This window comes from Streptomyces malaysiensis subsp. samsunensis, assembly GCF_024519315.1.
GTDB classification, from domain to species: Bacteria; Actinomycetota; Actinomycetes; order Streptomycetales; family Streptomycetaceae; genus Streptomyces; species Streptomyces malaysiensis.
Window position 1 is genome coordinate 1 of sequence record NZ_JANIIC010000034.1, and the last position, 56,929, is coordinate 56,929.

At 71.2% G+C, this 56,929-nt stretch carries 50 protein-coding genes, 4 tRNA genes and 3 pseudogenes (1 of these 57 cut by a window edge); 38 read left to right on the forward strand and 19 right to left on the reverse strand.

Going from position 1 to position 56,929, the window contains the following annotated elements; all coding sequences use genetic code 11:
- The first annotated feature begins 170 nt into the window (after positions 1-170).
- Entirely contained in the window at positions 171-416 is a 246-nt protein-coding gene (locus NQU54_RS49405) for a hypothetical protein (RefSeq protein WP_306279099.1), read from the forward strand.
- Between the two features lie 503 nt (positions 417-919).
- On the opposite strand, the gene NQU54_RS26535 is transcribed toward NQU54_RS49405, so the two are convergent.
- Together NQU54_RS26535 and fahA are read right to left on the reverse strand one after the other, a co-directional pair.
- The gene (locus NQU54_RS26535) at positions 920-1,426 is read right to left on the reverse strand and encodes a PT domain-containing protein (RefSeq protein WP_257633316.1); all 507 of its coding nucleotides are present in this window, start codon (positions 1,424-1,426) and stop codon (positions 920-922) included.
- Positions 1,427-1,486: 60 nt separating this feature from the next.
- Positions 1,487-2,737, reverse strand: a complete 1,251-nt coding sequence (gene fahA, locus NQU54_RS26540; RefSeq protein ID WP_257633317.1) for a fumarylacetoacetase — start codon at positions 2,735-2,737, stop codon at positions 1,487-1,489.
- 233 nt (positions 2,738-2,970) lie between these two features.
- Here fahA and NQU54_RS26545 point away from each other — a divergent pair.
- The 6 genes and pseudogenes from NQU54_RS26545 (at position 2,971) to NQU54_RS26570 (ending at position 10,890) form a co-directional block, all read left to right on the forward strand.
- Positions 2,971-4,195 (forward strand): annotated as a pseudogene (locus NQU54_RS26545) (carboxylate--amine ligase).
- A 22-nt stretch (positions 4,196-4,217) separates the two neighbouring features.
- A pseudogene (locus tag NQU54_RS26550) lies at positions 4,218-5,420 on the forward strand (FAD-dependent oxidoreductase).
- A 671-nt stretch (positions 5,421-6,091) separates the two neighbouring features.
- Positions 6,092-7,102, forward strand: coding sequence for a polyprenyl synthetase family protein (locus NQU54_RS26555; protein WP_257633318.1), 1,011 nt, complete (start codon positions 6,092-6,094; stop codon positions 7,100-7,102).
- Between the two features lie 543 nt (positions 7,103-7,645).
- The gene (locus tag NQU54_RS26560) at positions 7,646-8,881 is read left to right on the forward strand and encodes a LolA family protein (protein ID WP_257633319.1); all 1,236 of its coding nucleotides are present in this window, start codon (positions 7,646-7,648) and stop codon (positions 8,879-8,881) included.
- 94 nt (positions 8,882-8,975) lie between these two features.
- Positions 8,976-9,959, forward strand: coding sequence for an ABC transporter ATP-binding protein (locus NQU54_RS26565; RefSeq protein WP_087684263.1), 984 nt, complete (start codon positions 8,976-8,978; stop codon positions 9,957-9,959).
- Positions 9,946-10,890: an ABC transporter permease gene (locus tag NQU54_RS26570; RefSeq protein ID WP_257633320.1), complete on the forward strand. Its 945-nt coding sequence runs from the start codon at positions 9,946-9,948 to the stop codon at positions 10,888-10,890. Before NQU54_RS26565 ends, NQU54_RS26570 begins: the two co-directional genes overlap by 14 nt.
- Positions 10,891-10,954: 64 nt before the next feature.
- Here the strand turns inward: NQU54_RS26570 and NQU54_RS26575 are convergent, their stop codons facing one another.
- The 9 genes from NQU54_RS26575 to NQU54_RS26615 form a co-directional block, all read right to left on the reverse strand.
- Entirely contained in the window at positions 10,955-11,953 is a 999-nt protein-coding gene (locus NQU54_RS26575) for a M28 family metallopeptidase (protein ID WP_257633321.1), read from the reverse strand.
- A gap of 196 nt (positions 11,954-12,149) precedes the next feature.
- On the reverse strand, positions 12,150-13,310 hold the full coding sequence (gene rarD / locus NQU54_RS26580; RefSeq protein WP_257633322.1) for an EamA family transporter RarD: 1,161 nt from the start codon (positions 13,308-13,310) through the stop codon (positions 12,150-12,152).
- A 138-nt stretch (positions 13,311-13,448) separates the two neighbouring features.
- Positions 13,449-14,306, reverse strand: coding sequence for an SDR family oxidoreductase (locus NQU54_RS26585; protein ID WP_257633323.1), 858 nt, complete (start codon positions 14,304-14,306; stop codon positions 13,449-13,451).
- Between the two features lie 105 nt (positions 14,307-14,411).
- Positions 14,412-16,391: an APC family permease gene (locus tag NQU54_RS26590; RefSeq protein ID WP_257633324.1), complete on the reverse strand. Its 1,980-nt coding sequence runs from the start codon at positions 16,389-16,391 to the stop codon at positions 14,412-14,414.
- A 106-nt stretch (positions 16,392-16,497) separates the two neighbouring features.
- The gene (locus tag NQU54_RS26595) at positions 16,498-17,580 is read right to left on the reverse strand and encodes a 2-oxoacid:ferredoxin oxidoreductase subunit beta (RefSeq protein WP_257633325.1); all 1,083 of its coding nucleotides are present in this window, start codon (positions 17,578-17,580) and stop codon (positions 16,498-16,500) included.
- Positions 17,573-19,525, reverse strand: coding sequence for a 2-oxoacid:acceptor oxidoreductase subunit alpha (locus tag NQU54_RS26600; protein ID WP_257633326.1), 1,953 nt, complete (start codon positions 19,523-19,525; stop codon positions 17,573-17,575). Before NQU54_RS26600 ends, NQU54_RS26595 begins: the two co-directional genes overlap by 8 nt.
- 231 nt (positions 19,526-19,756) lie before the next feature.
- Complete coding sequence (locus NQU54_RS26605; protein ID WP_257633327.1) at positions 19,757-20,449, reverse strand: response regulator transcription factor; 693 nt, start codon at positions 20,447-20,449, stop codon at positions 19,757-19,759.
- 87 nt (positions 20,450-20,536) lie between these two features.
- Positions 20,537-21,880 carry a sensor histidine kinase gene (locus NQU54_RS26610; protein WP_257633328.1) on the reverse strand — a complete coding sequence of 448 codons (1,344 nt, stop codon included), beginning with the start codon at positions 21,878-21,880 and terminating at the stop codon, positions 20,537-20,539.
- A 322-nt stretch (positions 21,881-22,202) separates the two neighbouring features.
- Positions 22,203-23,444 (reverse strand): sensor histidine kinase, encoded by a 1,242-nt coding sequence (locus NQU54_RS26615; RefSeq protein WP_257633329.1) that lies wholly within the window; start codon positions 23,442-23,444, stop codon positions 22,203-22,205.
- Between the two features lie 180 nt (positions 23,445-23,624).
- On the opposite strand from NQU54_RS26615, the gene NQU54_RS26620 reads away from it, so the two are divergent.
- From NQU54_RS26620 to NQU54_RS26675, 12 genes are all read left to right on the forward strand, one after another.
- The gene (locus tag NQU54_RS26620) at positions 23,625-24,038 is read left to right on the forward strand and encodes an NADH-quinone oxidoreductase subunit A (protein WP_257633330.1); all 414 of its coding nucleotides are present in this window, start codon (positions 23,625-23,627) and stop codon (positions 24,036-24,038) included.
- On the forward strand, positions 24,029-24,733 hold the full coding sequence (locus tag NQU54_RS26625; RefSeq protein ID WP_257633331.1) for an NADH-quinone oxidoreductase subunit B: 705 nt from the start codon (positions 24,029-24,031) through the stop codon (positions 24,731-24,733). Before NQU54_RS26620 ends, NQU54_RS26625 begins: the two co-directional genes overlap by 10 nt.
- Entirely contained in the window at positions 24,730-26,202 is a 1,473-nt protein-coding gene (locus NQU54_RS26630) for an NADH-quinone oxidoreductase subunit C (protein ID WP_257633332.1), read from the forward strand. Before NQU54_RS26625 ends, NQU54_RS26630 begins: the two co-directional genes overlap by 4 nt.
- A complete protein-coding gene (locus NQU54_RS26635; RefSeq protein ID WP_257633333.1) occupies positions 26,199-27,164 on the forward strand; it encodes a complex I subunit 1/NuoH family protein in 966 nt (321 codons plus the stop codon). The genes NQU54_RS26630 and NQU54_RS26635 overlap by 4 nt, the downstream gene beginning before the upstream one ends.
- The gene (locus tag NQU54_RS26640) at positions 27,161-27,877 is read left to right on the forward strand and encodes a NuoI/complex I 23 kDa subunit family protein (RefSeq protein ID WP_257633373.1); all 717 of its coding nucleotides are present in this window, start codon (positions 27,161-27,163) and stop codon (positions 27,875-27,877) included. Before NQU54_RS26635 ends, NQU54_RS26640 begins: the two co-directional genes overlap by 4 nt.
- Positions 27,874-28,464 (forward strand): NADH-quinone oxidoreductase subunit J family protein, encoded by a 591-nt coding sequence (locus tag NQU54_RS26645; protein WP_257633334.1) that lies wholly within the window; start codon positions 27,874-27,876, stop codon positions 28,462-28,464. Before NQU54_RS26640 ends, NQU54_RS26645 begins: the two co-directional genes overlap by 4 nt.
- Positions 28,464-28,865 (forward strand): NADH-quinone oxidoreductase subunit NuoK, encoded by a 402-nt coding sequence (nuoK, locus tag NQU54_RS26650; RefSeq protein ID WP_079258558.1) that lies wholly within the window; start codon positions 28,464-28,466, stop codon positions 28,863-28,865. The genes NQU54_RS26645 and nuoK overlap by 1 nt, the downstream gene beginning before the upstream one ends.
- Positions 28,862-30,880 carry an NADH-quinone oxidoreductase subunit 5 family protein gene (locus tag NQU54_RS26655; RefSeq protein WP_257633335.1) on the forward strand — a complete coding sequence of 673 codons (2,019 nt, stop codon included), beginning with the start codon at positions 28,862-28,864 and terminating at the stop codon, positions 30,878-30,880. The genes nuoK and NQU54_RS26655 overlap by 4 nt, the downstream gene beginning before the upstream one ends.
- Before the next feature lie 3 nt (positions 30,881-30,883).
- The gene (locus NQU54_RS26660) at positions 30,884-32,521 is read left to right on the forward strand and encodes a complex I subunit 4 family protein (protein ID WP_257633336.1); all 1,638 of its coding nucleotides are present in this window, start codon (positions 30,884-30,886) and stop codon (positions 32,519-32,521) included.
- Positions 32,518-34,101 (forward strand): NADH-quinone oxidoreductase subunit N, encoded by a 1,584-nt coding sequence (locus tag NQU54_RS26665; RefSeq protein ID WP_257633337.1) that lies wholly within the window; start codon positions 32,518-32,520, stop codon positions 34,099-34,101. Before NQU54_RS26660 ends, NQU54_RS26665 begins: the two co-directional genes overlap by 4 nt.
- Before the next feature lie 151 nt (positions 34,102-34,252).
- Positions 34,253-35,116, forward strand: coding sequence for a zinc metalloprotease HtpX (gene htpX / locus NQU54_RS26670; protein WP_257633338.1), 864 nt, complete (start codon positions 34,253-34,255; stop codon positions 35,114-35,116).
- Positions 35,113-35,505 (forward strand): YccF domain-containing protein, encoded by a 393-nt coding sequence (locus NQU54_RS26675; protein ID WP_257633339.1) that lies wholly within the window; start codon positions 35,113-35,115, stop codon positions 35,503-35,505. The genes htpX and NQU54_RS26675 overlap by 4 nt, the downstream gene beginning before the upstream one ends.
- 18 nt (positions 35,506-35,523) lie before the next feature.
- Here NQU54_RS26675 and NQU54_RS26680 read toward each other — a convergent pair whose 3' ends face one another.
- Positions 35,524-36,768, reverse strand: coding sequence for a helix-turn-helix domain-containing protein (locus tag NQU54_RS26680; protein WP_257633340.1), 1,245 nt, complete (start codon positions 36,766-36,768; stop codon positions 35,524-35,526).
- 115 nt (positions 36,769-36,883) lie between these two features.
- On the opposite strand from NQU54_RS26680, the gene NQU54_RS26685 reads away from it, so the two are divergent.
- Entirely contained in the window at positions 36,884-37,213 is a 330-nt protein-coding gene (locus NQU54_RS26685; protein WP_257633341.1) for a hypothetical protein, read from the forward strand.
- A gap of 65 nt (positions 37,214-37,278) precedes the next feature.
- Here NQU54_RS26685 and NQU54_RS26690 read toward each other — a convergent pair whose 3' ends face one another.
- Positions 37,279-37,767 (reverse strand): YajQ family cyclic di-GMP-binding protein, encoded by a 489-nt coding sequence (locus tag NQU54_RS26690; protein ID WP_037963620.1) that lies wholly within the window; start codon positions 37,765-37,767, stop codon positions 37,279-37,281.
- Between the two features lie 189 nt (positions 37,768-37,956).
- Between NQU54_RS26690 and NQU54_RS26695 the strand changes: the two genes are divergently transcribed.
- From NQU54_RS26695 to NQU54_RS26705, 3 genes are all read left to right on the forward strand, one after another.
- Positions 37,957-38,038: transfer RNA gene (locus NQU54_RS26695), tRNA-Tyr, on the forward strand.
- A gap of 174 nt (positions 38,039-38,212) precedes the next feature.
- The gene (locus tag NQU54_RS26700) at positions 38,213-39,187 is read left to right on the forward strand and encodes a quinone oxidoreductase family protein (RefSeq protein ID WP_257633342.1); all 975 of its coding nucleotides are present in this window, start codon (positions 38,213-38,215) and stop codon (positions 39,185-39,187) included.
- A 151-nt stretch (positions 39,188-39,338) separates the two neighbouring features.
- Positions 39,339-40,148 (forward strand): MIP/aquaporin family protein, encoded by an 810-nt coding sequence (locus NQU54_RS26705; RefSeq protein WP_257633343.1) that lies wholly within the window; start codon positions 39,339-39,341, stop codon positions 40,146-40,148.
- A 64-nt stretch (positions 40,149-40,212) separates the two neighbouring features.
- On the opposite strand, the pseudogene NQU54_RS26710 reads toward NQU54_RS26705, so the two are convergent.
- Positions 40,213-41,829 (reverse strand): annotated as a pseudogene (locus NQU54_RS26710) (glycoside hydrolase family 30 protein); the annotation flags it as partial.
- Between the two features lie 279 nt (positions 41,830-42,108).
- On the opposite strand from NQU54_RS26710, the gene NQU54_RS26715 reads away from it, so the two are divergent.
- Complete coding sequence (locus tag NQU54_RS26715; protein ID WP_257633344.1) at positions 42,109-42,564, forward strand: MscL family protein; 456 nt, start codon at positions 42,109-42,111, stop codon at positions 42,562-42,564.
- On the opposite strand, the gene NQU54_RS26720 is transcribed toward NQU54_RS26715, so the two are convergent.
- Positions 42,561-43,781 (reverse strand): amidohydrolase family protein, encoded by a 1,221-nt coding sequence (locus NQU54_RS26720; RefSeq protein WP_257633345.1) that lies wholly within the window; start codon positions 43,779-43,781, stop codon positions 42,561-42,563. The two genes, NQU54_RS26715 and NQU54_RS26720, sit on opposite strands and share 4 nt — an antisense overlap.
- Before the next feature lie 252 nt (positions 43,782-44,033).
- On the opposite strand from NQU54_RS26720, the gene NQU54_RS26725 reads away from it, so the two are divergent.
- On the forward strand, positions 44,034-44,531 hold the full coding sequence (locus tag NQU54_RS26725; RefSeq protein WP_257633346.1) for a DUF3574 domain-containing protein: 498 nt from the start codon (positions 44,034-44,036) through the stop codon (positions 44,529-44,531).
- 203 nt (positions 44,532-44,734) lie between these two features.
- On the opposite strand, the gene NQU54_RS26730 is transcribed toward NQU54_RS26725, so the two are convergent.
- Both NQU54_RS26730 and NQU54_RS26735 read right to left on the reverse strand, forming a co-directional pair.
- Positions 44,735-45,400 carry an NAD(P)H-binding protein gene (locus tag NQU54_RS26730; RefSeq protein ID WP_257633347.1) on the reverse strand — a complete coding sequence of 222 codons (666 nt, stop codon included), beginning with the start codon at positions 45,398-45,400 and terminating at the stop codon, positions 44,735-44,737.
- 25 nt (positions 45,401-45,425) lie between these two features.
- On the reverse strand, positions 45,426-46,712 hold the full coding sequence (locus NQU54_RS26735) for an amidohydrolase family protein (protein WP_257633348.1): 1,287 nt from the start codon (positions 46,710-46,712) through the stop codon (positions 45,426-45,428).
- A gap of 334 nt (positions 46,713-47,046) precedes the next feature.
- Between NQU54_RS26735 and NQU54_RS26740 the strand changes: the two genes are divergently transcribed.
- From NQU54_RS26740 to NQU54_RS26765, 6 genes are all read left to right on the forward strand, one after another.
- Positions 47,047-47,119 (forward strand) — tRNA-Thr (locus NQU54_RS26740).
- A 59-nt stretch (positions 47,120-47,178) separates the two neighbouring features.
- Positions 47,179-47,251 (forward strand) — tRNA-Met (locus NQU54_RS26745).
- An 87-nt stretch (positions 47,252-47,338) separates the two neighbouring features.
- Positions 47,339-47,503 carry a 50S ribosomal protein L33 gene (rpmG, locus tag NQU54_RS26750; RefSeq protein ID WP_009715907.1) on the forward strand — a complete coding sequence of 55 codons (165 nt, stop codon included), beginning with the start codon at positions 47,339-47,341 and terminating at the stop codon, positions 47,501-47,503.
- Positions 47,504-47,587: 84 nt separating this feature from the next.
- Positions 47,588-48,058 (forward strand): MaoC family dehydratase N-terminal domain-containing protein, encoded by a 471-nt coding sequence (locus NQU54_RS26755; protein WP_069865256.1) that lies wholly within the window; start codon positions 47,588-47,590, stop codon positions 48,056-48,058.
- A complete protein-coding gene (locus tag NQU54_RS26760; RefSeq protein ID WP_257633349.1) occupies positions 48,055-48,489 on the forward strand; it encodes a MaoC family dehydratase in 435 nt (144 codons plus the stop codon). The genes NQU54_RS26755 and NQU54_RS26760 overlap by 4 nt, the downstream gene beginning before the upstream one ends.
- Before the next feature lie 164 nt (positions 48,490-48,653).
- Positions 48,654-49,709 carry a UDP-N-acetylmuramate dehydrogenase gene (locus tag NQU54_RS26765; RefSeq protein ID WP_257633350.1) on the forward strand — a complete coding sequence of 352 codons (1,056 nt, stop codon included), beginning with the start codon at positions 48,654-48,656 and terminating at the stop codon, positions 49,707-49,709.
- 23 nt (positions 49,710-49,732) lie between these two features.
- On the opposite strand, the gene NQU54_RS26770 is transcribed toward NQU54_RS26765, so the two are convergent.
- On the reverse strand, positions 49,733-50,746 hold the full coding sequence (locus tag NQU54_RS26770) for an adenosine deaminase (protein ID WP_147966129.1): 1,014 nt from the start codon (positions 50,744-50,746) through the stop codon (positions 49,733-49,735).
- A gap of 168 nt (positions 50,747-50,914) precedes the next feature.
- Positions 50,915-52,177 carry a pyridoxal phosphate-dependent aminotransferase gene (locus tag NQU54_RS26775; protein WP_257633351.1) on the reverse strand — a complete coding sequence of 421 codons (1,263 nt, stop codon included), beginning with the start codon at positions 52,175-52,177 and terminating at the stop codon, positions 50,915-50,917.
- A 181-nt stretch (positions 52,178-52,358) separates the two neighbouring features.
- On the opposite strand from NQU54_RS26775, the gene NQU54_RS26780 reads away from it, so the two are divergent.
- From NQU54_RS26780 to rplJ, 7 genes are all read left to right on the forward strand, one after another.
- Positions 52,359-52,431, forward strand: a tRNA-Trp gene (locus NQU54_RS26780).
- Positions 52,432-52,538: 107 nt separating this feature from the next.
- Positions 52,539-52,826 (forward strand): preprotein translocase subunit SecE, encoded by a 288-nt coding sequence (gene secE, locus NQU54_RS26785; protein WP_069865248.1) that lies wholly within the window; start codon positions 52,539-52,541, stop codon positions 52,824-52,826.
- A gap of 83 nt (positions 52,827-52,909) precedes the next feature.
- On the forward strand, positions 52,910-53,746 hold the full coding sequence (nusG, locus tag NQU54_RS26790) for a transcription termination/antitermination protein NusG (protein WP_069865246.1): 837 nt from the start codon (positions 52,910-52,912) through the stop codon (positions 53,744-53,746).
- A gap of 165 nt (positions 53,747-53,911) precedes the next feature.
- Positions 53,912-54,346: a 50S ribosomal protein L11 gene (gene rplK, locus NQU54_RS26795; RefSeq protein WP_020869305.1), complete on the forward strand. Its 435-nt coding sequence runs from the start codon at positions 53,912-53,914 to the stop codon at positions 54,344-54,346.
- Between the two features lie 95 nt (positions 54,347-54,441).
- The gene (gene rplA, locus NQU54_RS26800; RefSeq protein WP_069865244.1) at positions 54,442-55,161 is read left to right on the forward strand and encodes a 50S ribosomal protein L1; all 720 of its coding nucleotides are present in this window, start codon (positions 54,442-54,444) and stop codon (positions 55,159-55,161) included.
- A gap of 151 nt (positions 55,162-55,312) precedes the next feature.
- Complete coding sequence (locus NQU54_RS26805) at positions 55,313-56,200, forward strand: SCO4651 family lipoprotein (RefSeq protein WP_313905863.1); 888 nt, start codon at positions 55,313-55,315, stop codon at positions 56,198-56,200.
- Between the two features lie 274 nt (positions 56,201-56,474).
- On the forward strand, positions 56,475-56,929 hold the 5' portion of the coding sequence (gene rplJ / locus NQU54_RS26810) for a 50S ribosomal protein L10 (RefSeq protein ID WP_069865240.1). 109 nt of this gene lie beyond the right edge of the window; the window shows 455 of its 564 coding nt (coding positions 1-455); the start codon lies at positions 56,475-56,477; its stop codon lies beyond the right edge, outside the window.

The following is a 56,929-nucleotide window of genomic DNA, read 5'->3' on the forward strand; positions in this document are numbered from 1 at the left end:
ACCCGCCTGCCTCTTCCCGGATCCGCCCGCCCTGCCCCTTCCCGAATCCAGGGGCTCCTGGAGCTCCGGCCGGGCCAACTCCAGCCCCTCCGGCGTTTGAGGAGCGGGGTCCGGGGCGGAGCCCCGGCGGGGGTCAGGGGGCGGAGCCCCCTGGTTCGGGAAGGGGCGGGGTGGGGAAACGCCACGCCGCCACCGCTGTCGTCGCCTTCGCCGCGTACGCGCGTACGCGGGTCCTGCCAGCAGACGCCGACGCCGCCCCGCTCGGCGAACTCCCGGACCACATAGGCGGCGGAGGGGAACCACGCGAACCGCAGCCACAGGCTGATGTCGAGGGTGGTGAACAACTGCCACAGACCGAGGGCAGCCGGCAGCGAACCGCCGCGCAAGCCGTAAGCGAACCGCCGCGCAAGCCGTAAGCGAACCGCCGCGCAGGGCGTAGCGGCCCCAGGAGCGGCGCAGGAGCGTCCGGGGCACGGCGCCCCGGGCCCGGGAGCCTCCGGCGCCGAACGGGGCCGTACGGGCGTGGTGGGCGCGCCCCATCGGCCCGCCGCCAGTGCCCCCGGCTAGCTGACCCGCCGGATAGCTGATGGCGTGGGCGCCGAGGTGAGACCGTGACCCGGGCGCGGGCGTTGTCCTGGGCGACGCCCCGCAGGCCGTAGCCGTTTCGGACCCGGACCGCCCGATCCGCGAACCACCGGGCGCCCGGGACGGCGAGGAACGCCTGGACGACGGCCGGGCGCTGGGAGGCCGCCGAGCCGGCGCAGCCGCTCGACGTGGAGGACGTCGGTACGGGCGGAGACGCACAGCCGGTCGGCGACACGGGCGGGCGCGGGGACGGGGCCCCACCGCGCACGGCGGGCCCCCGGCGCGCTGGTGCGCCAGGGGCCCGGGCGCCGGGCGGGGTGTCCGGCGTCGCGGTTCAGCCGGTCGGGAGATCGGTCGGGACGCCGCTCGGCAGATCGGTCGGCAGACCGGAGGGCAGCGACGTCGGAATACCCGAGGGAAGGTCGCTGGGCGAGGTCGTCCTGGTGAAGGTGTCGTTCTTGGCGAGCGCGTCCCAGTCGACCGTGAGGGTCTTGCCGTCCGCGCTCGGGGTGACCTTGCCCGCACTGCGGTCGGTGTTGCCGTCGGCGCACTTGAGCATGAGCATCTTCCCGCCCATGTCGGCGTACTCGCCGTCGCAGATGTGCTTGCCCGCCATCAGGATGGCCTTCTTGCCGTTGATGGACAGGATGACGGCCTCGTCACCGGACTTGGCCACGTAGGTGCCCGAGACCTTGGCGTCCGCGCCCCCCTCCGCCGGGGCGCTCGACGCGGAGGAGGTGTCCTTGGACGTGTCCTTCTTGTCGTCGTCGTCACTGCCGCATGCGGTCAGTAGCAGGGCGGCCGCCGCCACCGTGCCGGCGATGCCTACTGCCTTCTTCACGTGCTTCTCCTCGATCGTCAGGGCTCGTCAGGGCAGGAGCACGACAAATTAGCAGCCGTGTCAGGGCGTGGCCGGGACGACCTGGCCGGTCACCTCGCCCAGACCGATACGGGTCCCTCGCGGGCCCGGTGCCCAGGCCGTGATGGTCACTTCGTCACCGTCCTCCAGGAAGGTCCGGGTGCCGTCGGGCAGGTGCAGCGGGTCGCGGCCGGCCCAGGTGAGTTCGAGCAGGCAGCCGAGCTCGTCCGGGCGCGGGCCGCTGACCGTGCCGGAGGCGAAGACGTCGCCCGTGCGCAGCGAGGCGCCGTTCACCGTCATATGGGCGAGCTGCTGGGCCGCGGTCCAGTACATGGCGGAGAAGGGCGGGCGGGAGATCGTATGGCCGTTGAGGGCGACCTCCAGCCGCAGATCGAGCCCGCCGGGCTCGGCGGCGCTGTCGTCGAGGTAGGGGAGGAGCGGGACGTCGCGGGCGGGCGGGCTGGTACGGGCCACGGAGAGGGCCTCCAGCGGGGTGACCCACGCGGCGAGGGAGGTGGTGAAGGACTTGCCGAGGAACGGGCCGAGCGGGCGGTACTCCCACGCCTGGATGTCGCGTGCGGACCAGTCGTTGAGCAGACAGACGCCGAAGACGTGATCGTGGAACCCGGAGAGCGGCACCGGTGTATTCACAGTGGAAGGCGCGCCGATGACGAAGGCCACCTCCGCCTCGAAGTCGAGGCGCAGGGAGGGGCCGAAGACCGGAGTGGGGGAGGAAGCGTGTGGTGCGGAGGTATCGGCAGGGGGCAGCCGCTGGCCCTGTGGACGGACGACGGGCGTGCCCGAGACGAGGATCGTGCCGGCCCGGCCGTGGTAGCCGATGGGCATGTGTTTCCAGTTGGGGGTGAGCGCGTCGCCGTCGGGGCGGAAGATCCTGCCCGTGTTGGTGGCGTGGTGCTCGCTCGCATAGAAGTCGGCGTAGTCGGCCACCTCGATGGGGAGATGGAGCGCCACGGTGGGGAGGGGGTGCATCAGGGGCTCGATGGTCGACCGGTGCGCCGGGTCGGTGAGCCAGTCGAGCACCTCGGCGCGGACGGCCTGCCAGACCGGGCGGCCCGCGGCCATCAGCGGGTTGAGGGTGTCGGCGCCCAGGAGTTCGGCGTGCGGAGAGGCGGTGGCGGCCGCGGCGGCGCCCGCGTCCAGCACATGGTTTCCGTAGCGCACCCCGATTTTCCGCAGATGGGGAGCGTATGGCGGGGTGAAGACGCCATAGGGGAGGTTGTGCGGGCCGAAGGGGTCGCCTTCGGGCAGGTCCAGCGGGGATCGCTGCGGCATCGGGGCTGCCTCGCCTTCTCCTCGTCACTGCGGGGGCCAGCACACCCTAAGGCGCGGGGAGGGTGGGGAAGAAAGGAAGATGATGTTGTGTCGGCTACTCCCTAAAGAGAAGGCAATGTCCGGAAAATCCTTGCTGGAGGCGGCGATTCCGAAGTAGCGTCCTTCATCGGGGTCACGCACAGTGGGGGGCCACTGGGCTGCGGTGACCGAGGGGGCTCGTGGCGAGCAGTGACGTGCCGTTCGCGGTGGACCGTTCCATACCCGCCCTGGTCGTGAAGATCGGCCACTATCCGCTGCACCACGGTGGCGTCGGCGCCATCCGGTCCCTGGGGCGTCTCGGTATCCCCATGTACGCGGTCACCGAGGACCGTTGGACCCCGGCCGCGCTCTCGCGCCATCTTGACGAGGGCCTTCGTCTGGCCGACCACCGGCAGGGAGCGGCCGGAGCGGCTGGTGGAGGGGCTGCTGCGGATGGGGCGGGCGATCGGCCGGCCGACGGTTCTGCTGCCCACGGACGAGGAGGCGGCGGTGCTGATCGCCGAGCACGCGGACCGGCTCGCCGGGGAGGGCCGCTTCCTCTTCCCGCGCGCCGAGCCCGAGTTGCCCAGGCGGTTGGCGAGCAAGCGGGGGCTGCATGAGCTGTGCGTCAAGCACGGGGTGCCCACGCCCGAGGGCGCCTTCCCGGACACCTATGCCGATGTCAAGGCGTTCGCGGCGAGCGCGCGCTTTCCGGTGGTCGCCAAGAACCGGGAGGCGTTCGAGCGGCGGCAGAAGCCCGCGGTGTGCGGCACCACCCGGATCGAGGGCCCGCGGGAGCTGCTGGACCCGGCGCGGCGGTGGGGGCCGCGGCCGGGGGTGGTCCTCCAGGAGTATCTGCCGCGGGAGGAGGCCGAGGACTGGATCGTGCACGCGTACTTCGACGCCCGGAGCACACCGCTGGCCATGTTCACCGGGGTCAAGGTGCGGTCCTGGCCGCCGCACGCGGGCATGACGGCATGCGCCTATGTGGTGGAGAACGAGGAGCTGGCGCGGATGGCGGCCCGGTTCGTCCAGCGGATCGGCTTCAGCGGCATCGTCGATCTGGACTGGCGCTACGACCGGCGCGACGGACGGTACAAACTGCTGGACTTCAATCCGCGGATGGGCGCCCAGTTCCGGCTCTTCGAGAGCGCGACCCGGATCGATGTCGTACGGGCCCAGCATCTCGATCTGACGGGACGTCCGGTTCCCGGGGCCGGGCAGCGACCGGCCCGGCGGTTCCTGGTCGAGAACATCGACCTGCCCGCGCTGCTCGCCTACCGCCGCAGCGGATACACCACCCCGCACGCCCCGGCGCGGGCGAGCGGGACCGAGCTCGCATGGGCCGCGCGGGACGACATGAAGCCGTTCTTCACCATGCTGGCCCGCTCGCTGCGGCCCGGTGCGGCACAGCTGTACCGGCTGTGGCGCGCCAAGTGAACGCGACACCTTGGGGGGATTCATGAACGATCCGGTAGTGGTCATCGGGGCTGGTCCATACGGTCTGTCGACCGCCGCTCATCTGCGCGCCCGCGGGCTGCCGGTCCGGGTCTTCGGGGAGCCGATGGTGAGCTGGCGCGAGCGGATGCCCGCGGGCATGCCGCTCAAGTCCACACCGGCCGCCTCGAACATCGACGCACCGCGGCCGGGGCACACCCTGCTCGACTTCTGCCATGCGGTGGGCGGGCCGCGCTATGAGTCCGACTGGGACCTCGTCCCCGTGGAGACCTTCTCGGCCTATGGACTGTGGTTTCCAGGAGCGGCTGGTGCCCGAGCTGGAGCGGGTGCGGGTGGTGGCGGTCGACCGGCGGGGCGGCCGGTTCGAGCTGAAGCTGGACTCGGGGGAGCAGTTCACGGCGCGCGCCGTCGTCGTCGCCAGCGGGCTCGGCGGGCTCGCCCACCTCCCCCGGGAGCTGGCCGCCGCCGTACCGGACGGGCCCGCTCCGGGCGGCCCCGTCTCCCACAGTTCGCAACACCATGACCTCGGGCGCTTCCGGGGGCGTGAGGTGGTGGTCGTCGGGGCCGGGCAGTCGGCGCTGGAGAGCGCGGTGCTGCTGGCCGAGGCGGGCGCCGCCGCCGTGCGGGTGGTGGCCCGCGGACCGCGCGCGGTCTCCTTCGGCACCCCGCCGGACCACCAGCCCAGGCTGCGGCCCGAGTCGCCGTTCGGCCGCGCCTGGTCGCTGTACGCGCTGTCGTACCACGCCGTGGGCTTCCGGTGGCTGCCCGCCCCGGCCCGGGAGTATCTGGTGCGCAGGGTGCTGGGGCCCAAGGGCGCCTGGTGGCTGAGGGACCGGTTCGCCGGGCGGGTGCGGGTCACCCAGGGGCGGCGGATCAGCCGGGTCACCGTGGGGGACGACGGCCGTCCGGTGCTGGCCCTGCGCGGGGGCGGCCGGGTCGGGGAGCTGGCCGCCGACCATGTGCTGGCCGCGACGGGCTATCGGATGAGCCTCGCGGCACTGGACTTCCTCGGCCCCGCCCTCCGCTCCGAGCTGGTCACCGGTGCCGGGGCCCCTGGCTCGACGCCGGTTACGGCTCCTCGGTCCCCGGCCTCTACTTCACCGGGCTGCCCGCGGCGGCGAGTTTCGGCCCGGTGATGCGGTTCGTCTGCGGCACGGAGTACGCGTCGCCACGCCTGGCGAAGGCGGTGGCCGCCGCATACGGATAGGTGGGGGTACCTGCGGTCATGGGGTGGCTTCCGGCCCTGGGGTGGCCTCCGGCCCTGGGGTGGCCTCCGGCCCTGGGGTGGCTTCCGGCCCTGGGTGGCCTCCGGTACGGGTTGGCCTCCTGGCCGTGGGGTGGCTTCCGGTCATGGGGTGGCGCCTGGCCGTCGGTTGGCCCCGTCCGGGTCAGCTGACCGGCGGCCCCGGCCACTGGTCGGTCCCGGGCCATTGGCCCGCCCGTGGCCACCGGCCTCCCGTGGCCAACCGGTTGGCTCGTGGCCGTCAGCCCGCGTGCGGCCGCCGGTCGGTATGTGGCCATCGGCTGGTCCCGGCTGCCGGGTGGCGGTTAGCGGGTAGCGGACCGGGCGGGGGCGCCAATCAGCCTCGGTGGCTGGGTGGGCCCCGGGCGTTGGCCGGGTTGGCTGGGTGGCTTGTGGCCGGATTTGGTTGCCCGGGTGGGCCCGGGGGCTACTGGCCGAATGGGGGCCGGGGCATGAATGATCTGCTGCGATCGCGGTACTGCGATGTGAAGCGGCCGGTTCGGGACAGAGCGGTGAGAGGCGCACAAGGCGGGAAGGCGCCCATGGTGATCGAGACTCGACCGGATACCCTGCCTGTTGGTGGAGGCAGCGACACATCGACATTCGCGTCATTCGTAGGCAGACAGGAGTACCCCGTGAGCTTCGTCGGGCCCTTGGGGCTGAGCGTGCGGGACCGGACTCTGGAAGCCGATACCCAGGCCGGGCTGACGGCGGTCGAAGAGGGCCTGTTGGAGGCCACCAAAAGCGATGTGCCGTTCATCACGGAGGCCGCCCAGCATCTGGTGCGGGCCGGTGGGAAGCGGTTCCGGCCCCTGCTGGTGCTGCTGGCCGCGCAGTTTGGCGATCCGCACGCACCCGGAGTGGTGCCCTCGGCCGTGGTCGTCGAGCTCACCCATCTGGCCACGCTGTACCACGACGATGTGATGGACGAGGCGGAGGTGCGGCGCGGGGTCTCCAGCCCCAACGCCCGCTGGGGCAACTCGGTGGCGGTCCTCACCGGCGACTTCCTCTTCGCCCGGGCCTCGCACATCCTGGCCGACCTCGGCCCCGAGGCGGTGCGGATCCAGGCCGAGGCGTTCGAGCGGCTGGTCACCGGCCAGATCCTGGAGACGGCGGGCCCGCGCGACGGCCGAGACCCGGTCGAGCACTATCTGGATGTGCTGGCCGGGAAGACGGGCTCGCTGATCGCTGTCTCGGGCCGGTTCGGCGCGATGATGGCGGGCGCAGACGAGAGCATCGTGAGCATCCTCACCCAGTACGGCGAGCGGCTCGGCATGGCCTTCCAGCTCGCCGATGATTTGCTGGACATCGCCAGCGACAGCCATGAGTCCGGTAAGACCCCCGGCACGGATCTGCGCGAGGGCGTGGCCACCCTGCCCGTGCTCTATCTGCGGGAGCAGGCCGAGGCGACCGGTTCGGCCGAGGACCGCGAGCTGTGCAAACTGCTCGCGGGCGATCTCACCGATGACGCGCGCCATGCCGAGGTGCTGCGGCGGCTGCGCGCCCATTCGGCGCTGGAGCGGGCCCGCCAGGTCACGGTCCGCTATGCGGCGGAGGCCCGTTCGATGCTGGCGCCGCTGCCGGAGGGCCCGGCGAAGACGGCCCTCGAGGGGCTGTGCGACGCGGTGGTCCACCGGGCCGGCTGACACCGGACGGCAGCCAACGCGTGGGGCGCTCCCCCACCTGGTGCCTGCGGCCCCCGCTTGGCGTTTGCGGATCTCGCTCGGCGCCCGCGGCCCTCGTCTGGCGCCTGTGGCCCCCGCCCGGCGCCCGCGGCCCCGCCCGCGTCCGGACTCCCGGAACAGCCGACCCTGGCTTCCCCCGGAGAGCCCTTCCTGGCTCCCACTCCACCCCGACCGGCTCCGGGCTCCAGGCCCGGGCCCCGGGAAGCCACCGGGCCCACCCCGCCGGGGGAGCCGACCCTTGACTCCTGGGGGAGCGTCCCCGACTCCTGACGGAACCGCCCCCCGACTCCCGGGGCCCCCCGCCCCTCGGGGAGGCCCCTGAGTTCCGGAGGGGTGGTGTCATACCCGAGGCTTACGTCGAGGTGATCCTGGGGGCTGACGCGCCACGTCGCACGATTTGGTGGGATGAAAAGACCACCACATGGCGGGATCGGGTGACAATGGCCCGAGAGGTGGACGAGTGCAAGCTGACGAACCGCCGCCGACGACGGAGGTAGAGCACACATGGCACGGATCCGACCGACACAGGTCGCCGACGACGGCTTCTGGGATGAGGAGCGGCCATCACGAGGGAAGAAGGCCGCCCGGTACGCCGCCCCGGTCGCCGTCGCGGGCATCGCGGCGGCGACGATAGGACTGGTCCCGGCGCTCGCGAGCACCGGTGACCCCAATCTGCCGAAGATCTCGGCGCAAGAGCTCATCAGCAAGATGGCGGCATCGGACGCCCAGCAGATGTCCGGCTCGGTGAAGATCACCACCGATCTGGGCATCCCCTCGCTCCCCGGCGGCGGCTCCATCGCCGACCTCGGCGGGGCGCAGGGCGGCGACGCGTCCGCCGCGCCCGACGCCAAGCTGATGGAGCTGGTCTCCGGCTCCCACACCCTGCGGGTGGCCACCGACGGCCCCGACAAGCAGCGGGTGTCGATCGTCGAGAACGCCGCCGAATACAGCCTGATCCACAACGGCGACGAGATCTGGGCGTACGACAGCGGCAGCAACTCCGCCTACCACGCCACCGCCCCCAAGGGCGCCAAGGCCAAGGGCGACCACCGGCAGGAGTTGCCGAAGGATCTGCGGGACGTCACGCCCCAGGAGATCGCCAAGAAGGTGCTCGCCTCCGTGGACGACACCACCGATGTGACGGTCGACGGCACCTCCCGGGTCGCCGGGCGGGACGCGTACGACCTGCTGATCAAGCCCAAGCAGGGCAGCGACTCCACGATCGGATCCGTCCGTATCGCGGTGGACGCGGACAACGGTGTCCCGCTGAAGTTCACGCTCTCCCCGAAGAGCGGCGGCAAGGCGGTCATCGACGTGGGCTTCACCAAGGTGGACTTCGGCAAGCCCAAGGCGAGCACCTTCGCGTTCACCCCGCCCAAGGGCGCCAAGGTCACCGAGGAGCCCACGGCCGACCGGAAGCACGCGCAGAAGGACTTCGGCGCCAAGGACTTCAAGGACGCCCAGGGCGCCCTGTCCGGGCTGAACGTCGTCGGTAAGGGCTGGGACTCGGTCGCCCGCCTCGACACCCCCGGCGGCGCCGCGGCGCCCAGCGGCGACAGCGGCCCGGGCGCGGCCTCCGGCCTCCTCGACGGCTTCGGCAAGGAGGTCAAGGGGAAGTTCGGCTCCGGCACCGTGGTCAGCACCCGGCTGGTGAACGCGCTGCTCACCGACGACGGCAAGGTGTTCGTCGGCGCGGTCGACAAGGACGCCCTGGTCAAGGCCGCCAACGCGGCCAAGTGAGGTCACCGGGCGCGCAGGCGCGGACAAGGCGGCCGTAGACGCGGACACGACGGCGTAAGGCGTAGACACGACGGACGGACGAGAAGGGGAGCCCGTGGAGCAGCGGTCCACCGAGGAGGACGATGCCGCGGTGGAGACCCGCGGGCTCACCAAGCGTTACCGGGGTGGGCAGCTCGCGGTCGACGCGCTGGACCTGTCCGTGCCGCGCGGCAGCGTCTTCGGCTTCCTCGGGCCCAACGGCTCGGGGAAGACGACGACCATCCGCATGCTCATGGGCCTGATCGAGCCCACCTCGGGCAGGGCCAGGCTGCTCGGCGAGCCGATGCCACGCGCCGCCCGGAGCGTGCTGCCCAGGGTGGGCGCCCTCATCGAGGGCCCCGCCCTCTACCCCTTTCTGACCGGCCGCGACAATCTGCTGCGCTACGACGCCGCCGACCCCACCGCCGACCCCCGCACCCGGACCGCCCGCGTCGCGGCCGCCCTGGACCGGGTCGGGCTGGCCGCCGCGGCCGGGAAGCGGGCCCGCGCCTACTCGCTCGGCATGAAGCAGCGGCTGGGCCTGGCCGCCGCGCTGCTCCAGCCGCGTGAGCTGCTGGTCCTGGACGAGCCGACCAACGGTCTCGATCCGCAGGGCATGCGCGAGATCCGCTCCCTGGTGCGCGAACTGGCCGAGGAGGGCACCACCGTCTTCCTCTCCTCCCATCTCCTCGATGAGATCGAACAGGTGTGCACTCATGCCGCGGTCATGGCCCAGGGCCGTCTGATCGCCCAGGGCACGGTGGCCGAGCTGGCGGCGGGCAGCCGCGGCCGGCTGGCCATCACCACCCCGGACCCGGTGGACGCGGTCCGGGTCCTGAAGGAGCACGGGGTGACGGACCTGGTGATTCTGGACGAGCGGGTCTCCGGCGAACTGCCGGTGCCCGGCCCCGGCGCGGCGGACGCACCGCTGGAGCTGGCCGATCTCAACGCGGCCCTCGTACGCGCCGGGGTGCGGGTTCGGGCCTTCGGGGCCGAACGCGCCTCGCTCGAGGACGCGTTTGTCGCGCTGACCGGGGAGGGCTTCGATGTCGCGGGCTGATGAACCGAAGTCGGCCGACACCGGCGTACCGAAGACGGCCGACACCCGCCCACCGGGCCCGACAACGGACAAGAGACCCACGAGCCCCCTGTGGGCCCTCGCACTCTTCCGCTCCGAGCTGACCACCACCCTCCGCCGCTGGCGGACCCTGGCCCTGCTCGGGGTGCTCGCGCTGATCCCGATCCTCATCGGTGTCGCGGTGAAGATCGAGACGAGCGACGGCGGCGGCTTCGGCGGCGGTCGTGGGGGAGGCGGAGAAGGCCCCGCCTTCTTCCCCCAGATCACCAACAACGGCATCTTCCTGGTCTTCGCGTCACTCGCGGCGACGCTGCCCGTCTTTCTGCCGATGGTGATCGGCGTGATCACCGGTGACGCCATCGCCGGTGAGGCGGGCTCGGGGACGCTGCGCTATCTGCTGGTCGCCCCGGCCGGGCGGACCCGTCTGCTGCTGGCGAAATTCACCACCTCCATGGCCTTCTGCCTGATCGCGACCCTGGTGGTGGCGCTCTCGGGCCTGGTGACGGGGGCGCTGCTCTTCCCGCTCGGCGATGTCACGCTGATCTCGGGCATCACCGTCTCGTTCGAGGAAGCGCTGCTGCGGGCCCTCGGCGTGGCGGCCCTGGTGGCCCTGTCGCTGGTGGGCATAGCGACGGTGGGGCTGTTCATCTCCACCCTCACCAACAGCGGGATCGCGGCCATGGCCACGACCGTGGGGCTGGTGATCACCGCGCAGATCCTTGACACCATCCCGCAGCTGCACGCGATCCACCCATATCTCTTCCCGCACTACTGGCTCAGCTTCGCCGATCTCCTCCGCGAGCCGGTCTACTGGGACGAGCTGGTCAAGAACCTGGGATTGCAGGGGCTGTACGTCGCCGTGTTCGGCTCGGCGGCCTGGGCCCGGTTCACCGCGAAGGACATCACGGCCTGAGCGGGCGGCACGGCCTGAGCCGGCGGCCGACGGAGCCGAACACGGCATGTCGCGTCATCCGGGATCAGGCGCCGCCGAGCGTCCAGACCGCGTAGGCGATGGCGTCGCTGTTGCGGTCCAGGGCGGTGTCGTCGATGTTGCTCGTGGTGTCGCACGAGCGGTGGTAGCAGCGGTCGAACGCCTGGCCTGAGGTGCCGCCCCACTTCTGGGCCTGGGCGGCGGTCTTGATGTAGTCGGCGCCGCTGAAGAGACCGCCCACCGGGATGCCCACGTTCTTGAACGGCGCGTGGTCGGAGCGACCGTCGCCCTCGGTCTCGATCTCGGTGGGGACGCCCTTGGCGGAGAAGAACGCCTTGAAGACCGACTCGATCCCGGGGTCGTCGTCATACACGAAGTAGCCGGGGTTGGGCGAGCCGATCATGTCGAAGTTGAGATAGCCGTCGATCTTCGCCCGTTCGGATGACGGCAGGTTGTTGACGTAGAAGCGGGAGCCGACCATCCCCAGCTCCTCGGCGCCCCACCAGGCGAACCGCACATGTTTGGTGGGCTTCGCGCCCTGGCGGGCGACGGCCAGCGCGGTCTCCAGGATTCCGGCGGAGCCCGAGCCGTTGTCGTTGATCCCGGGGCCGGCGCTGACGGAGTCGAGATGGGCGCCGGAGAACACCACGTTGTTGGTGTCGCCGCCGGGCCAGTCGGCGATGAGGTTGTAGCCGGTGGCCCCGCCGGAGGTGAACTGTTGCACGGTGGTGGTGTATCCGGCGGCGTCCAGCTTGCCCTTGATGTAGTCGAGCGACGCCTTGTAGCCGGGGCGGCCATGGGCCCGGTTGCCGCCGTTGGCGGTGGCGATGGACTGAAGCTGGGTCAGATGGGCCTTCACGTTGGCCACGGAGATGTCCGGCGCCGCGAGGGCGGTACGGGCGTCCGCCGAGTCCCGGGCCGATGCGGCGGCGGAGGTGGCGGGGGCGGCCGAGAGCAGGGCGGCGACGGCCGTACCGGCGGCGGCCATGGCGGCCGTCCGGCGTATCAGGGATCTTCGGGGGCGGCGCTCAGCGCATGACGACATGGGGGGCTCCGGTTCCGAACGAGGACAGGACGGAATGACGTGACGCTGTGTGGTGCACGTGCCCGTGGGGGCGGTGGAGCGGTGAACCGACGGTGCGGTGAAGCGGTGACGTGAAGCCGTGCGGCGTAAAGCCGTGATGACGTGAGGCTGATGCTCCGGGCGTGGCTGACTCCGCGTCAAGGGCGGAAACCGGACATCACCCGCCGGATATCGGTCCCGGCCGGGCATCGCGCACGGCGGCTTCCGATACGGCGGCCTCCGGTACGACGCCGTCCGATACGGCGGCCTCGGACACCGCCTCGGCCACGGCGACGGTCCCGGCCACGGCCGTCTCCGGAACGGCTTGAGCTCCCGGAACGACTTCCGCTCCCGGAGCGACCTCGGACCCCGGAACGACCTCGGCCCCCACTGTCGCCGACAGCGCGGCCGCCCGCGCGGCGGCGTCGGCCAGGTCCCGCCGCGCCCGCCGGGCGGTGCGCAGCGCGTCCCAGGTGAGCAGCGCGAGGGCGAGCCAGACGAGGGAGAAGCCCGCCCACCGTTCGGGTGGCATCGACTCGTGGAAGACGGTGAGCCCGAGGAGGAACTGGAAGGTCGGCGCCACGTATTGCAGCATCCCGATCGTCGACAGCGGCAGCCGCACCGCCGAGGCCCCGAAGCAGATGAGCGGCAGCGCCGTGACGAAGCCGCAGCTGACCAGCAGTACCGAGTGCCCGGCGCCCTCGCTCGCGAAGGTGCTGCCGCCGTGCGCCCCGAGCCAGATCAGGAAGCCGAGCGCGGGCAGGAACTGCACGGCGGTCTCGGCGGCCAGCGACTCCAGCCCGTCCAGCCCGACCCGCTTCTTGGCCAGGCTGTACGTCGCGAAGCTGAAGGCGAGCGTGAGGGCGATCCACGGCAGCTTGCCGTAGCCCACCGCCAGTACGCCCACGGCCACCGCCCCGACGCCGACCGCCGCCCACTGCGCGGGCCGCAGCCGCTCACGCAGCAGCAGCACCCCGAAGGCGATGCTGACCAGCGGGTTGATGAAGTATCCGAGCGCGGTCTCCACCACATGGCCGCTGTTGACGCCCCAGATGTACAGGCCCCAGTTGACCGAGATCACGGTCGCGGCGAGCGCGATCATGGCCAGCCGCCTGGGCTGCCGCAGCAGCGGCCGTATCCAGTTCCAGCGGCGCAGCACCAGCAGCACCAGGCCGACGGCCACCAGCGACCACACCATCCGGTGGGCCAGGATCTCGACCGCGCCGGCGGGCTCGAGCAGCGGCCAGAAGAGCGGCACCAGCCCCCAGAAGCCGTATGCCGCGAAGCCGTAGAGGAGACCGGTGTGATCGGCGCGGTCCTGCTGGTCCTGCGGCGTCACGGCACCCTCCCCGACGGCATGGCGAGCCCTCCGGCGGGCCCGTTCCGAGGGTCCGAAGGTAGCGCCGGGGAGGGCCGCCTGTCATTCCCGTCTCAGGAAACGGTGATGACAGGCGGGCCGTGGTGCGCGCGGGCCCGATCAGCCCTTCAGCGCGGCCGCGACCGCGTCCGCGATGGGCGTGGTCGGGCGGCCGATGAGCCGGGACAGCTCGCCCGGGGTGGCGTCCAGCCGGCCGCGCTCGATGGCCGCCTCGACATCGGTGAGGATCGCGGCGAGCGGCTCGGGGACGCCCGCGCCGGTGAGGATGTTCTTGTACTCGTCCGTGGAGACGGCGCCGTAGACGATCTTCTTCCCGCTCTGCGCGGCGACCACATCGGCGTACTCGGCGAAGCTCCAGGCGGTGTCGCCGGACAGCTCGTACGCCTTGCCCTCGTGGCCCTCGCCGGTCAGGACGGCGACGGCGGCCGCCGCGTAGTCGGCGCGCGAGGCGGAGGCGACGCGGCCCTCGCCCGCGGCGCCCACGACGGCGCCGTGCTCCAGGACGGTGGCGAGGTTCTCGGTGTAGTTCTCGTGGTACCAGCCGTTGCGCAGCAGCGCGTACGGCAGACCGGAGTCGAGGATCGCCCGCTCGGTGACCTTGTGCTCATCGGCCAGGGTGAAGTCGGCGGCGGGGCCGCCCAGGACGCTGGTGTAGGCGAGCAGTGCGACCCCGGCCTCCTTGGCGGCGTCGATCACGGCCTGGTGCTGCGGAACGCGCTGCCCGACCTCGCTGCCGGAGATCAGCAGCACCTTGTCGCCCGCGGCGAAGGCGCCGGGGAGCGTCTCGGGCCGGTTGTAGTCGGCCACATGCAGCCGCACACCCCGGTCGGCGAGGCCGGCGGCCTTCGCGGTGTCGCGCACGACCGCGGTGATCTGGTCGGCGGGGACCTTCTCCAGCAGCCCCTCGACGACGAGGCGGCCGAGGTGGCCGGTGGCTCCGGTGACGACGATGCTCATACGTATGACTCTCCTGTTTCGAGGTCGGGCACACCCGCGGTCGGGTACACCCACCATAAGGGAAGCGCTAACTATTAGAAAGGTGCCTTGGTCAAGGGAGTGTGTTCATTCGGATTCCGGCCGCTCCCCGGCCCCCCGCTCCCGTGCCGCGAGGCTGACGGCGAACGGCAGGATCGTCACCGCCACACCCGGCAGCCGCTCCAGCGCCTTCGCCAGCGACTCCGCGGTGCCCCGGTGCAGCAGCTTGCCCAGCGGCGAGGCGTAGGTGCGGCGCGGCACCAGCAGGGTCAGCGCGGTGTGCCCGTCCTCGGTGGTACGGGCCGCCAGCTCCATCACCGCATGGCGCAGCCGCCGGTCCGGGCACTCCACGACCTCCAGCGGCACCGTCACCCCCGCCGTGGCCTCCCACCGGGCCATCAGCCGGCGGGCATGGGTCTCGTCCACCATGAAGTGCACCGCGCGGACCTCGTCGGGCCGCAGCTCATGCGCGTACCGCAGCGCCTTGACCGTCGCGAGGTCGATGCTGTCCGCCATCACGAAGACGACATGGCGCCGCCAGCGCGGCACATCGTCCCCGGGGCGTGGCACCGCCTCCAGGGCGGCCGCCTCCGCGCGGTACTCGCGATTGATCCGGATCAGCGCCCAGACCCCGAGCGGGAAGACCACCACGACCAGCCAGGCGCCCTCGGTGAACTTGGTGATCCCGAAGATCAGCACCACGGTGGCGGAGACGATCGCGGTGGTGAGGTTGACCGCGACCTTCCAGATCCGGCCCGGCTCCCGGCGCCGCAGGTGATAGGCGGTCAGCCCGGCCCCGGCCATGGTGAACGCGGTGAACACGCCGATCGCGTACAGCGCCACCAGCCGGTCCACATTGGCCTCGGTGACCACCAGCAGCGCCAGCGCCACCACGGCCAGCGAGATGATCCCGTTGGAGAAGGAGAGCCGGTGGCCGCGCCGGGTGAGCTGCCGGGGCAGAAAGCGGTCCTCGGCCACGAAGCTGGCCAGGAAGGGGAAGCCGGTGAAGGGCGTGTTGGCGCCCGTATAGAGGATGAGCGCGGTCGCCAGCTGGACGAACGCCAGCCCCAGCGCGCCCACGACCCCGCCGCCGAAGACCAGATGGGCCTCCTGCGCCAGTACGGTCGGGGTGCCGTCCCGGTAGGGGATGGCGTGGGTGAAGTGGGCGAGCGCGGAGACCCCGAGGACCAGCGTGCCCAGGATGCAGCTCATCGTGATCAGCGTGCGGCGGGCGTTGTGGCCCTTGGGGTCGCGGAAGACCGAGACGCTGTTGGAGATCGCCTCCAGGCCGGTCAGCGAGGAGCCGCCGTTGGCGAACGAGCGCAGCACGATGAAGAGTGAGGCGCCGTAGAGCCAGCCGCTGCCCGCGGTGCCGAGCGGCACCGCGCCCGCGGCGTGCACATCGGCGTGCGGCAGCCGCCCGGTGAGCCCGCGGACCACGCCCACCACCAGCATCAGCCCGACGGCGAAGATGAAGAGGTAGGCGGGCACCATGAAGACCCGCCCGGCCTCGCGCAGTCCGCGCAGATTGCCGTAGGCGAGGATGAGGATCACCAGGGCGCTGATGGGCAGTTGGAGATGGTCGATACCGGTCCAGGTGCCGCCGACGAGATGGGCGAACGAGATGATCGCGTTGGTGCCCGCGGAGACCTGGACCGCCACGGTGACGATGTAGTCCACCAGCAGTGCCACGGACGCGATCTGGGCGATGTCCGGGCCGAAGTTCTCCCGCGCCACCACATAGGAGCCGCCCGCCCGGGTGTAGATCATCACCACATCGCTGTAGCAGAGCGTCACCAGCAGCAGCACCAGCAGAATCGCCCCGGTCACCGGGAGGATCAGGGTGAACGCCGCGACCCCGATGACCGGCACCAGCACCCGCAGCATCTCCTCGCTGCCGTACGCCGTCGACGAGATGCAGTCGGAGGCCAGCACGCCCAGCGCGGCCGGGTTGCCCAGCTTCTCGCGCCGGATCCGCTCGGTGACCAGGGGCGGGCCGAGCAGCAGCCGCTTGAGACGGTAGCCGGGGCGGTCGGGCGGCTGGATCGGCGCGGCGGTGTCGGACATGCGGATAGCAGAGCGGGTGCCCGGCCGGGGCGCGCTCAGACGCTCCGGCCGGGCACCCGCCTGTGCCCGTATGTACGAATGGACCCGGGGCGGGCCCTGGGGGCGATCAGCCGACGACGGTCCAGGTGTCGCCGCCGGCGAGGAGTGCGCCGAGGTCGCCCTTGCCCTTCAGCTCCACGGCGTTGTCGAGCTGGTCGGACATCTGGGTGTCGTAGACCGGGCGCTCCACGTTGCGCAGTACGCCGATGGGGGTGTGGTGGAGGGTGTCGGGGTCGGCCAGTCGGGTCAGCGCGAACGCCGTGGTGGGTGAGGTGGCGTGGGCGTCGTGCACCAGTACCTGGTGCTCGTTCTCGGGTGTGACGGTGATCACTTCGAGGTCGCCGGTGTGCTGGTTGCGGATGACGCCCTTGGACTGGTCGAGGCCGAAGCGGATCGGCTGTCCGTGCTCCAGCCGGATCACGGCCTCCTGGGCCTGCTGCTTGTCCTTCAGGGCCTCGAAGGCGCCGTCGTTGAAGATGTTGCAGTTCTGGTAGATCTCCACCAGCGCGGTGCCGGGGTGGGCCGCCGCCTGCCGCAGCACCTCGGTGAGGTGCTTGCGGTCGGAGTCGACGGTGCGGGCCACGAAGCCCGCCTCGGCGCCGAGCGCGAGGGAGAGCGGGTTGAACGGCGAGTCCAGGGAGCCCATCGGGGTCGACTTGGTGATCTTGCCGACCTCGGAGGTGGGGCTGTACTGACCCTTGGTCAGGCCGTAGATGCGGTTGTTGAAGAGCAGGATCTTCAGGTTCACATTGCGGCGCAGCGCGTGGATCAGGTGGTTGCCGCCGATGGACAGCGCGTCGCCGTCACCGGTGACGACCCACACCGACAGATCGCGGCGGGAGGCGGCCAGCCCGGTGGCGATGGCGGGGGCGCGGCCGTGGATGGAGTGCATCCCGTAGGTGTTCATGTAGTACGGGAAGCGTGAGGAGCAGCCGATGCCGGAGACGAAGACGATGTTCTCCTTCGCCAGGCCCAGTTCGGGCATGAAGCCCTGGACGGCGGCGAGGATCGCGTAGTCACCGCAGCCGGGGCACCAGCGGACCTCCTGGTCGGACTTGAAGTCCTTCATCGTCTGCTTGACGGCGGTCTTGGGCACCAGGGAGAGCGCGCTGGGCGCCGATGCCGCCCCCTCGGCGATGGTGTCAGTCATCGATGGCCTCCTTGAGGGCGGTGGCGAGCTGTTCGGCCTTGAACGGCAGTCCGCGGACCTGGGTGAAGGAGCGGGCGTCGACCAGATAGCGGGCGCGCAGCAGCGTGGCCAGCTGCCCGAGGTTCATCTCCGGCACCACGACCTTCTCGTAACCCTCCAGCACCTTGCCGAGGTTGGCGGGGAAGGGGTTGAGATGGCGCAGATGGGCCTGGGCGATCCGGTCGCCCGCGGTGCGGACGCGGCGCACGGCCGCGGTGATCGGGCCGTAGGTCGATCCCCACCCCAGGACCAGGGTGCGGGCGTCGCCGGTCGGGTCGTCCACCTCGATGTCCGGCACGGCGATGCCGTCCACCTTGGCCTGGCGGATGCGGACCATGTGGTCGTGGTTGGCCGGGTCGTAGGAGATGTTGCCGGTGCCGTCCTGCTTCTCGATGCCGCCGATCCGGTGCTCGAGGCCCGGCGTTCCGGGCACGGCCCAGGGGCGGGCCAGGGTCTTGGGGTCGCGCTTGTACGGCCAGAAGACCTCGGTGCCGTCGGCCAGCACATGGTTGGGGCCGGTGGCGAACCGGACCCGCAGGTCGGGCAGCTCGTCGACGTCCGGCACCCGCCAGGGCTCCGAGCCGTTGGCCAGATAGCCGTCCGACAGCAGGAACACCGGGGTCCGGTAGGTCAGCGCGATCCGGGCGGCCTCCAGCGCGGCGTCGAAGCAGTCGGCGGGGGTCTTGGGCGCCACGATCGGCACCGGGGCCTCGCCGTTGCGCCCGTACATGGCCTGGAGCAGATCCGCCTGCTCGGTCTTGGTCGGCAGCCCGGTGGAGGGACCGCCGCGCTGAATGTCGATCACCAGCAGCGGCAGCTCGAGGGAGACCGCGAGCCCGATGGTCTCCGACTTCAGCGCCACACCGGGGCCGGAGGTGGTGGTCACCGCGAGGGAGCCGCCGAAGGCCGCGCCCAGCGCGGCGCCGATCCCGGCGATCTCGTCCTCGGCCTGGAAGCTGCGCACACCGAAGTTCTTGTGCTTGGACAGCTCGTGCAGGATGTCGGATGCCGGGGTGATCGGATACGACCCCAGGAACAGCGGCAGATCCGCCTGGCGGGAGGCCGCGATCAGCCCGTAGGACAGCGCCAGGTTCCCGGAGATGTTCCGGTAGGTGCCGGTGGGGAACGCGGTGGTGGCCGGGGCGACCTCGTAGGAGACGGCGAAGTCCTCGGTGGTCTCACCGAAGTTCCAGCCCGCCCGGAAGGCCGTCACATTGGCCTCGGCGATCTGCGGCTTCTTGGCGAACTTCTGCCGCAGGAACTTCTCGGTGCCCTCGGTCGGCCGGTGGTACATCCACGACAGCAGCCCGAGCGCGAACATGTTCTTGCTGCGCTCGGCCTCCTTGCGGGACAGGCCGAACTCCTTCAGTGCCTCGACGGTGAGCGTGGTGAGCGGCACCGGGTGGACGTGATAGCCGTCCAGCGAGCCGTCCTCCAGAGGGCTTTGGTCATAGCCGACCTTGGCCATGGGGCGCTTGGTGAACTCGTCGGTGTTGACGATGATTTCCGCCCCGCGCGGCACATCGGGGAGGTTGGCCTTCAGCGCGGCCGGGTTCATCGCGACCAGCACGTTCGGCGCGTCACCGGGCGTGAGGATGTCGTGATCGGCGAAGTGGAGCTGGAAGCTCGACACTCCGGGCAGGGTACCGGCGGGGGCCCGGATCTCCGCCGGGAAGTTCGGCAGGGTGGACAGGTCGTTTCCGAACGACGCCGTCTCCGAGGTGAACCGGTCACCCGTGAGCTGCATACCGTCACCCGAGTCACCCGCGAACCGGATGATCACCCGGTCCAGACGGCGGATCTCTTTACCGCCGTCCCCTGTTCGCTGCCCCCCGACGGGCGACTGCCCGCCCTGCTGATCGGCTGGTTCGGCCTGCTCGGCCGGGCTACTGACCTGGCTGGTCACTGCTTCGGACCTCCCTTGAGGCGGCGCTCATGGACAGTCGGTGCCGACCGGTTGTCCCACGACCATCGTACGTCGGTAAGGGTGGCCTTCCTTGGCCGGATCACATGGTGGACGCCGAAAGAAGAACCATATATGTCCTGGTTTGACATGACGCGCCCCTCCCCCCTTGCAGCTATTTCCCTGGTACCTCGTTCAGCCTTTGGCCTCGCTTTGGCCCGCGGGAGTCTGCTTTCAGGAATTGAGATAGGTCAGAACGGCGAGCACCCGACGGTGATCCCCGTCACTCGGCGACAGGCCCAGCTTCAAGAAGATGTTGCTCACATGCTTCTCGACCGCTCCGTCGCTCACCACGAGCTGCCGGGCGATGGCCGAATTGGTCCGGCCCTCGGCCATCAGCCCCAGGACCTCGCGCTCCCTCGGGGTGAGCCCGGCCAGCACATCCTGCTTGCGGCTGCGGCCCAGCAGCTGGGCGACGACCTCCGGGTCGAGCGCCGTACCGCCCTGGGCGACCCGCACCACCGCGTCCACGAACTCGCGCACCTCGGCCACCCGGTCCTTGAGCAGATAGCCGACGCCCCGGCTGTTCCCGGCCAGCAGCTCGGTGGCGTACTGCTCCTCCACATACTGGGACAGGACCAGCACCCCCAGGCCCGGATGGTCGCGGCGGAGCCGGACGGCCGCCCGCACCCCCTCGTCGGTGTGGGTGGGCGGCATCCGCACATCGGCCACCACCACATCCGGCGGTGCGCACTCGTCGGCCAGCTCCCGCACCGACTTGATCAGCGCTTCCGCGTCCCCGACGCCCGCGACCACCTCATGGCCCCGGTCGGTCAGCAGCCGGGTCAGCCCCTCCCGCAGCAGCACCGAATCCTCGGCGATGACCACCCGTACTCTGTCCGCCACGATGTTCGGCCCCCGTTCCATTCGGTTCGTGGGGACCAGCATCCCAGGGTTCGGCCGCTCGCGTCGCACGGAACCGGCCGTGTACGGGCGGGGCGGGGGTGTGCGCCCTCAGCGCCAGGGGAGCTCGGCGGTCACGGTGGTCGGGCCGCCCGCCGGGGAGTGGACGACGAGGATCCCGTCCACCGCGTCGATCCGCTCGGCCAGCCCGGCGAGACCCGAACCGGCCGCCGTCTCGGCCCCGCCCCGCCCGTCGTCCGTGATCTGGATCAGCAGCCGGTCGTCGGAGCGCCACAGATCCACCTCGGCGGTGTGGGCACCGCTGTGCTTGCTGATGTTCTGGAGCAGTTCGGAGACGGTGAAGTAGGCGATGCCCTCGATCGCGGGCGCGGGCCGTTGCGGAAGGTCCACCGTCACGGTCACCGGGACCGTGCAGCGGGCGGCGAGGGCGGAGAGGGCGGGGCCGAGGCCGCGGTCGGTGAGGATGGCGGGGTGGATGCCGCGGGCGAGGTCGCGTAGTTCCTGGAGGGCGAGTTTCACTTCGCCGTGGGCCTCGTCGACCATCTTGGCGGCGGCTTCCGGGTCCTCCTCCAGCTTCTCCTTCGCCAGGCCCAGATCCATGGCGAGGGCGACCAGTCGTGCTTGTGCGCCGTCGTGGAGGTCGCGTTCGATCCGGCGCAGATCCGCGGCGGCGGTGTCCACCACCGTGCCCCGGTCCGACTCCAGCTCCCAGACCCGGCTCGCCAGCCGGGACGGGCCGAGCAGCCCGGACACCATGATCCGGTCGACCGAGGTCAGCGCCCGCATCACCCACGGGGTCAGCAGCAGGACCAGCACACCGGCGGCGCAGGTCACGGTGATCTCGAACGGGGTGTCCAGATAGAAGTTGTGCCCGTGGTCGTCCCCGAAGACCTGGAGACCCGGCTCGTCCATATACCGGGGGAAGACCCAGCGCCACAGCGGATACGTCGTGGAGCCCCAGCCGTAGGCGGTGAAGCTCACCGCGAAGCCGAAGGAGAAGACCGCCCACGGCAGATGGATCAGCGCGTAGATCACATGCCGCCAGGAGGTGCCGCTCCTGAGCAGCGCACCCACCCAGGCGACCGGTCCGCGCCTGCCCCCGCGGCCGCCCCTCCGGCCGAGGACCGGCTCGGGCTCGGCCACCTCCAGCCCCAGCAGCGCACGGGCGCGGGCCCGCTCCACGACGCCGAGCGCGCGGCAGCCCGCGAGGGCCGCGCCGAGCACCGGGACGCCGAGGAAGGTGATCAGCAGCCCGGCGCCCAGCGCGATCATCGTGATCGTGTAGACAAAGGTGACGATGGCCATCGGCAGGCTGATCAGGACATAGAGGAACTCCCGCCAGACGCGGCCCTGGAACGGCGCCTTCAGCGCCGCGGGCACCAGATGGCCACGGGGCTCGGTCCCCGGTTCGTAGGGGCGGTATGCGGTGGCCATCGTCTTGTCCGTCCTCCGGGGCCTGGTGGGGTGCGCGATGCGGGTCGGCGGGGTGGGTCGCGTCGGGTCGCGTCGGCTGCGTTCACCCAAGAGTCCCGGAGCGGGGCCCGCCGGGCCATCGGGTGGGTGGGCCTCTTCACCGGGGGGTTAGCCCTACCTTTCGGGGTGGGGCGAGGTGCTTCCCGGCGTCGTTTCGGGGCGCCCGGTGTGCTGTCCGGCGTCGTTTCGGGGTGGGGGCGGTGTGCTTCCCGGCGCCCTTTCGGGGCGCGGCCCGGTGTGCTTCCCGGCGCCCTTTCGAGGTGGGGCGGCCTGCTGCCCGGCGTCAGCCGCTTCGCCGGGAACGGGCCACCGCGGCGCCCGCCGCCGACCCGGTCCGGTGGCGCCAGGGCAGCTCGGCGGTCACGGTGGTCGGCCCACCCGGCGGCGAATCCACCGCGAACAGCCCGTCGACCGAGCCCAGCCGCTCCGCCAGACCCGAGAGCCCCGAGCCCCTGTCGGTGGCCGCGCCGCCGCGCCCGTCGTCCCGTACCTGGATCAGCAGCCGGTTGTCGGAGCGCCACAGCTCGATCTCGGCGGTGCGGGCGCCGCTGTGCTTGCTGATGTTCTGGAGCAGTTCGGAGACGGTGAAGTAGGCGATGCCCTCGATGGCCGGCGCCGGGCGTTCGGGCAGCTCGACCGTCACCTTCACGGGGACCGTGCAGCGGGCCGAGAGCGCCGAGAGGGCGGGGCCGAGGCCGCGGTCGGTGAGGATGGCGGGGTGGATGCCGCGGGCGAGGTCGCGTAGTTCCTGGAGGGCGAGTTTCACTTCGCCGTGGGCCTCGTCGACCATCTTGGCGGCGGCTTCCGGGTCCTCCTCCAGCTTCTCCTTCGCCAGACCGAGCCCCATGGCGAGGGCGACCAGCCGGGCTTGTGCGCCGTCGTGGAGGTCGCGTTCGATCCGGCGCAGATCCGCGGCGGCGGTGTCCACCACCGTGCCCCGGTCCGACTCCAGCTCGGCGATCCGCCGCTCCAGCTCATCGGAGGGGAACAGCAGCCCGCGCACCATCGCCCGGTCCACATGCGTAAGCCCTCGGGCGATCCACGGCAGCACCGGCCAGGCCACGAACAGCGAGGTCAGGGTGGCGGCGAAGGTGACCACCGACCACGGCAGCCGGATCAGCGCGTACAGCGTGGCGCGCCAGCCGACCGGGTCCCGCAGGTTCGTCCACAGCCGGCCGAGGAAGCCGCTGCCCGGCTGGTGCGGCAGCGGGCTGGGCTCATCGATCCGCATCGAGAGCAGCCCCCTGGCGCGGTAGCGCTCGAACCGGCCGAGGGCCCTGCTGCACCGCAGCCCCACGGCCAGCAGCGGCAGCCCCACCACCGTGACCGCCAGCCCCAGGCCCAAGGCCAGCCAGACCAGGGTGAAGACGAAGCAGACGATGCCCACCAGCAGATTGGCCAGGAGATGTGCGATCTCCCGCCAGGTCTGCGCGGGAAAGGCGAACGCGGGCGGGCGCGGCAGCCGCTCGCCGTCGCGGCCACGGCCGTCGCCGTCGGGGCCGCCGACGGGGGAACTGGAGGTCATGGCAGCAAGACTGCCGGGCCCGCGGGGGGCTCCGCCATGGGGATAGCCCCCCGCATCGCGGACGGGCCGCCCTGCCCGGCGGCGGCAGGCCCTAGACTTCCCGTCCGTACGGATCGTCGAACACGCGGGGTCGACGAGGAGCGGACAAGGAACCAGAGGACCAGGGAGCGAGGGGCGGACGTGCCGGAGGCGACGACCGTACGCACCACCAGCGTCCAGCTCGCGGCCGACTACTTCCACGGCTATGCGGTGGTCGGACTGCTGGCGGCGATCGGCGTGATCTTCGTCGCCGTGGCCTTCGGGGCCGGGCGGCTGCTGCGGCCTGTCGTGCCCACGCCGGAGAAACTGCTGACCTACGAGTGCGGAGTGGACCCCGTGGGCGAGGGCTGGGCCCACACCCAGGTCCGCTATTACGTCTACGCTTTTCTCTATGTGATTTTCGCCGTTGACTCGATCTTCTTGTTCCCGTGGGCGACGGTCTTCGCGGCGCCCGGCTTTGGAGCCACCACGCTGGTGGAGATGTTCATCTTCCTCGGGTTCCTCGCCGTAGGTCTGCTGTACGCATGGAAGAAGGGCGTCCTGGAGTGGACGTGACACCGAACCCGACGCCGACGCCGACGCCGACACCGACATCGACACCGGTATCGATACCGGCCTCCGCGCCGGTCCCCGCGCCCGCGCCCGTGGACCTGCCGGAGCCGCGCCGTCTCGGCACGCTGGCCCGGCTGGCCCCCGAGCCGATGAAGGTGGTCCTGAACTGGGGCCGCCGCTACAGCCTGTGGGTCTTCAACTTCGGCCTCGCCTGCTGCGCCATCGAATTCATCGCGGCGTCGATGGCCCGGCACGACTTCATCCGGCTCGGCGTGATCCCCTTCGCGCCGGGACCGCGCCAGGCCGACCTGATGGTCGTCTCCGGCACGGTCACGGACAAGATGGCGCCCGCGGTGAAGCGGCTGTACGAACAGATGCCGGAGCCGAAGTACGTGATCTCCTTCGGGGCCTGCTCGAACTGCGGCGGCCCCTACTGGGATTCCTACGCCGTGACCAAGGGCGTCGACCAGATCATCCCCGTCGACGTCTACGTGCCCGGCTGCCCGCCCCGGCCCGAGGCGCTGCTCCAGGGCATCCTCAAGCTCCAGGAGAAGATCGCGCGCGAGTCGCTGGGTGAGCGGTACGGGAATTCCGGGGGCGGTTCCGGGGAGGCCGCCTCCGCGGCCTCGGGCCGTCCGTCCGCGGCCGCGCTGCGCAGCGGGCTGGTCACGCCTCCGGAGCGGGAAGACACGCCATGACCGAGCGGAACGAGGCGAACGAGCCGAACGAGACGGTGGAGCCGAACGGGGCGGCGGAGGTCGCGGGGGCCGCTGGGGTCGCGGAGGCGGAGGCCGCGGTGGAGGCCGCGCCGCCCGTGGGCTGGCTGCCGCGTTCCGCCGCCGAGCTGTTCGGCGAGGGCGCCACGGCGGAGGAGGCGTACGGACTGCTGACCGTCGACGTTCCCGCGGACTCCTGGATCGCGTCGCTGGAGACGGCCCGCGACACCCTCGGCTGCACCTACTTCGACTGGCTGAGCGCGGTCGACGAGCCGGGCACCGGCTTCCGGGTGGCCGCGCGCGTCGTCGCCCTCGGCACCCCGGGGGCCGGGGGCGCGGCCGGAACCGGGGCCGGTCTCGCGGTGCGGGGTCTGCTGGTGCGTACCACCGTGCCGCACGACGTGGCCGCGCTGCCGACCGCGACCGGCGTCTACGCCGGGGCGGCCTGGCATGAGCGCGAGACCCACGAGATGTTCGGCATCGGTTTCGCGGGCCACCCCCATCTCGCGCCGCTGCTGCTCCCCGACGGCTTCGAGGGGCATCCGCTGCGCAAGGACTTCGTGCTGGCGGCCCGGGTCGTCAAGGCATGGCCGGGCGCGAAGGAGCCGGGGGAGTCGGGCACCGGCCACGGCCCCAAGCGCCGGCAGATGCTGCCGCCCGGCGTCCCCGACCCCAACGAATGGGGGCCCCTCAAGGGTCAGCTGCCCGCTGCCCCTGCCCGTCCGGCCCGGGGCGCCCGCGCGGCGGGCGCCGCCGCGGGCGAACGCCCCGCCCGCCGCACCCGCAGCGCGACGGCGGGCTCGGCGAGCCAGCGCCCGGAGGCCGCGGGCGCGCAGGCAGCGGAGGCTCCGGCGGCCGACCGCTCGGCGCGGCGTGCGCGCAGCGCGAGCCAAGGTTCGGCGAGCCAGCGTCCGGCAGGTGCGGCAGGTGCGGCAGGTGCGGCGGGTGCGGCGGATGCGGCGGGGGAGTCCCCCGCCCCGGCGGCCGACCGCCCGGCACGGCGCTCCCGCAGCGCGGGCGAGGGTTCGGCGAGTCAGCGTTCGGCGGGTGCGGAGGCGGCGTCCGAAGCCCCGGCCACGGACGCGGCCGCCGGTGAGCGGGCCGCCTCCGCCGAGCCGTCCGCCGCTGAGCCGTCGTCCGCCGCCGAGCCGTCGGCGGCCGAGGCCCCGGACCGCCCCCGGCGTCCCGCGCCGCAGCGCCGCTCGTCCGACGCCCCCTGGCACCACGCGCGCCCCGCGCGGGACGAGGACGCCGAGTCCCCGCGTGAGCCGCGGGCACCGGAACCGGAAGCGGAGACCGGGGCAGCCGGAGACACACACGGTGCGAAACCCGAACCCGCTCCCGAGCCCGACGCACCCGGCACCCCGGCCACCCCGGACACCACCCCTGACGACAACCCCGACGACGACTCCGACGACGACTCCGACGACCAGCCAGGAGGCACCGCGTGAACGACGTCCTCGACGTCGCGCTGCGACTGCTCGCCCTCCTGCTCGCCTTTCTCGTGCTGCCCCTGCTCGTGGGGCAGACCGAGCACAAGGTCATGGCCCATATGCAGGGCCGCCTCGGGCCGATGTACGCGGGCGGCTTCCACGGATGGGCCCAACTGGTCGCGGACGGGGTGAAGTTCGCGCAGAAGGAAGACGTCGTACCGGCCGGAGCCGATCGGCGGATCTTCCAGCTCGCGCCCGCCGTCGCGCTGCTGCCGTACCTCCTCGTCCTCGTCGCGATCCCGATCGGCCCCGCCGAGGGCGCCGTCGGCCAGGTCCTGGACGCGGGCATCTTCTTCGTGCTCGCCGTGATGGGCGTCGGGGTGCTGGGTTCGCTGATGGCGGGCTGGGCCTCGGCGAATAAGTTCTCCCTGCTCGGGGGGTTGCGTACAGCCGCCCAGCTCATGGCGTACGAGCTGCCGATGCTGCTCACCGCCGCCTCCGTGGCGATGGCGGCGGGCACGGTCTCGCTGCCGGGCATCCTCGACGCGTTCGAGTGGTGGTGGGTGCCGTGGCAGATCGTCGGCGGGGTGGTGTTCTTCACCGCCGGTCTCGCCGAGCTCCAGCGCCCGCCGTTCGACGCGCCGATCGCCGACTCCGAGATCATCTTCGGTGCGTACACCGAGTACACCGGGCTGCGGTTCGCGCTCTTCCTGCTCGCCGAGTACGCGGGCATCGTCATCCTGTGCGGGCTGACCGCCGTCCTCTTCCTCGGCGGCTGGCACGGTCCGTTCGCCGACGGCCTCGGCTGGCTGTGGACCCTGCTGAAGACGGCCGTCCTCGCCTTCGTCGTGATCTGGCTGCGGGTCAGCTATCCGCGGCTGCGCGAGGACCAGCTCCAGCGGTTCGCCTGGACCTGCCTCATTCCGCTCTCACTGGCCCAGATCGCCCTCACCGGCGTCGTCAAGGTGGTGATCTCCTGATGGGCATCCCCGGATCCGGTCTGGCCAAGGGCCTGGCCGTCACCCTCCGCACGATGACCCGGAAGTCGCACACCGCGCAGTATCCGGACGCGCAGCCCGAGCTGCCGCCCCGCACCCGCGGTGTGATCGGGCTGTTCGAGGAGAACTGCACGGTCTGCATGCTGTGCGCCCGCGAATGCCCGGACTGGTGCATCTATATCGACTCGCACAAGGAGACCGTCCCCCCGGCCGCCCCGGGCGGGCGCGAGCGCAGCCGCAATGTGCTGGACCGGTTCGCGATCGACTTCGCGCTGTGCATGTACTGCGGTATCTGCATCGAGGTGTGTCCTTTCGACGCGCTGTTCTGGTCGCCGGAGTTCGAGTACGCGGAGGAGGACATCCGCGATCTCACCCATGAGCGGGACAAGCTCCGCGAGTGGATGTGGACGGTGCCCGCGCCGCCCGCGCTCGACCCGCGCGCGGAGGAGCCCAAGGAGATCGCCGCCGCCCGTAAGGCCGCCGACAAGCTCGCCGCCGAGGCCGCCGCCGCTGCCGCGCAAGCCGCCGAGGCCGCACAGGCCGAGGCCGAGCGCGGATCCGGCGGGACCGACGCGAGCGGAACCGCGAACGAAACCGAGAACGAAACCGAGAACGAAACCGAGAACGAAACCGAGAACGAAACCGAGAGCGGAACCGAGAGCGGAACCGCGAACGGGAACGGAGCCGCCTCGTGAGCCCTGCGGTCCACTTGGCCGCCACCGGCCACGGGTTCCTGTCGCCGACCGGCGTCGAGATCGCCTTCCTGCTCGTGGGCATCGCGACCTTCGGCGCGGCCGTCCTCACCGTCACCACCAAGCAACTGGTGCACGCCGCCCTCTGGCTGGTGGTGGCGCTCGGCGGCCTCGCCGTGGAGTACCTCCTGCTCACGGCGGAGTTCATCGCCTGGGTGCAGGTGCTGATCTACGTCGGTTCCGTCGTCGTCCTCCTCCTCTTCGGGCTGATGCTCACCAAGGCGCCCATCGGCCGCTCCCCGGACGCCGATTCGGGCAACCGCCCGGTGGCGCTCGCCGTGGCCGTGGCCGCCGCGGGCGTCCTGGTGTGGGTGGTCGTGGACGCCTTCCGGACCACCTGGATCGAGCTGGACAAGGGCGTCCAGGGCTCCACCGCCGTCTCCGGTGAGAGCCTCTTCCGCCACTGGGTGCTGCCGTTCGAGGCGCTGTCCGTCCTCCTCCTCGCCGCGCTCGTCGGCGCGATCGTCCTGTCCCGCAAGAGCGGCCACGACAGTGGCCCGGGCGCCGGCCTCGGCAAGGAGCAGCGCTGATGCATCTCGCCTACCCCGCCGTGCTCGCCGTCCTCCTCTTCTGCACCGGGCTGTACGGCGTCCTCGCCCGCCGCAACGCGATCCTGGTGCTGATGTCGGTCGAGCTGATGCTCAACGCCGTCAACCTCAATCTCGTCGCCTTCGACGTCTGGCTCCGCGACACCCTGCACACGGGCCAGGCGCTGACCCTCTTCACCATCACCATCGCCGCCGCCGAGATCGGCATCGGCCTCGCCATCGTCCTCCTCGTCCACCGCAACCGCGGCACCGCCGACGTCGACAAGCTCCGGGACCTGGCCGACCCCCCGTCAGCCGGCCAGGACCCGATGGACGACAGCATGGCAGCCCCCACTGACAACGACGCCGACCAGGCACGACGCGTCCGGAGGCAGACCGCGTGACGACCACGACCGCCGCCGTTCTCGTCCCCCTCCTGCCCTTCCTCGGCGCCGCCGCCGGGCTCCTGGTGGGCCGCCGCGCCCCCGGTTTCGTCCGCCCCGTCGCGGTGCTGCCCACCCTCGCCGCGGCCGCGCTCGCCGTGCTCGTCGCCGTACGCCAGGGCGGGGGAGCGGGCGGCGGCACGGCCCCGCTCACCGCCGCGACCCGGCTCGCCGACACCGGCTCGATCCCCGTCGACCTGGCCCTGCACATCGACGGCTTCGCCGCTCTGGTCGCGGTCCTCGTCGCCGTCGTCGCGAGCTGTGTGCAGATCTACTCGACCGGCTATCTGCGGGACGACCCCCGCTACCCCTCCTACGCCGCCCTGGTCTCCCTCTTCACCGCCGCGATGCTCCTCGTCGTCTACTCCGACGACCTGATCGTGCTGCTCGTCGGCTGGGAGATCATGGGCATCTGCTCGTACTTCCTGGTGGGCCACTACTGGGAGACCGCCGCCGCGCGCTCCGCGTCCCTCAAGGCGTTCCTGGTCACCAAGCTCGGCGACGTCCCGTTCCTGATCGGCATCTTCGCGCTCGCGGGCGACACCGGAACGTTCCGGATCAGCGAGATCCACACCCGGCTGACCTCCGAGACCGCCGGGGTGCCGCTGGACCACCCCACCCTGATCGCGCTGCTGCTGCTGGCCGGGGTCGCGGGCAAGTCCGCGCAGTTCCCGCTGCACACCTGGCTGCCGGACGCGATGGCGGGCCCCACCCCGGTCTCCGCGCTGATCCACGCGGCCACCATGGTCGCCGCGGGTGTCTTCGTCGTGGCCCGGCTGCTGCCCGTCTTCGCCTCCTCCTCCGCCGCGCTCGCCGTACTGGCCGTCATGGCGGCCGTGACGATGGTCGGCTCGGCGCTCGCCGCGCTCGCCCAGGACGACATCAAACGCGTCCTCGCCTATTCGACCGTCGGCCAACTCGGCTATATGACGGGCGCGCTGGCCGTCGACGACCGTGGCGCCGCCGTCTTCCACCTCATCACCCACGGCGCCTTCAAGGCGCTGCTCTTCCTCGGCGCCGGTGTGGTGATCCATGCCGCCGGCAGCAACTCCCTCGCCGCGATGTCCCGGATGAGCGGCCTCACCCGGCGCATCCCCGACGCCTTCTGGACGATGACGGTCGCGCTCCTCGCGCTCGCCGCCATCCCGCCCTTCGCGGGCTTCTTCTCCAAGGAGGCCGTCCTCGGCGCGGCCGAGCACGCCGCGACCGGCCACACCTCAGGCGTCCCGGCGGGCGTCGGCTGGACCGTGCTCCTCGCCGGGCTCCTCACCGCGCTGCTCACCGCCGGATACGCGGCCCGGCTGTGGCTGCTCGCCTTCCGCGGCCGGGGCGAGCCCGCCCCCGACCACGGCAAGCAGCCGGTGGCCATGAACGCCGTCCTGTGGGCGCTGTTCATCCCCACGGCCGCCCTCGGCCTCGCCTACGGCAGGCTGCCCGACTGGTTCGACGGCGAGTCCCTCACCCCGACCCTCACCACATCCGTCCTCGGCACCGGGGCGGCCCTCATCGGCGCCCTCGTCATGTACGCCGCCTGGCGGCACAGCGCGGCGCGGGCCGCCCGTGTGCCGCTCGGCGCGGTGGCCGCCCACCCCGAGGCCGCCGACGCCGTCTCCGAGGCCGAGGCCATCGCCACCCACGAGGCGGCCTACGGCTCCATCGCGGGCGCCAGGGACCCCGCCGACCCCGGGCGGCTGCTCCTGGGCCCGCTGCACCGCCACGCGGCCGTCGGCTTCCACCTCGACGCCGTCTACAGCGCCCTGTTCGTCCGGCCCGTGCGGGCCGCCGCCCGGCTCGTCCGCTTCCTCGACCGCGAGGTCGTCGAGACGTACGTACGCGGCGCGGGCGGTGCGCCCCGGCTGCTCGGCGCGGCCGTCCGCCGCGCCCAGACCGGCAATGTGCAGACCTACCTCGGCGCGCTGCTCGCGGGCTCCCTCGTCCTGGCCGTGGCCGCCGTCCTCGTCGCAGCGGGAGCCTGACCCGTGAACCACACCGTCCAGCAACTCCTCCTCGCCGCCGCGGTCGTGCTCCCCCTGCTCGGCAGCGCCGCCGCCCTGCTCCCGGCCCCGCCCGGGCTGCGCGGCCGCGGGCCCGACCAGGCCGTGCTGCGCCACGGTGTGACCGTCACCGGAGTGGTGCTCGCCGCCGCCATCGCCCTGGCCGCCGGATTCGACCACGACCACCCGGCCAGGATGCAGGCCCAGACGGACATCGGCTGGATCCCCGCCCTGGACATCCGCGTCCACCTCGGCGTGGACGGCGTCTCGCTGCCGCTGCTGGTGCTGACCGCGCTGCTGACCTTCCTCTGCGCGCTCTACACCTACTTCAACCGGCCCTCCGGGCCGTCCCCCAAAGCCTTCGTCGCGCTGCTGCTGCTCCTGGAGTCCGGCACCCTGGCCAGCTTCGCGGTGCTGGACCTGATGCTGTTCTTCCTGGCGTTCGAGATGGTCCTCATCCCGATGTACTTCCTCATCAACCGGTGGGGAGGCGCCGAACGGGAGCGTGCCGCCTGGCGGTTCATCCTCTACACCCTGCTCGGCTCCGTCGTCATGCTGCTCGGCCTCCTCCTCGTCGGGCTCGAGGGCGGCACCTTCGACATGGTGGCACTCGCCACCGACAAAGGCTCCGGGCTCAGCCACACCACCCAGCTGATCGCGGCCCTCGCCATCATCGTCGGACTCGCCGTCAAGGCCCCCATGTGGCCGCTGCACAGCTGGCTGCCCGACGCCCACACCGCCGCTCCCACCGTCGGCTCGGTGCTGCTGGCGGGCGTGCTGCTCAAGATGGGCACCTACGGGCTGGTCCGCATCGTGCTGCCGATGACCCCCGAGGCGGCCCACACCTACGCGCCCTACCTCGCCGCGTTCGCCGTGGTCGGCATCATCTACGGATCCCTCGCCTGCCTCGCCCTGGCCCTCCCGTCTCCCACCACCACCCTCAACGGAGGCTTCGCGCTCTCTGAATCCACCGGCGCCAAGGGCGACCTCAAGCGCCTGATCGCCTACTCCTCCGTCGGCCATATGGGCTTCGTCCTGCTCGGCATCGCGACCCTCACCCCCACCGGGGTGAACGGCGCGCTCTTCGCCAACATCGCCCACGGCCTGATCACCGGGCTGCTCTTCTTCCTCGTCGGCGCCCTCAAGGACCGCTCCGGCACCACCGACCTCGACCAGCTCGCGGGCACCAGCGGCGCCGCCCTCTACGGCCGGGCGCCGCGCCTGGGCGGACTGCTCGCCTTCGGCGCCGTGGCCTCCCTGGGGCTGCCCGGACTCGCCGGGTTCTGGGGCGAGATGCTCGCCATGTTCGGCGCCTTCGACCCCGCCGACGGGCTCAGCCGCCCGGCGTTCCTCACCTATATGGCGCTCGCCGGCGTCGGCACCCTGCTCACCGCCGCCTACATGCTCGTCGTCGTACGGCGCGTCTGCATGGGCGACCAGCCGATCGAGCCCGGCACCGGGACCGGGGCCGGGCGGCCCGCCCTGGCCGACGTCCACGGCCATGAATTCGCAGCCTGGAGCCCCCTGGTGGCCCTCACCGTCCTCGCCGGACTGTGGCCCGCGGCCCTCCTCGGCCTCACCGACCCGGCCGTGCAGCAGCTCCTCGCGGGAGGCAACCGATGACTGCCAACTCCTCGAGCCTCGCCACGAGCCTCGTCCAGTCCGTCGACTGGCTCGCCGTCGCACCGCCCACCATCGCGGCCCTGACCGGCCTCGCCGTCCTCGTCGCGGACCTTTTCCTGTCCGAGCGCGGAAAGCGCCTGCTGGGCTGGGGAGCGATAGCGGGACTGGCCCTGGCCTCGCTCTCCCTGCTGCCGCTGCTGGACGGCGACCGCTCCACCTTCTGCCTGACCACCGGCGCCCACGCGTGCAGCTACACGGCTGACACCTTCGCCCTCGTCATCCAGTTCCTGGTGCTCGGCGGGGCGCTGCTCACCGCGCTGTTGTCCTTCAGCGCCCTCGACGACCTCAAACTCCCCGCGGGCGAATTCTGGTTCCTGCTGCTGTCCTCCGCGGCCGGGGCCGCCCTGCTGCCCGCGGCCCGCGATCTTGCCACCCTGGTCATCGCCCTCGAAGTGGCCTCGCTCCCGGCCTTCGCCCTCGTCGGGCTGCGCCGCGGCGACCGCCTCTCCTCCGAGGCCGCGCTGAAGTTCTTCCTCTCCTCGGTCACCGCGACCGCCGTGATGCTGCTCGGCGTCAGCTTCGTCTACGCGGCCACCGGCAGCCTCCATCTGTCCCGGATCGCCGGCGCCCTCACCCATGTCGACCCGCGGCTCGACACCCTCGCCCAGGCGGGTGTCGTGCTGACCCTGGTGGGCTTCGCGTTCAAGACCGCCGCCGTGCCCTTCCACTTCTGGGTGCCCGACACCTACGTCGGCGCGCCGGTGCCCGTCGCGGCGTATCTGTCCGTCGTCGGCAAGGCGGTCGGGTTCTCCGGCCTCATCCTGGTGACCGTCCTCGCCTTCCCCGCGTACGCGGATGTGTGGGGCCCGGCCGTCGCCGTCCTCGCCGCCCTCACCATGACCGCGGGGAACGCCGCGGCGCTGCGCCAGCGCCCGGAGCGCGCCTTCAGCGCCGTACGGCTGCTCGCCTGGTCCTCCGTCGCCCAGGCGGGCTATCTGCTGGTCCCCATCGCCGCGGCCGGCTACGCCGACTCCGCGAAGGACGCCTCCCGCGCCATCGGCTCCACCGTCGCGTACGCCCTGACGTACGCGGCCGTGAATCTCGGTGCCTTCGCGGTGGCCGCCCTGGTGGCCCGTACCAGCCCGGCCAACCGGCTCACCGACTACCGCGGCCTGTACGCGGCCCGCCCGGCCGCCGCCCTGGCGCTCGGCTTCTTCCTGCTGTGCCTGGCCGGGCTGCCCCCGGGCATCATCGGGCTCTTCGCCAAGGTGACCGTCTTCTCGGCGGCCGTGGACGCGGGGCTGGGCTGGCTCGCGGTGGTGATGGCGCTCAACGTGGTGATGGCGCTCTACTACTACCTCCAGTGGACGGCGGTGCTCTTCCGCGCGCCCGAGCACTCCGCCGCGGCGGAGTCCGTACCCGGCGGGACGGCGGAGCCCGTGCCCGCCGCCGGGGCGGCCGTCGCCCGCCCCCGCGCCGTCCCCCTTACGGCCGCCATCGGCCTCACCGCGGTCATCGGCATCGCGCTCTCCGGCGCCCCACAGCTCGTTCTGCGGTTCGCCTCGGGCACCCTGCTCTAGCCGCCCCCTTCCGGCGGCCGCCGCGCCCCCGCACCCGTGTGCACAAGGGAACTGGTGCCCTTCGCCTGGCGTTGACTTTTTCAGGAGGGTCCACTGGAAGGTGGAGACACCAGGCAAAGCGTTCCCCTGCGGCACAACGGGAGGGCACACAGTGCACCGCCGGCACAACGGGCTCAAGACCGCCGTACTTCTCGGTGGTCTGTCCGCGCTCATCATCCTCATCGGCAGCCTCTTCGGCCGCACCGGGCTGATCATCGCGGTCATCGTCGCCCTCGGGACCAACGCGTACGCCTACTGGAACAGTGACAAGCTCGCCCTGCGCGCCATGCGCGCCCGCCCCGTCAGCGAGTTCGAGGCACCGGGGCTGTACCGGATCGTGCGCGAGCTCTCCACGGCCGCGCGCCAGCCGATGCCCCGCCTCTACATCTCCCCGACCGACGCCCCCAACGCCTTCGCGACCGGCCGCAACCCCCGTAACGCGGCGGTCTGCTGCACCGACGGCATTCTGCGGCTGCTGGACGAGCGCGAGCTGCGCGGGGTCATCGGCCATGAGCTCAGCCATGTCTACAACCGCGACATCCTGATCTCCTCGGTCGCGGGCGCGCTCGCCAGCGTCGTCATGTTCCTGGTGAACTTCGCCTGGCTGATCCCCATGGGCCGGTCCGACGACGACGAGGGCCCCGGCTTCCTCGGCATGCTGCTGATCATGATCCTCGGCCCGCTCGCGGCCTCCATCATCCAGCTCGCCGTGAGCCGATCCCGCGAATACGAGGCGGACGCCTCCGGAGCCCAGCTCACCGGCGACCCCCTGGCCCTCGCCAGCGCCCTGCGCAAACTGGAGGTCGGCACGAAGCAGCTTCCGCTGCCGCCCGAGCCCCGTCTGGAGACCGCCAGCCATATGATGATCGCCCACCCGTTCGGCGGTGGCGTCGGTCTCGCCAAGCTCTTCTCGACCCACCCGCCCATGCGGGAGCGCATCGCCCGACTCGAGCAGATGGCAGGACCCCAACCGTGAAAACGCTGCTGAACCTGATCTGGCTGATCTTCTCCGGCTTCTGGATGGCGATCCTCTACCTCTTCGCCGGGGCCCTCCTCTTCATCACGATCATCGGCATCCCCCTCGCGATCGCCTCCTGGCGCATCGCCGCCTTCGCCCTGTGGCCCTTCGGCCGCACCGTCGTCCTCCGCCGCGACGCCGGGGCCGCCTCCTGCGTGGGCAATGTCCTCTGGCTCATCCTCGCGGGCTGGTGGCTGGCGCTCGGCCATGTCCTCACCGGGATCGCCCTGTGCATCACGATCATCGGCATCCCCCTGGGCCTGGCCAACTTCAAGCTCATCCCCATCTCCCTGGCCCCCCTGGGCCACGAGATCGTCCCCACGGACCAGCCCTTCGGCCAGCGCTGACGCCCCTGATCACCCCGATCACCCGGCGAGCAGCCGTCCGTGCTCATTCAGCAGGTCGCGTACCTCGGGTACGTCCTCGAAGCCGCGCAGTCGGCGCAGTACGACGCGGGAGCGCTCGGTGGTCCGCTCACTCGCCACGTCGGCGGACGCCGTGAGAACGAGCCGCGCCTCGGCGGCGGCCTGTTCCGGCTCGTTGGCGTCGGCGAGGGCGACGGCCAGCCATGAGCGGTACAGAGCGACCTCCCGCGCGTGGGTGGCGTCGTACCGGGCGAGCACATCGGTGAGGAGCGGAACGGCATGCAGCGGGCGTGCCAGCTCGGTGAACACCCGGGCGTCCATCACCTCCAGCTCCGCGCGGCTCACCCAGTAGGCCCACTGGGGCGCCTCGGCGCCGTCGTCCGCCGACAGGGCGTCGTGCGCCGCACCGAGCGCTCGGACGGCGGGCGGCGCCTCCCCGGCGCGGGTGTGGGCCCAGGCGACGCGGTCGAGGAACAGCGCCCTGGCCTTGGCGGGTGCCCCCGCGCCCGCCTCCTCGACGGCCGCGAGAGCGAGACCCAGGCCCTCACGCTCCCGCCCGGTGTTGCTCAACTGGTAGCCGAGGCTGCCCGCGAGATGGGCCACGAGCGGCCCGTCGCCCGCCTGCCGCGCGGCCGAGATCCCGGTGGTGTAGGCGCGCTCCGCCTGCTCGTGGCGACCGGCGTCGCTCGCGATCCACCCGGCGATCTGCGCCAGCTCGCCGATCTGCGCCAGGAGCGCGCTGCCGACGTCCTCGGTGTGGCTGGTCTCCCGGTACAGCCGTATGGCCGCGCCCAGTTCGCGGAAGGCGGGGCCGATGAGGTCTCCGCCCGCCAGCACATCGTCGGCCAGGCGCAGCCCGTGCACGCGCGCCGCGAGGTGGCCCACCGTCTCCGCCCCGACACGCCGTCCGGACCGCCCCCTGAGCGGTGCCAGCGGGTCGCCCGGGGGCAGCAGCTCGGCCAGGGAGGGCGACGGCCCGCCGGGTGCGGTGTCCGTCTCGCCCCGGGCGTAGGCGGCGGCCGCCTCCAGCCCGCCCGTCGGCACACCGAGCGCCTGCGCCAGAGTGGCGAGCCACGCATCGGGCACCCGTGCCCCCCGCTCCCACCGCGAGATCTCGTGCCGCGTCACGGAGTCCAGCCCGGACAGCGCACACAGCCGCTCCGCCAACTGCCGTTGGCTCCGCCCCGTGGCTCGCCGAAGGCGTGCGAGATAGGTGCCGAACCACATGCGCCGGTCATTGCTCATCCTGGCCCCCCTCCCGTCCCAGTCTGGCCCCTCCCAGGCCCCCTGGGCGGCCCCTCCATGAGGTCAACGGAGCCTTTTCGATGGAGTCACGCACTCACGACGGAAGCAGACCACCATGCCGGACCGCATCGCCCGCGATATCGCACCACCACTACGCCTGCTGCCCTGGACCACTCCGGACGGCAAACCGTGCTACCTGGCAACGGACGGGGGCGACAGCTACCTGAGCCGGAGGGCGGACGAGGTCGAGGCATTGCATCTGCATATGGGAACGGCACTGCTCGACCACGCCCGCGCGCTGCTCGACGACCGTAAGGCGGGCCCGGGAGAGCTCCGCTACCTGGCGAACCGGCTGACGGAAACGCTCCGCGACGCCCTGCGGATCGCGGAGAGCCGGGGCGACCGGCTGGTCGCTGCTGCCAACGGCGGCGACGGCTCGTCGTGACCCGACACCGCCGCACACACGAACGCCGGGGCCGGGGCCCCGGCGTGCCGTACTCGGCGGTCCGCCTACCGGTAGTTGACGAACTGCACCGCGAAGTCGAGGTCCTTGCCCTTGATCAGGGCGATCACGGCCTGGAGATCGTCCCGGCTCTTGGACGTCACCCGCAGCTCCTCGCCCTGCACCTGCGCCTTGACGCCCTTGGGCCCCTCATCGCGGATGATCTTGGCGACCTTCTTCGCGTTCTCCTGCGAGATCCCCTCCTGGAGCGAGGCGAAGATCTTGTACTCCTTGCCCGACGCCTGCGGCTCGCCCGCGTCCAGGGCCTTCAGCGAGATCCCGCGCTTGACCAGCTTGGACTGGAAGACGTCGAGGATCGCCTTGACCCGCTCCTCGGAGTTGGCCCGCATCTCGATCCGCTCGCCCGACCATGCGATCGAGGCGCCGACGTTCTTGAAGTCATAGCGCTGGGAGATCTCGCGGCTCGCCTGGTTCAGAGCGTTGTCGACCTCCTGCCGCTCGACCTTCGAGACGATGTCGAAACTGGAGTCGGCCATCGTGAGTTGGCTCCTCGTACGTAGATCCGTCAGTGGCACGGTCCAGCGGACCGCTCCGGCCAGCCTAGCGATCTCGGCCATGATCCAGCGGCGATCAACCGGGTGGCGAAGCACCCCTGGGCATCAGGTATTGTTTACGTCGTTGCCAGGGAACAGCGACGCGAAAGCGGAGCACCTGGCCATATCCCAGGCGGTGTGCCCGAGTGGCCAATGGGAGCGGACTGTAAATCCGTCGGCTTAGCCTACCCAGGTTCGAATCCTGGCGCCGCCACGCCAAAGAAACGGCCCCTGAACTGCGGAAACGCGGTCGGGGGCCGTTTTCGTTTATGGCTGGGCCCGGGTCGAGCCTTGTTCTGCGGGCGCCGCGGTTGCGCGTGATGATCGGTGGAGGGGGACCTGCCGCAATGGCGAGTCGATCACCAATCCGACTGAGAGAGGTGCCATCATGCGTGCTCTGCGTTTTGACCGCTTCGGCGATCTCCAGGTCCTGGGCCTGGCCGAGGTGCCCGACCCCGCCGCGGGCGACGGTGAAGCCGTCATCGAAGTCAAGGCGGCCTCGGTGAGCCGCTCGGACCTGGTGAACATCGCCGGCGGGTTCGAGGAGACGACCCTTCCCCGCATCCCCGGGCGCGACTTCGCCGGCGTGGTCGTCGACGGGCCGCCCGACTGGGTCGGTGTCGAGGTCTGGGGCACCGGCGGGGACGTCGGGTTCACCCGCGATGGCTCACACGCACAGATGATCAACATTCCGGCGGCCGCGCTGGCCCGTAAGCCCGAGCGGCTGGGCTTCGACGAAGCCTCGACCGTGGGGGTCAGCTTCATCACCGCCTGGCTCGGTGCCGTCGAGGCCGCCGAACTGGGCAAAGACGAGGCCATCGCGGTCTTCGGCGTCTCCGGCGGGGTGGGCGCCGCCGTCGCGCAGGTCGCCCATACCCTCGGCGCCTGGGTGATCGGCGTGGACCGGGTCCGCCCCGCCGAGGGGACCCCGGCCGCGGCGATCATCAGGGAGTTCGTCGCGCTCGGCGGAAGCCCTCAGGAGGCCGCCTCGGAGATCAAGCGGGTCACCGCGGGCAAGGGCGCGGACGTGGTGTACGACGCGGTCGGTGGCGTCACCACACCGACGGCGCTGGCCTCGCTGGCCCACCGGGGCCGGCTCGTGGTGATCAGCTCCGTGGGCCCGCCGACCGTGGAGATCGACCTGGTCGAGCTGTACCGCAACGAGACCCGGGTCTACGGATGCAACAGCACGCGTTACGACCTCGTCGAATCGGGCGCACGGCTCCAGCGGCTCGCCCCGTTCTTCGACTCCGGTGACTTCCGGCCCCAGTCCATCGCCGGCCGCTACAGCCTGGAGGACAGCGTGGACGCCTACCGCGCGGTGGAGAACCGGGTACGGGGCAAGGTGGTCATCTGCCCCTGAACCGGTGCCCCCGGTGCCTCTGAAACGGTGCCCCTGAACCCGGTCCGCCCGGTCTCCCTGAACGGTGCCGTCGACCGGTTGAACCGGTGTGTCTGAACCGGTGCCTCGGGACCGGCTTCGGCACAGCCACCCCTCGCGCGGGGCCGCCACCATGGATCACGCCGCCGGACCCCATGACGCGCCGGCCGACCTCGTCCCGGCCGGGCCGGTCACCTGGCGGACGGTGGGCCGGAACAGTGCCCTGGAGTTCCTCCTGACGTTCGTGCTGCTCTTCGGCGTCGTCACGATCGTGCGCTGGGTGGCGGGGCCGTCGCCCGTGTCGGCCGTGGTCCAGCAGATACATATGCAGCTGCTCGTCATCGGCGGATGCGTGGGCCTCCTCCTCGCCGGGCTCATCGTCAGCCCCGGCGGGAAGGCATCGGGCGGACATATCAACCCGGCCATCTCGATCGCCATGTGGCGCTTCGGGCTGCTCCCCGGTACGGCAGTCGTGCCCTATATCGCGGCCCAGCTGGCCGGATCCCTGCTCGGCGCACTCGCGGGCCGTGCCGTATGGGGGCCGGCCGCGGGCAGACCGCCGGTGGCCGATGCCGCGCTGCGGCCCGGCCGGGGCCGGCCGGCCGGGGCGCTGTTCGCGGCGGAGGCCGTGTCCATGGGCGTCATCGTCCTCCTCGTCGGGATCTTCCTCGCGGTGCCCAGGCTGGTGCCGCTGGTCCCCTGGCTCGTCGGATTCCTGATCGGAGCGGCGATCGCGCTGCTGGGGACCACGACGGGCGGTTCGGTCAACCCGGCCCGCCAGTTCGGACCGGCGATCGTCGAGGGCCGCCTCGACTTCCTCTGGGTCTATCTGCCGGCACCCATGGTGGGCGCCGTACTGGCGGCCTCGCTCCGCGACACCGTCATCGGACGGGGCGCCCGGGCCCGGATCCTGGCGTCGCCACGCCGAGGGAATGGCCCCTGAGCCTCGGGCGCGCGGTCAGGGGCCATCGGCGTGCGAGCGGGGCCGCGTACCGGCGCCGCGCCTACGCCTGGTTGCCGGTCCAGGTGAAGGTGGCGGAGGCCCCGGCGGGGAGCTGGTAGGTGAAGGACTGGCCGCCCCAGTTGACCTTCAGCGTCTGCTGGCCGCCGGTGTCGTTGTAGGCGATCAGCGCCTTGGAGCCGTCAGGGTTCTTCCAGGCCACGTTGGGGACGGTCGAGCCGGCGCTGGAGTCGATGCGGCGGGCGCCCGGCTTCACGAACTTCGTGAGGTGGCCCATCGTGTAGTACTCGACGGTGTAGTCGACCCTGCCGCTCTGGCTGTCGCCGTTGTGCACGGTGACCAGGCCGGTGCAGGTGGAGCAGCCGCCGTTGTGGGGGCCCTTGTTGTTCTGATCGACCGCGAGGCTCCACTTGATCCAGCTCCTGCCCCAGTTGCGGGTGTAGTCGATCAGGTTGTGCATGTCCTCTTTCTGCTGGTTGGCGATCCAGGTGCCGCCGGAGTGCTCGGTGTCGAAGGCGTCCACGTCGGGGTACTGGTTGTGGACGGTCGTCTGCTGGCGGACGTCGCCGCCGTAGCCGTGCCAGGCGATGCCGCCGAAGTTGGGGTGGTTGCGGATGGCGGCGTCGTCCACGACGGGCGCGCCGTAGCCCGACCACTGGTCCCAGTTCCAGTCGAGGGCGAGCACCTTGGTGCTCAGGCCCGCGTTCGCCAGCTTGGGCAGCAGCTCGCTCTTGGTGAAGTAGTCGAGTCCGGAGCCGTTCCACTGCATCGACGGGTAGCCGGCGCAGCAGGTGGGCTCGTTCTGCACGGTCACGTAGTCGATCGGCACCCCGCGGTTCTTGTACTCCTGGAGGTACTTCACGAAGTAGTTCGCGTAGGTGCCGTAGTACTGGGCCTCCAGCCAGCCCTGGTTGAGCTGGTCGTTGTCCTTCATCCAGGCGGGGGCGGTCCACGGTGAGGCCATGACCTTCAGCGCCGGGTTGAGCTGCCTGGCCCGCTGGGTCAGTGGCAGGACGTCGGCCAGGTCGTGGTCGATCGAGAATCTGGTGAGGCCGGGGTCGGTCTGTCCGGCCGGTACATCGTCGAAGGTGTAGCCGAAGCGGGCGAGGTCGGAGCCGCCCATCGGGTTTCGCAGAAAGCTCACACCGATGCCGTCGGTGGGGGAGAAGAGCTTGCGCATCACCTCGTCGCGGGTGCCCTGGCTGAGCGCGCCGCTGCTGTTGAACAGCCATGCCGCGGTGTCCGTGAACGATGCGCCCGCGCCCGAGAACTCCTGGTACGTCCGGGACTCGTCGACCGTGACATTGCCCCCGCCGCCCGTTGTGAACGTGATGGGCGTCTGCCGCTCCAGGCCCTTGACGACGGTACGGCCGTCCGAGCCGGAGGTGGTGGTCAGGTAGATGTTGACGGTCTCGCCCGCCGAGGCCGAGCCGGTGTGGGCCACCTGGGCGCCCGCCGGCGAAGTCAGCCAGGGGCCGACGGCCACCGCGACCGCTGTGAGGGCGCCCACCAGGGTGGAGCGCAGAGCGGGGTCTTGTCAGGGTCCTGACAGGTCTCATGAGCGTCGATGCCTTCCTCTGAGGACAGGGTCGGCCGGTGCGGTCACGGCCGTGAAGGGTGCGGAGCGAGCCCGGTGGCCGGTGTGTTCACGGCCAGGTCGCACCGGAGCACCGGTGTGGTCACGGTGCTCGGTGACTGAATGATTCAAGGCCGGGCGAAGGACGTCAATCCTCGCGACCCGGCTTATTTCATTGCGTGGCTTAAGTCGTTTGGGAAACCGGGTGCGCGCCGTGGCTCACGGTCCGTGGGCCGTCGGTCCTCCACTCGCGTATGCGCGGGGGCCTGCCGCCGTACGGGCGGCCGCCCGTGTGGCGCGCCGTGGGCTCCGTAGGGCCGCTCCTAGGGTGGTGATTCCCCCATATAAGGACAGAGAGGGCGGATCGTGCTCAGGGGCTTCAAGAACTTCCTCATGCGCGGTGATGTCATCGTTGTCGCCGTCGGCCTGGTCACAGCGCTGGCGTTCTCGACGCTGATCAAGGCGTTCACCGACTCCGTGATCAACCCGGTCGTCGCCCGGCTCCAGGGCGGCAAGTCGGCCGGACTCGGCTGGCAGCTCGGAGACCAGGGGAACAACACGACCTACCTCAACATCGGGTCGTTCATCTCCGCCCTGATCTACTTCATCATCTTCATGGCCGTCATCTACTTCTTGATCGTCATGCCCTACAAGTTCACCCAGGCCCGCCGGGGTGTGGAGGCGTTCGGCGAGCCCGGCCCGGTGAAGACCTGCCCGGAGTGCCTCGCCGAGGACATCCCCGAGGCCGCGCGCAAATGCCGCTACTGCGGCTCGGACCAGCCGCGCACGAGTGAGCCGCCGGAGCCGCCGCGCACGGCTTAGCCGCGCCGGTCGAGGTCCAGCTCCAGCATGCGGATCGCGTTGCCGCGGAGGATCTTGTACGTGGTCTCGGGCGGAAGCCCGGCCACATGCTCGGCGGCGATGCGGCGGGTGTGCGGCCAGGTGGAGTCGACGTGGGGGTAGTCGGTCTCGAAGGTGGCGTTGTCCACGCCGATCGTGTCCAGCGAGGCGACGCCGTGCCTGTCGCGGAAGAAGCAGCAGTAGATCTGCCGGTAGTAGTACGTGGACGGCGGCTCGGGGATGAGGTCGCGGACGCCGCCCCAGGCACGGTGCTCCTCCCATACGTCGTCGGCGCGCTCCAGGGCGTAGGGGATCCAGCCCATCTGGCCCTCGGCGTAGGCCAGCTTCAGGCGCGGGAAGGAGACCAGGATGCCGCTGAAGAGGAAGTCCATCATCGAGGCCATGGCGTTGTTGAAGCTCAGGGCGGCCTGGACGGCCGGTGGGGCGTCGGGGGAGGCGGCGGGCATCTGGGACGAGGAGCCGATGTGCATGCACACGACCGTCCCCGTGGCCTCGCATTCGGCGAAGAAGGGGTCCCAGTAGCCGCTGTGGATGCTGGGGAGCCCGAGGTAGGTGGGGATCTCGCTGAAGGTCACCGCGCGGACGCCACGGGCCGCGTTGCGGCGCACCTCCTGGACGGCGAGGTCGATGTCCCACAGGGGGATCAGGCAGAGCGGGATCAGGCGGCCGCCGCTGTCGCCGCACCACTCCTCGACCATCCAGTCGTTGTACGCGCGGACGCAGGCGAGCCCGACCTCCTTGTCCCGCGCCTCGGCGAAGGTCTGGCCGCAGAAGCGGGGGAAGGTCGGGAAGCACAGTGACGCCTCGACATGGTTGAGGTCCATGTCGGCCAGGCGGGCCTTGGGGTCCCAGCAGCCGCGGCGCATCTGCTCGCGGGTGATGCCGTCGAGGGTCATCTCGTCGCGGGAGAAGCCGACGGCGGCGATGATCCGCTTGTAGGGGAAGAGGTCGCCCTCGTACTGCCACCAGTCGGTCTGCTGGCCCTCCGGGTCGGTGGTGAACTTGTACTTGCCGCCGATGTAGGCCAGTTCGCCGATTCCGGCCGTGAGGGGCTTGGGGCCGCGGTCCCGGTACTTGGCCGGGAGCCAGGTCTCGAAGAGGTGCGCGGGCTCGATCACATGGTCATCGACGCTGATGACCAGGGGCAGCTCGGTCGTGCCGTTCGTCTCGCCGGTCATCTCGCCATCTCCCCGGTCTCCTCGTGGTGATCCTGTCCATTCCGTTGATCTGACGGTTCGTCAGATTCGGTGGCGGCAGAGTAGGGCGGATCGCTTCAACCAACAAGAGAAAGTCCCGTTCCCGCACGTGTACGCCCGGGGCGCGCTGAAGTGTGCCCGGGCGCGTTCGCCGTGCCTGGCGCCCGCGCCTCATACGGATGTGCCCGTAAGGCGCTCTTCCCCGGGAGTCCGCGGCGTCGGGACGATCGGACGATGCCGACTGCGAAGCCACGCGTGCCGACTCCGCCGACCACGAAGCCACGCCTCCGTAAGGCCGCCGTCGGGGCGGCCTTCGCCCTCGCCACGGCCGCCCCCGTCGCCACGTACGCCGCGCTGGACGACCCGCCCGCCGCGGCGGCCTCAGGCGCCGTGGGCCGGGGCGAGCCGTACGTCGAGACCCGGCTCTACTTCGGCACCGAGCGTTCCGACGGCGGGCTGCCCGTCACCGAGAAGCGGTTCCTGGCCTTCGTGAACCGGCAGATCACCCCGCGCTTCCCCGGCGGTCTGACGATCCACGACGGCCGGGGCCAGTGGCGGGACCGGAACGGGACGATCGAGCGGGAGCGCTCGTACGAGGTGATCCTGCTCTATCCGGCCTCGGAGGCGGGGACGCGGGACCCGCGGATCGAACGGATCCGGACGGCGTACGAGCGGCAGTACGCCCAGGAGTCCGTGGCCCGGGCCGACGCCCCGGCCCGGGTGGACTTCTGAGCGGTCGGGCCGGAGCCGAGCCGACCGCCGAAGTCGAACGGCGGAACCGGCCACCGAGGTCGGCCTCCGGAACGGAGCCCCGGACCGACCGCCGGGACCCACGGCCGGAAGCGACCGCCTCGATCAACCGCCGGGGTCAGCCGCCGGAATCGCGGCCGGGCCGCAGGACTCGGCAGCCGGAACCGATCGCCCGACCCGTGTCCTCACCCCTGTTCGGCGACAGCCGCCACCGCCTCCGCCGCCGGCGTGTCGCCGTTGATCAGCTCCAGCGTGTGGCCCGCCGTACGGGGCTCGTCCAGGAGAGCGACCAGGACCGCGGCCACATCGTCGCGGGTGATCTCGGCACGGCCCGTGCGCTCGGCCAGCTTCACCCGGCCGGTGCCCGGCTCGTTCGTCAGCCGGCCCGGACGCAGCACGGTCCAGTCGAGGCCCGCCCGGGCGCGGATGTCGTCGTCCGCCGCGGCCTTGGCGCGCAGATAGGCGGCGAAGACCGGTTCGGTGTCCGGTGGCGGCTCATGGGCGGCGCCCATCGCGGAGATGATCAGGAACCGCCGGACCCCGGCCCGCTCGGCGGCGTCCGCGAAGAGCACCGCGGACCGGCGGTCGACGGTGTCCTTACGGGCGACACCGCTGCCGGGGCCCGCACCGGCCGCGAAGACGGCCGCGTCCGCGCCTTCCAGATGCTTGACCACGTCCTCCAGCGAGGCCGTCTCGAGGTCGCGGACGACCGGTTCGGTGTCCGACACCAGCAGGGCGCCCGCCTGCTCCGGTTTGCGGATGATGCCGGCCACTTCGTCTCCGCGCGCGGTGAGCAGCCGCTCCAGCCGCAGCGCGATCTGTCCATGTCCACCAGCGATGACAATGCGCATGATCCCGACCGTACGCCGTGGGGGCCTACTGTTGCTCGCCGCCGCTCTGCGGCCGCGTCTGCCGGGGCAGATCCAGCGCCACCGCGGCCGCCGAGTCGCAGTACTCCCGCACCGCGCTGGTACGGGCCACCACCCGGCCCCGGTGCACCACGACCCTGCTGTACGCGAGCGAGAGCGCCCCCGCGAGGCCGTCCCCGCGCACCGCGAGCAGCTCCGCCGGGAATCCGGCCTCCACCCGCACCTCGGGGAGCCCCATCGCGGACCGGGCCCGCCCGGCCACCGCCTCGTACGCCTCCTCCGGCGGCAGCCCGCCCCGGGAGGCCAGCAGAAAGGCGGCCTCCAGGGGATCGCCGCGGCCCACCGGGTTGACCGCGTCCCGCAGCGCCCCGCTGCCCGCGGCCACCCGGACGCCCGCGGCGCGCAGCAGCCGCACCGGCGCGCAGGCGCAGGTGCGCGCTCCCCGAACGCCCTGGTGCTCCAGCCCGGAGCAGTCGCCCTGGGGGAGGCAGACGACGGTCACCCCGGCCGCCGCCAGCCGCTCGGCGACCCTCCCCACCATGTCCGCGGGCAGCCGGGACAGCCCGCCGCAGGGGCCGATGGTGACGCCCGGCCGCAGCCCCCCGGCCATCGCCGCGAGCCGGGCGAGGCGGGCCGGATCGTCACCCTCCGTATGCAGATCGACGGCGCAGCCGTGGCGGGCGGCGAGGTCGAGGACGGCCTCGGCGTGGCCGGTCGGATCCGGGTCGAGGTCGGGGCAGCCGCCGATGACCGACGCGCCCGTCCCCACCGCGTCCCGCAGCACCGCCAGACCGTCCGCCCCGGCGGTGCCGGTCAGCACCCGGGGCACCGCCACCGCGCTCAGTTCGGTGAGCTCGCGCAGGGCCCGCCCGGCCTCCAGGACCGCCTCCAGGGAGCGCAGTCCGTGCACCCCGCCGATGCGGACATGGGTGCGCAGCGCGGTCGCGCCGTGGCCGAGCTGGAGCAGGGCGGCCTCGACGGTGCGGCGCTGGACGTCGCCGGGGGCGTACGGGACCGGGCCCGCCGTGTCGGCCGTGAGGGCGGTGTCGCAGTGGGCGTGGGGTTCGGCGGGGGCGGGCAGCAGCAGATAGCCGCCGAGGTCCAGCCGGGTGCCGGGGACGAGGCTGCCCGCCGTGCCCACGGCCTCGATCCGCCCGCCGCTGAGCCGGACGTCCACGGTGCGCCCGTCGGCGAGCCGGACGCCGCCGAGCACCAGCGCGCTGGGCTCGCCGGGGGCCGCGCCGCCGTTCCTGGGCGGCTGCTGAGGCTGCGGCTGCTGCTGGCTCTCGGGCATCGCACTCCTGGGATTCGCGGGGCGTACGCGGGCGCACGGGGGCGCGCGACGGATGCGTGACGAGGGCGGTGTCGGTGACGCCATGGCGCCACGGGTAACGCGCCGAGCACGCTCCGACCACGCGACGGGTGACTCGACGGATGACGCGCCGGGCACGCGTCGGATGCGTGCGCAGCCAAGATCACGCGGGTGCGATCCGAAGCCTAGGACGCGGTGGGGGCGGCTTCGCGGAGGAGCCGAATAGTCGTACCGGTGTGGTGCCTGAGCCCAGGGTGACGAGGGGCCGATACGGATTTCACCTTCGGCGGCCGACCGTGTAATGTCTTCATCGCTCGCCCCAATAGCTCAGTCGGCAGAGCGTCTCCATGGTAAGGAGAAGGTCTACGGTTCGATTCCGTATTGGGGCTCTGATGTGTGCGGCTTCCCGTTCCGCTACGCTGGTTGAACGGGGAGTCACTCGCATCGCAGCGGTGTAGCTCAGTCGGTAGAGCAAGCGGCTCATAATCGCTGTGTCACCGGTTCAAGTCCGGTCACCGCTACTGACAGTAGCCGATTGCGGGGTCGGTCCTTCGATCGGCTACTCTTTCTGCGTTAATCCCCTAGCCCGTTCGTCAAGGAGCACTCACGTGGCTGCCACCGACGTCCGCCCGAAGATCACGCTGGCCTGCGTGGAGTGCAAGGAGCGGAACTACATCACCAAGAAGAACCGGCGCAACGACCCGGATCGTCTTGAGATCAAGAAGCACTGCCCGCGTTGCAACGCGCACACCGCGCACCGTGAGACGCGATAGCAATAAGCTCTCATTCGAGGCCGCCCCCACTCGCGGGGGGCGGCCTCGTTTCGTTGGTAATTCAATCGCAGGAGGTGTGCGCCGATGGCGCTCGACCAGTCCTTCGTAGGGCGGACCTATCCGCCCACCGCCCCGTACGAGGTCGGCCGGGAGAAGATCCGGGAATTCGCCGAGTCCCTCGGCGACACCAATCCGGTCTACACCGACCCCGAGGCGGCCAAGGCCCTCGGCTACCCCGATGTGATCGCCCCGCCGACGTTCATCTTCACGATCACCTTCAAGGCGGCCGGGAAGCAGGTTGTCGAGGACCCGCAGTTGGGACTGGACTACAGCCGGGTGGTCCATGGCGATCAGCGGTTCGAGTACACCCGCCCGGTCCGCGCGGGGGACCGCCTGAGGGTCACCTCGATCATCGACTCGATCAAGTCGCTGGCGGGCAACGACATCCTGTCCGTCCGCGGTGAGGTCCACGACGAGGCGGGTGATCATGTAGCGACGTCGTTCACGACGCTGGTGGCCCGCGCCGCCGACGCAGAGGTGGAGGAGAGCAGATGACGGCCAAGATCTCGTACGACTCCGTGGAGGTCGGCACCGAGGTGCCGGTGCGCGAGTTCCGGGTGAACCGCGCCGACCTCGTGCGGTACGCGGGCGCGTCGGGCGACTTCAACCCGATCCACTGGAACGAGAAGTTCGCCAAGGAGGTCGGCCTCCCCGACGTCATCGCCCATGGCGCCTACACCATGGCCGAGGCGGCCCGGGTGGTGACCGAGTGGGCTGGCGACCCCGGCGCCCTCGTCGAGTACGGCGTCCGCTTCACCAGGCCGGTCGTGGTCCCCAACGACGACAAGGGCGCGGTCGTCGAGATCGGCGCCAAGGTCGCCGCCAAGCTGGACGACGAGGCCCGTACGGTGCGCCTCGACATCACGGCGACCAGCGCCGGCCAGAAGGTGCTGGGCCGGGCCCGCGCCGTGGTACGGCTCGTCTGAGCCCTCGACCGCGCCCGAGTGTCCCCCCGGGCGGAGGAGAGCACGCCAGAGCGTGTGAAGCCCGTCCGAGCGCCTTACGGGCCGCATGCCCGTCGGCCCCCGGATCCCCACACCGGGGGCGGCCACTTCGAGGCCCCAGGGGGCGCCCCCGTACCCTTGAGCGCGTGCAGGAACTCCACGACGCCCCCCTCGCGCCCCTCACCACCTTCCGCCTCGGCGGACCGGCCAACCGGCTGATCACGGCCACCACGGACGACGAGGTCATCGCCGCGGTCCGTGAGGCCGACGCGGCCGGGACCCCGCTGCTGGTGATCGGCGGCGGCAGCAATCTGGTCATCGCCGACAAGGGCTTCGACGGCACCGCGCTGCACATCGCGACCAGCGGCTTCACCCTCGACGGCACCCGTCTGGAGCTCGCCGCGGGCGAGAACTGGTCGGACGCCGTGGCCCGTACGGTCCGGGCGGGGCTCGCGGGCATCGAATGCCTCGCCGGAATCCCCGGTTCCGCGGGAGCGACGCCGATACAGAACGTCGGCGCCTACGGCCAGGAGGTCTCCACCACGATCACCGAGGTGATCGCCTACGACCGCCGCGCCGACGAGGTCGTCACGATCCCCAACGCCGACTGCGCCTTCTCCTACCGCCACAGCCGCTTCAAGGCCGACCCCGACCGCCATGTGGTGCTCCGGGTCCGCTTCGGCCTCGAGGACGCCGGCGGGCTCTCCGCACCCGTCCGCTACGCCGAGACCGCACGGGTGCTCGGTGTCGAGGTGGGGGACCGGGTGCCGGCCGCCGTGGCCCGCGAGACCGTCCTGGGGCTGCGCGCGGGCAAGGGCATGGTGCTCGCCCCCGGGGACCACGACACCTGGTCCGCGGGGTCGTTCTTCACCAACCCGGTGCTCACCGAGGACGCCTACGCCGCCTTCCTGGCCCGCGTAGCCGAACGCCTCGGCCCGGACACCGCGCCGCCCGCCTTCCCGGCGGGCGACGGTCTGACCAAGACCTCCGCGGCCTGGCTGATCGACAAGGCGGGCTTCACCAAGGGCTACGGCACCGGCCCGGCCCGGATCTCCACCAAGCACACGCTCGCCCTCACCAACCGGGGCGAGGCCACGACCGAGGATCTGCTGGCGCTGGCCCGCGAGGTGGTGGCCGGGGTCGAGGAGGCGTTCGGGATCCGGCTGATCAACGAGCCGGTGACGGTCGGCGTGAGCCTCTGATCCAACCTACTCACGTGAGTAGGTCAGCCCGCCAGCCAGTCGTCGATATCCGCCAGCATCCGCTGCCGCACCTCCTCCGGCGCGGCCGAACCGCGTACCGACTGACGGGCCAGCTCGGCCAGTTCGGCGTCCGTGAAGCCATGGTGCTCGCGCGCCAGCTCGTACTGCGCCGCCAGCCGTGAGCCGAACAGCAGCGGGTCGTCCGCTCCGAGCGCCATCGGCACCCCCGCGTCGTACAGCGTGCGCAGCGGCACGTCCTCGGGCTTCTCGTAGACCCCGAGCGCCACGTTGGACGACGGGCACACCTCGCAGGTCACCTGGCGCTCGGCGAGCCGGGTCAGCAGCCGCGGGTCCTCCGCCGCGCGCACCCCGTGGCCGACCCGGATCGCGCCGAGGTCGTCCAGGCAGTCCCGCACGCTGCCGGGGCCCGAGAGCTCGCCGCCGTGCGGCGCCGCCAGCAGCCCGCCGTCCCGGGCGATGGCGAAGGCCCGGTCGAAGTCACGGGCGAATCCGCGCCGTTCGTCGTTGGAGAGGCCGAAGCCGACGACGCCGCGGTCCGCGTAGCGCACCGCGAGCCGGGCGAGGGTGCGCGCCTCCAGCGGATGCTTCATGCGGTTGGCGGCGATCAGCACCCTGATCCCCAGCCCGGTGTCCGCGGAGGCGCTCTCGACCGCGTCCAGGATGACCTCGATCGCCGGGGTCAGCCCGCCCAGACGCGGGGCGTACGAGGTGGGGTCCACCTGGATCTCCAGCCACTGGGCCCCGTCCCGCACATCCTCCTGGGCCGCCTCGCGCACCAGCCGCCGGATGTCGTCGGGCTCGCGGAGGCAGGAGCGTGCGATGTCGTACAGCCGCTGGAAGCGGAACCAGCCGCGCTCATCGGTCGCGCGCAGCTTCGGCGGCTCGCCGCCGCTCAGTGCCTCGGGGAGGTGGACGCCGTACTTGTCGGCGAGTTCGAGGAGGGTTGCGGGGCGCATGGAGCCGGTGAAGTGAAGATGCAGATGCGCTTTGGGGAGCAGGTGTACATCGCGTGCCATCAGCAGATACTGCCGCACGACCGGATCGGTCGGTACCGCTTTCCCCGAACGGGGAGGCGCACACATGCGAAACGGGCCGGATCCGTCCCCGCGGATTCCGGCCCGTTCCCATGTGCTCGCGGACCCGCGTCCAGGCGTACGAGCGGACGTACGTGCGGACGCGGCGCCTTACGCGCTCGCCTCGCCCAGCAGCTTCTGGAGCCGGGAGACGCCCTCGACGAGGTCCTCGTCGCCCAGCGCGTAGGACAGCCGCAGATAGCCCGGGGTGCCGAACGCCTCGCCCGGGACCACCGCGACCTCGGCCTCCTCCAGGATCAGCTCCGCCAGCTCGACGGTGGTCCGCGGCCGCTTGCCGCGGATCTCCTTGCCGAGCAGCCCCTTGACCGAGGGGTAGGCGTAGAAGGCGCCCTCCGGCTCCGGGCACTCGACGCCGTCGATCTCGTTCAGCATCCGCACGATGGTGCGGCGGCGGCGGTCGAACGCCTCGCGCATCGTGGCCACGGCGTCGAGGTCGCCCGCGACGGCGGTCAGCGCGGCGACCTGAGCGACATTGCTCACATTCGAGGTGGCGTGCGACTGGAGGTTGGTCGCGGCCTTGATGACGTCCTTGGGGCCGATGACCCAGCCCACCCGCCAGCCGGTCATCGCGTACGTCTTCGCGACCCCGTTGACCACGATGCACTTGTCCCGCAGCTCGGGCACCACGACCGGCAGCGACTGGCTGCGTCCATCAGCGCTGGCGCGCGCGGCGGCGTCGCCGTAGACCAGGTGCTCGTAGATCTCGTCGGTCAGCACCCACAGCCCGTGCTCGGCGGCCCAGCGGCCGATCTCCTCGATCTGCTCACGGCTGTAGACCGCGCCGGTGGGGTTGGAGGGGGAGACGAAGAGCAGCACCTTGGTGTTCTTGGTGCGGGCCGCCTCCAGCTGCTCGACGGAGACGCGGTAGCCGGTCGTCTCGTCGGCGACGACCTCCACCGGGACACCGCCGGCCAGCCGGATCGACTCCGGGTAGGTCGTCCAGTACGGCGCGGGGACGATGACCTCGTCGCCCGGGTCCAGGATCGCGGCGAACGCCTCGTAGATCGCCTGCTTACCGCCGTTGGTCACCAGGATCTGGGCCGCCTCGACCTCGTACCCGCTGTCGCGCAGCGTCTTCGCGGCGATCGCGGCCTTGAGCTCGGGCAGCCCGCCGGCCGGGGTGTAGCGGTGGTACTTCGGGTCGCGGCAGGCCGCCGCCGCGGCGTCGACCACGTAGTCGGGCGTGGGGAAGTCGGGCTCACCGGCGCCGAAGCCGATCACCGGACGGCCCGCGGCCTTGAGGGCCTTGGCCTTGGCGTCGACGGCGAGGGTCGCGGACTCGGAGATCGAGCCGATCCGGGCCGATACCCGCCGGTCGGTCGGGGACTGTACTGGGGGAGTAGCAGCGGTCATAGATGCATCGTCGCAGACGGGCGAAATGGGTGGCACACGGGTTTGCGGAGACTTCGCGCGCTTCTCGTTCGACGCCCGGCCGTCAAGCACGTACACTCATCCGTCGTTGGCCGATCAACAGCCGGATCCGACCGCACACTCCGTGCAGCCGGATGTATGCGGTAGGTTGGGAGTGCCGCAAAGGGTCGTAGCTCAATTGGTAGAGCACTGGTCTCCAAAACCAGCGGTTGGGGGTTCAAGTCCCTCCGGCCCTGCTACACGCACTGTGATGAGGGTGCGTGCATGCGTACGCAAGGACAAGCACCGCTGTGCGGCCGGGCCGGACGCGGCACGGCCACGACCCGGATTCAGGTGAGGACGAGTGACGGAAGCCCTTGGCTCCACCGCGACGCCTGAAAGCGGTCGTCCCGAGGATGAAGTGGCGACCAAGAGCCGCCGTGGCGGTAAGCGCGCGAAGAAGGGGCCCTTCGGCCGACTCGCGCTTTTCTACCGCCAGATCATCGCTGAGCTGCGGAAGGTCGTCTGGCCCACGCGCGGTCAGCTGTCGACGTACACCAGCGTGGTGATCGTCTTCGTCGTCATCATGATCGGCATCGTGACCGTGATTGACTATGGGTTCAACAACGCCATCAAGTACGTCTTTGGCTGAGACCCTCGCGAAGGGCGACCGCTTTCCCGGCGTCGCCTCTTTCGCACGTTCCACCCCTTTGAAGCCAGGAAGAAGCAGCCACAGTGTCTGACCCGAACCTGAACGACGCCGCCGAGCCCGTCGAGTCCCGTGAGGACGAGCTCGACATCGTCGAGGCGGCGGACTCCGACCAGGCTGAAGCAGCCGACGCCGCGGCGGGTGTGCCCGCCGAGGAGGACGCGCTGCGTGTCGAGGACGAGAAGGCCCTCGAGGACGAGAAGGCCGAGCCGGAAGGGCTGGGCGAGGCGGTCGACGCGACCGAGGTCGACCCGGTCGAGGCGCTCCGCGAGGAGCTGCGTGGGCTGCCCGGTGAGTGGTATGTGATCCACACCTACGCGGGCTACGAGAAGCGCGTGAAGGCCAACCTGGAGCAGCGTGCCGTCTCGCTGAACGTCGAGGACTTCATCTACCAGGCCGAGGTCCCCGAGGAAGAGATCGTCCAGATCAAGAACGGCGAGCGCAAGAACGTCCGGCAGAACAAGCTGCCCGGCTATGTGCTCGTCCGCATGGACCTGACGAACGAATCGTGGGGTGTGGTCCGTAACACCCCGGGTGTCACCGGCTTCGTGGGCAACGCCTACGACCCGTACCCGCTGACCCTGGACGAGATCGTCAAGATGCTCGCCCCCGAGGCCGAGGAGAAGGCCGCCAAGGCCGCCGCCGAGGAGAGCGGCATGCCGGCGCCGAGCCGCAAGGTCGAGGTCCAGGTGCTGGACTTCGAGGTCGGCGACTCGGTCACCGTCACCGACGGCCCGTTCGCGACCCTCCAGGCGACGATCAACGAGATCAACGCCGACTCCAAGAAGGTCAAGGGCCTGGTGGAGATCTTCGGCCGGGAGACCCCGGTCGAGCTGAGCTTCGACCAGATCCAGAAGAACTAAGTCTCATCACGAGAACTTCCGAACAGGTCAGACGGGCTTTCGCGGCCGGTCTGACCTGCTCGGTTTTAAGGCGCACAGCTATACCCGTTATCGTTGTGCGGTATGCCTCCATCCGGATGATCCGGTTCGGAGGCGAACAACCTCTCACTAGGACCCGGAGAGAGCATGCCTCCCAAGAAGAAGAAGGTCACGGGGCTGATCAAGCTCCAGATCCAGGCCGGCGCCGCGAACCCGGCCCCGCCGGTCGGCCCCGCGCTGGGTCAGCACGGCGTCAACATCATGGAGTTCTGCAAGGCATACAACGCCGCGACCGAGTCGCAGCGCGGCATGGTCGTGCCAGTGGAGATCACGGTCTACGAGGACCGCTCCTTCACCTTCGTGACCAAGACCCCGCCGGCCGCCAAGCTGATCCTCAAGGCCGCGGGCGTGGAGAAGGGCTCCGGCGAGCCGCACAAGACCAAGGTCGCCAAGATCACCCGCGACCAGGTGCGTGAGATCGCCACCACCAAGATGCCCGACCTGAACGCCAACGACCTGGACGCCGCCGAGAAGATCATCGCCGGCACCGCCCGCTCCATGGGCATCACGGTCGAGGGCTGACACCTCCACAGCGAGGGCCGACGGCCCTCGCGGCCATCTGTGGCAGGGCCAAGCGCTGGCCCGGACCACGAACTCCACAGACATCAGGAGCAAGAGTGAGCAAGCGCAGCAAGACTCTCCGCGCTGCGGACGCCAAGATCGACCGGGAGCGCGCGTACGCCCCGCTCGAGGCCGTCCGGCTGGCGAAGGACACCTCCGCGACCAAGTTCGACGCGACCGTCGAGGTCGCCATGCGCCTGGGCGTCGACCCGCGCAAGGCCGACCAGATGGTCCGCGGCACCGTGAACCTGCCGCACGGCACCGGTAAGACCGCCCGGGTCCTGGTCTTCGCGACCGGTGACCGTGCTGCGGCCGCGGAGGCCGCCGGCGCCGACATCGTCGGCTCCGACGAGCTCATCGACGAGGTGTCCAAGGGCCGTCTGGACTTCGACGCCGTTGTCGCCACCCCGGATCTCATGGGCAAGGTCGGCCGTCTCGGCCGGGTGCTCGGTCCGCGTGGTCTGATGCCGAACCCGAAGACCGGCACGGTCACCCCGGACGTCGCCAAGGCCGTCACGGAGATCAAGGGCGGCAAGATCGAGTTCCGCGTCGACAAGCACGCCAACCTGCACTTCATCATCGGCAAGCTCTCGTTCGACGAGACCAAGCTGGTGGAGAACTACGCCGCGGCGCTCGAGGAGGTCAACCGTCTCAAGCCGTCCGCCGCGAAGGGCCGCTACATCAAGAAGGCGACCCTGACCACCACGATGGGCCCCGGCATCCCGCTGGACGCCAACCGCACCCGCAACCTGCTGGCCGAGGAAGAGGCCGTCTGAGGCGGCTTCTGAACCGGCGCACCACGGTGTGCAACCGCCGGGCCCCCGCACCGCGTCGAAGGTGCGGGGGCCCGGCTTCTTCCGTTGTCGGACACCTCCGCTAGAGTCACTCAGCACAGACGTAAAAGAGAAATAAAAACTAGGGGGAGCCGTGCGCGGTACTCATGTCGGTGTGCGATGGGCGATAGCCGCCGGAAGCGTCGTTCTGATGGTCGGCCTCACCGCGTGCGGTAGCGAGAAGTCCGGCGATGACAAGGCCGGCGACAAGGCGGGGGAGAAGTCGGGCCAGTCCGCGATGAGCCCGCTGGCGGCGCTCAAGCTGGCCTCGCAGCAGACGGACAAGAAGAACTCGGCCAAGGTCGAGGGCACCACCAAGATGGGCGAGCAGAACTCGCAGATGTCCGGTTCGATGGACTGGGCCGACGGTATCCGGGCCAACATGTCCATCACCCAGAACGGTGGCGCCGTCGCCTCGTCGCCCATCGCGGGCAAGCCGATGGACGCGCGGTACACCCCGGACGCGATGTTCCTGAACATGGGCGACGAGTTCGCCGCGCAGGCCGGCGGCGGTAAGCACTGGGTGAAGTACGACTACGACGTGCTGGCCCAGAAGGCGGGTCCCTCGGGCGCGTTCCTGAAGGACCAGATGCAGAACAACAACCCGTCGCGCTCGGTGGAGCTGCTGCTCGCCACGGGCAAGGTCAAGAGCGTGGGTTCCGAGGACGTGAAGGGCGTCAAGGCCACGCACTACACGGGCACGGTCAAGGTCTCCGAGATCGCCAAGATGCAGTCCAAGGAGCTGAGCCAGTCCGACCTGGACGCCCTCCAGAAGCAGCTGGAGTCCTCCGGCATGGACACCGAGACCATCGACCTGTGGGTCGACGGCGAGAACCTGCTGGTCAAGAAGCGTGAGCAGGCCACCAGCAACAACGGCGCCTACGACTCCACGGTCTACTACTCGGACTACGGCACCACCGTGACGGTCACCGAGCCCACCTCCTCGGACACCGTGGACTTCCAGGACATGCTCCAGCAGTAGAGCCGATTTGCCTGGCCGCGGCCCGTTCGCGTAACCTCCTGAAGAAGCCAAAGACCGCTGGTTGTCGCCGTGTCCCGCAAGGGATCCGGTGGCTGAAGGATCCGCTAGCTGCGGGCGACCTGCGTAGGTGATTGAGGTTGCACTCCCGAACGGGCCGTGGGTCCGATCGGTCGAGTTACGCCCCGAGCGCCTGCGCCGGGGCGTTTTCGCATTGTCTCAGTCTCCTTCCTTCAGACCGAAGCGGTCCTCATCACCCGGAAGGAGGCCGAGGCTCATGGCGAGTCCTGACAAGGTCGCAGCCGTCGACGAGATGCGGGAGAAGTTCCGCACCTCCAACGCGGCCGTTGTGACCGCGTACACCGGTCTCACCGTCGCGCAGCTGAAGGAGCTGCGCCGTTCGCTCGGTGAGAACGCTCAGTACCGTGTGGTGAAGAACACGCTGACCAAGATCGCGGCCAACGAGGCCGGGATCAACCAGCTCGACGACCTGTTCTCGGGTTCGTCGGCCGTCGCCTTCGTGACCGGTGACCCGGTCGAGGCGGCGAAGGGTCTCCGTGACTTCGCCAAGGACAACCCCGCTCTCGTCATCAAGGGCGGTGTCCTTGATGGTAAGGCGCTGTCCGCCGACGAGATCAAGAAGCTCGCGGACCTCGAGTCCCGTGAGGTGCTGCTCGCCAAGCTGGCGGGTGCGATGAAGGGCAAGCAGTCCCAGGCTGCCGCGCTCTTCCA

Coding starts and splice junctions, on each gene's coding strand:
- fahA (WP_257633317.1), bottom strand. CDS start 2,737: ATGCCGCAGCGATCCCCGCTGGACCTGCCCGAAGGCGACCCCTTCGGC.
- NQU54_RS26690 (WP_037963620.1), bottom strand. CDS start 37,767: ATGGCCGACTCCAGTTTCGACATCGTCTCGAAGGTCGAGCGGCAGGAG.
- NQU54_RS26605 (WP_257633327.1), bottom strand. CDS start 20,449: ATGGAACGGGGGCCGAACATCGTGGCGGACAGAGTACGGGTGGTCATC.
- NQU54_RS26775 (WP_257633351.1), bottom strand. CDS start 52,177: ATGACCGCTGCTACTCCCCCAGTACAGTCCCCGACCGACCGGCGGGTA.
- NQU54_RS26590 (WP_257633324.1), bottom strand. CDS start 16,391: ATGTCCGACACCGCCGCGCCGATCCAGCCGCCCGACCGCCCCGGCTAC.
- NQU54_RS26725 (WP_257633346.1), top strand. CDS start 44,034: ATGCCGACTGCGAAGCCACGCGTGCCGACTCCGCCGACCACGAAGCCA.
- NQU54_RS26735 (WP_257633348.1), bottom strand. CDS start 46,712: ATGCCCGAGAGCCAGCAGCAGCCGCAGCCTCAGCAGCCGCCCAGGAAC.
- NQU54_RS26755 (WP_069865256.1), top strand. CDS start 47,588: ATGGCGCTCGACCAGTCCTTCGTAGGGCGGACCTATCCGCCCACCGCC.
- NQU54_RS26760 (WP_257633349.1), top strand. CDS start 48,055: ATGACGGCCAAGATCTCGTACGACTCCGTGGAGGTCGGCACCGAGGTG.
- NQU54_RS26720 (WP_257633345.1), bottom strand. CDS start 43,781: ATGACCGGCGAGACGAACGGCACGACCGAGCTGCCCCTGGTCATCAGC.
- NQU54_RS26585 (WP_257633323.1), bottom strand. CDS start 14,306: ATGAGCATCGTCGTCACCGGAGCCACCGGCCACCTCGGCCGCCTCGTC.
- nuoK (WP_079258558.1), top strand. CDS start 28,464: ATGCATCTCGCCTACCCCGCCGTGCTCGCCGTCCTCCTCTTCTGCACC.
- NQU54_RS26570 (WP_257633320.1), top strand. CDS start 9,946: ATGTCGCGGGCTGATGAACCGAAGTCGGCCGACACCGGCGTACCGAAG.
- NQU54_RS26615 (WP_257633329.1), bottom strand. CDS start 23,444: ATGACCTCCAGTTCCCCCGTCGGCGGCCCCGACGGCGACGGCCGTGGC.
- NQU54_RS26575 (WP_257633321.1), bottom strand. CDS start 11,953: ATGTCGTCATGCGCTGAGCGCCGCCCCCGAAGATCCCTGATACGCCGG.
- NQU54_RS26770 (WP_147966129.1), bottom strand. CDS start 50,746: ATGGCACGCGATGTACACCTGCTCCCCAAAGCGCATCTGCATCTTCAC.
- NQU54_RS26705 (WP_257633343.1), top strand. CDS start 39,339: ATGGATCACGCCGCCGGACCCCATGACGCGCCGGCCGACCTCGTCCCG.
- NQU54_RS26595 (WP_257633325.1), bottom strand. CDS start 17,580: ATGACTGACACCATCGCCGAGGGGGCGGCATCGGCGCCCAGCGCGCTC.
- NQU54_RS26665 (WP_257633337.1), top strand. CDS start 32,518: ATGACTGCCAACTCCTCGAGCCTCGCCACGAGCCTCGTCCAGTCCGTC.
- NQU54_RS26560 (WP_257633319.1), top strand. CDS start 7,646: ATGGCACGGATCCGACCGACACAGGTCGCCGACGACGGCTTCTGGGAT.
- NQU54_RS26630 (WP_257633332.1), top strand. CDS start 24,730: ATGACCGAGCGGAACGAGGCGAACGAGCCGAACGAGACGGTGGAGCCG.
- NQU54_RS26700 (WP_257633342.1), top strand. CDS start 38,213: ATGCGTGCTCTGCGTTTTGACCGCTTCGGCGATCTCCAGGTCCTGGGC.
- rplK (WP_020869305.1), top strand. CDS start 53,912: ATGCCTCCCAAGAAGAAGAAGGTCACGGGGCTGATCAAGCTCCAGATC.
- NQU54_RS26680 (WP_257633340.1), bottom strand. CDS start 36,768: ATGAGCAATGACCGGCGCATGTGGTTCGGCACCTATCTCGCACGCCTT.
- NQU54_RS26685 (WP_257633341.1), top strand. CDS start 36,884: ATGCCGGACCGCATCGCCCGCGATATCGCACCACCACTACGCCTGCTG.
- NQU54_RS26610 (WP_257633328.1), bottom strand. CDS start 21,880: ATGGCCACCGCATACCGCCCCTACGAACCGGGGACCGAGCCCCGTGGC.
- NQU54_RS26730 (WP_257633347.1), bottom strand. CDS start 45,400: ATGCGCATTGTCATCGCTGGTGGACATGGACAGATCGCGCTGCGGCTG.